Annotated in this window: 54 protein-coding genes, 1 tRNA gene and 1 riboswitch (1 of these 56 only partly in view); of the genes, 30 read left to right on the top strand and 25 right to left on the bottom strand. The window is 57.4% G+C overall.

Going from position 1 to position 56,499, the window contains the following annotated elements:
* Nucleotides 1–460, bottom strand: the 5' portion of a protein-coding gene (locus ABJT94_RS19180; protein ID WP_127559161.1) for a winged helix-turn-helix transcriptional regulator. 71 nt of this gene lie to the left of the window's left edge; the window shows 460 of its 531 coding nt (coding positions 1–460); its start codon is at nt 458–460; its stop codon lies beyond the left edge, outside the window.
* Nucleotides 461–651: 191 nt separating this feature from the next.
* Between ABJT94_RS19180 and ABJT94_RS19175 the strand changes: the two genes are divergently transcribed.
* Nucleotides 652–728, top strand: a tRNA-Pro gene (locus ABJT94_RS19175).
* A gap of 282 nt (nt 729–1,010) precedes the next feature.
* Here the strand turns inward: ABJT94_RS19175 and ABJT94_RS19170 are convergent.
* Nucleotides 1,011–1,895, bottom strand: a complete 885-nt coding sequence (locus ABJT94_RS19170) for an AraC family transcriptional regulator (protein ID WP_348474338.1) — start codon at nt 1,893–1,895, stop codon at nt 1,011–1,013.
* Nucleotides 1,896–2,054: 159 nt separating this feature from the next.
* On the opposite strand from ABJT94_RS19170, the gene ABJT94_RS19165 reads away from it, so the two are divergent.
* Both ABJT94_RS19165 and ABJT94_RS19160 read left to right on the top strand, forming a co-directional pair.
* Nucleotides 2,055–2,924 carry an SDR family NAD(P)-dependent oxidoreductase gene (locus ABJT94_RS19165; RefSeq protein WP_348474337.1) on the top strand — a complete coding sequence of 290 codons (870 nt, stop codon included), beginning with the start codon at nt 2,055–2,057 and terminating at the stop codon, nt 2,922–2,924.
* A gap of 12 nt (nt 2,925–2,936) precedes the next feature.
* The gene (locus ABJT94_RS19160) at nt 2,937–3,746 is read left to right on the top strand and encodes an SDR family oxidoreductase (RefSeq protein ID WP_348474336.1); all 810 of its coding nucleotides are present in this window, start codon (nt 2,937–2,939) and stop codon (nt 3,744–3,746) included.
* Between the two features lie 77 nt (nt 3,747–3,823).
* On the opposite strand, the gene dkgB is transcribed toward ABJT94_RS19160, so the two are convergent.
* Nucleotides 3,824–4,639 (bottom strand): 2,5-didehydrogluconate reductase DkgB, encoded by an 816-nt coding sequence (gene dkgB / locus ABJT94_RS19155; protein ID WP_348474335.1) that lies wholly within the window; start codon nt 4,637–4,639, stop codon nt 3,824–3,826.
* 149 nt (nt 4,640–4,788) lie between these two features.
* Between dkgB and ABJT94_RS19150 the strand changes: the two genes are divergently transcribed.
* Nucleotides 4,789–5,283 carry a cytochrome c gene (locus tag ABJT94_RS19150; RefSeq protein WP_348474334.1) on the top strand — a complete coding sequence of 165 codons (495 nt, stop codon included), beginning with the start codon at nt 4,789–4,791 and terminating at the stop codon, nt 5,281–5,283.
* 6 nt (nt 5,284–5,289) lie between these two features.
* Here the strand turns inward: ABJT94_RS19150 and ABJT94_RS19145 are convergent, their stop codons facing one another.
* On the bottom strand, nt 5,290–6,099 hold the full coding sequence (locus ABJT94_RS19145; protein ID WP_348474333.1) for a hypothetical protein: 810 nt from the start codon (nt 6,097–6,099) through the stop codon (nt 5,290–5,292).
* A 194-nt stretch (nt 6,100–6,293) separates the two neighbouring features.
* On the opposite strand from ABJT94_RS19145, the gene ABJT94_RS19140 reads away from it, so the two are divergent.
* Both ABJT94_RS19140 and ABJT94_RS19135 read left to right on the top strand, forming a co-directional pair.
* Nucleotides 6,294–7,325 carry a YjgN family protein gene (locus ABJT94_RS19140; protein ID WP_348474332.1) on the top strand — a complete coding sequence of 344 codons (1,032 nt, stop codon included), beginning with the start codon at nt 6,294–6,296 and terminating at the stop codon, nt 7,323–7,325.
* Between the two features lie 54 nt (nt 7,326–7,379).
* Nucleotides 7,380–8,405 (top strand): M48 family metallopeptidase, encoded by a 1,026-nt coding sequence (locus ABJT94_RS19135; protein WP_348474331.1) that lies wholly within the window; start codon nt 7,380–7,382, stop codon nt 8,403–8,405.
* A 300-nt stretch (nt 8,406–8,705) separates the two neighbouring features.
* Here the strand turns inward: ABJT94_RS19135 and ABJT94_RS19130 are convergent, their stop codons facing one another.
* The 6 genes from ABJT94_RS19130 to ABJT94_RS19105 all read right to left on the bottom strand — a co-directional run bounded on the left by ABJT94_RS19130 (nt 8,706) and on the right by ABJT94_RS19105 (nt 17,231).
* Nucleotides 8,706–11,180 (bottom strand): heavy metal translocating P-type ATPase, encoded by a 2,475-nt coding sequence (locus tag ABJT94_RS19130; protein WP_348474330.1) that lies wholly within the window; start codon nt 11,178–11,180, stop codon nt 8,706–8,708.
* 296 nt (nt 11,181–11,476) lie between these two features.
* Nucleotides 11,477–12,670 (bottom strand): amidase, encoded by a 1,194-nt coding sequence (locus ABJT94_RS19125; protein WP_348474329.1) that lies wholly within the window; start codon nt 12,668–12,670, stop codon nt 11,477–11,479.
* Between the two features lie 221 nt (nt 12,671–12,891).
* Nucleotides 12,892–14,484, bottom strand: coding sequence for a gamma-glutamyltransferase family protein (locus ABJT94_RS19120; RefSeq protein ID WP_348474328.1), 1,593 nt, complete (start codon nt 14,482–14,484; stop codon nt 12,892–12,894).
* Between the two features lie 25 nt (nt 14,485–14,509).
* A complete protein-coding gene (locus ABJT94_RS19115; protein WP_348474327.1) occupies nt 14,510–15,346 on the bottom strand; it encodes an ABC transporter permease in 837 nt (278 codons plus the stop codon).
* Nucleotides 15,343–16,161, bottom strand: coding sequence for an ABC transporter ATP-binding protein (locus ABJT94_RS19110; RefSeq protein ID WP_348474326.1), 819 nt, complete (start codon nt 16,159–16,161; stop codon nt 15,343–15,345). Before ABJT94_RS19110 ends, ABJT94_RS19115 begins: the two co-directional genes overlap by 4 nt.
* Nucleotides 16,162–16,226: 65 nt before the next feature.
* Nucleotides 16,227–17,231: an ABC transporter substrate-binding protein gene (locus ABJT94_RS19105; RefSeq protein ID WP_348474325.1), complete on the bottom strand. Its 1,005-nt coding sequence runs from the start codon at nt 17,229–17,231 to the stop codon at nt 16,227–16,229.
* Between the two features lie 439 nt (nt 17,232–17,670).
* Here ABJT94_RS19105 and ABJT94_RS19100 point away from each other — a divergent pair, with 439 nt between their 5' ends.
* Nucleotides 17,671–19,482 carry an EAL domain-containing protein gene (locus ABJT94_RS19100; protein WP_348474324.1) on the top strand — a complete coding sequence of 604 codons (1,812 nt, stop codon included), beginning with the start codon at nt 17,671–17,673 and terminating at the stop codon, nt 19,480–19,482.
* A 144-nt stretch (nt 19,483–19,626) separates the two neighbouring features.
* On the opposite strand, the gene ABJT94_RS19095 is transcribed toward ABJT94_RS19100, so the two are convergent.
* On the bottom strand, nt 19,627–20,370 hold the full coding sequence (locus tag ABJT94_RS19095) for a hypothetical protein (RefSeq protein WP_348474323.1): 744 nt from the start codon (nt 20,368–20,370) through the stop codon (nt 19,627–19,629).
* Nucleotides 20,371–20,577: 207 nt separating this feature from the next.
* On the opposite strand from ABJT94_RS19095, the gene ABJT94_RS19090 reads away from it, so the two are divergent.
* The 4 genes from ABJT94_RS19090 (at nt 20,578) to ABJT94_RS19075 (ending at nt 25,719) form a co-directional block, all read left to right on the top strand.
* Nucleotides 20,578–21,315 (top strand): response regulator transcription factor, encoded by a 738-nt coding sequence (locus ABJT94_RS19090; protein ID WP_348474322.1) that lies wholly within the window; start codon nt 20,578–20,580, stop codon nt 21,313–21,315.
* Nucleotides 21,312–23,870 (top strand): PAS-domain containing protein, encoded by a 2,559-nt coding sequence (locus tag ABJT94_RS19085; protein WP_348474321.1) that lies wholly within the window; start codon nt 21,312–21,314, stop codon nt 23,868–23,870. Before ABJT94_RS19090 ends, ABJT94_RS19085 begins: the two co-directional genes overlap by 4 nt.
* Before the next feature lie 51 nt (nt 23,871–23,921).
* Entirely contained in the window at nt 23,922–25,379 is a 1,458-nt protein-coding gene (locus ABJT94_RS19080) for a phospholipase D-like domain-containing protein (protein ID WP_348474320.1), read from the top strand.
* A gap of 100 nt (nt 25,380–25,479) precedes the next feature.
* Entirely contained in the window at nt 25,480–25,719 is a 240-nt protein-coding gene (locus tag ABJT94_RS19075) for a TIGR02647 family protein (protein ID WP_348474319.1), read from the top strand.
* A gap of 33 nt (nt 25,720–25,752) precedes the next feature.
* On the opposite strand, the gene ABJT94_RS19070 is transcribed toward ABJT94_RS19075, so the two are convergent.
* Both ABJT94_RS19070 and ABJT94_RS19065 read right to left on the bottom strand, forming a co-directional pair.
* Entirely contained in the window at nt 25,753–26,217 is a 465-nt protein-coding gene (locus ABJT94_RS19070) for a 6,7-dimethyl-8-ribityllumazine synthase (RefSeq protein WP_348474318.1), read from the bottom strand.
* 90 nt (nt 26,218–26,307) lie between these two features.
* Nucleotides 26,308–26,486, bottom strand: a riboswitch (FMN riboswitch).
* A 90-nt stretch (nt 26,487–26,576) separates the two neighbouring features.
* On the bottom strand, nt 26,577–27,215 hold the full coding sequence (locus tag ABJT94_RS19065) for a DUF502 domain-containing protein (RefSeq protein WP_348474317.1): 639 nt from the start codon (nt 27,213–27,215) through the stop codon (nt 26,577–26,579).
* 172 nt (nt 27,216–27,387) lie between these two features.
* Here ABJT94_RS19065 and ABJT94_RS19060 point away from each other — a divergent pair, with 172 nt between their 5' ends.
* On the top strand, nt 27,388–28,458 hold the full coding sequence (locus tag ABJT94_RS19060; protein ID WP_348474316.1) for an AbrB family transcriptional regulator: 1,071 nt from the start codon (nt 27,388–27,390) through the stop codon (nt 28,456–28,458).
* On the opposite strand, the gene ABJT94_RS19055 is transcribed toward ABJT94_RS19060, so the two are convergent.
* From ABJT94_RS19055 to ABJT94_RS19035, 5 genes are all read right to left on the bottom strand, one after another.
* Complete coding sequence (locus ABJT94_RS19055) at nt 28,434–29,123, bottom strand: response regulator transcription factor (RefSeq protein WP_348474315.1); 690 nt, start codon at nt 29,121–29,123, stop codon at nt 28,434–28,436. The two genes, ABJT94_RS19060 and ABJT94_RS19055, sit on opposite strands and share 25 nt — an antisense overlap.
* Nucleotides 29,124–29,130: 7 nt before the next feature.
* Nucleotides 29,131–30,501 (bottom strand): DUF4118 domain-containing protein, encoded by a 1,371-nt coding sequence (locus ABJT94_RS19050; RefSeq protein ID WP_348474314.1) that lies wholly within the window; start codon nt 30,499–30,501, stop codon nt 29,131–29,133.
* Between the two features lie 20 nt (nt 30,502–30,521).
* Nucleotides 30,522–31,973 carry a TrkH family potassium uptake protein gene (locus tag ABJT94_RS19045; protein WP_348474313.1) on the bottom strand — a complete coding sequence of 484 codons (1,452 nt, stop codon included), beginning with the start codon at nt 31,971–31,973 and terminating at the stop codon, nt 30,522–30,524.
* Nucleotides 31,974–32,122: 149 nt separating this feature from the next.
* A complete protein-coding gene (locus ABJT94_RS19040) occupies nt 32,123–33,583 on the bottom strand; it encodes a DHA2 family efflux MFS transporter permease subunit (protein WP_348474312.1) in 1,461 nt (486 codons plus the stop codon).
* Nucleotides 33,584–33,628: 45 nt separating this feature from the next.
* Complete coding sequence (locus tag ABJT94_RS19035) at nt 33,629–34,081, bottom strand: MarR family transcriptional regulator (protein WP_348474311.1); 453 nt, start codon at nt 34,079–34,081, stop codon at nt 33,629–33,631.
* A gap of 281 nt (nt 34,082–34,362) precedes the next feature.
* Between ABJT94_RS19035 and ABJT94_RS19030 the strand changes: the two genes are divergently transcribed.
* The 4 genes from ABJT94_RS19030 to ABJT94_RS19015 all read left to right on the top strand — a co-directional run bounded on the left by ABJT94_RS19030 (nt 34,363) and on the right by ABJT94_RS19015 (nt 38,285).
* Nucleotides 34,363–35,382, top strand: coding sequence for a sugar ABC transporter substrate-binding protein (locus ABJT94_RS19030; RefSeq protein WP_348474310.1), 1,020 nt, complete (start codon nt 34,363–34,365; stop codon nt 35,380–35,382).
* Between the two features lie 80 nt (nt 35,383–35,462).
* Nucleotides 35,463–36,563 carry an ABC transporter permease gene (locus ABJT94_RS19025; protein ID WP_348474309.1) on the top strand — a complete coding sequence of 367 codons (1,101 nt, stop codon included), beginning with the start codon at nt 35,463–35,465 and terminating at the stop codon, nt 36,561–36,563.
* The gene (locus ABJT94_RS19020; RefSeq protein ID WP_348474308.1) at nt 36,560–37,333 is read left to right on the top strand and encodes an ATP-binding cassette domain-containing protein; all 774 of its coding nucleotides are present in this window, start codon (nt 36,560–36,562) and stop codon (nt 37,331–37,333) included. The genes ABJT94_RS19025 and ABJT94_RS19020 overlap by 4 nt, the downstream gene beginning before the upstream one ends.
* Nucleotides 37,334–37,355: 22 nt before the next feature.
* A complete protein-coding gene (locus tag ABJT94_RS19015; protein ID WP_348474307.1) occupies nt 37,356–38,285 on the top strand; it encodes a substrate-binding domain-containing protein in 930 nt (309 codons plus the stop codon).
* Nucleotides 38,286–38,292: 7 nt separating this feature from the next.
* Here ABJT94_RS19015 and ABJT94_RS19010 read toward each other — a convergent pair whose 3' ends face one another.
* On the bottom strand, nt 38,293–38,838 hold the full coding sequence (locus ABJT94_RS19010; protein ID WP_348474306.1) for a hypothetical protein: 546 nt from the start codon (nt 38,836–38,838) through the stop codon (nt 38,293–38,295).
* Nucleotides 38,839–39,029: 191 nt separating this feature from the next.
* Nucleotides 39,030–39,362 carry an HU family DNA-binding protein gene (locus ABJT94_RS19005; protein WP_213678812.1) on the bottom strand — a complete coding sequence of 111 codons (333 nt, stop codon included), beginning with the start codon at nt 39,360–39,362 and terminating at the stop codon, nt 39,030–39,032.
* Nucleotides 39,363–39,993: 631 nt separating this feature from the next.
* On the opposite strand from ABJT94_RS19005, the gene ABJT94_RS19000 reads away from it, so the two are divergent.
* The gene (locus tag ABJT94_RS19000; protein ID WP_348474305.1) at nt 39,994–41,298 is read left to right on the top strand and encodes an HD-GYP domain-containing protein; all 1,305 of its coding nucleotides are present in this window, start codon (nt 39,994–39,996) and stop codon (nt 41,296–41,298) included.
* Between the two features lie 190 nt (nt 41,299–41,488).
* On the opposite strand, the gene ABJT94_RS18995 is transcribed toward ABJT94_RS19000, so the two are convergent.
* The 3 genes from ABJT94_RS18995 to ABJT94_RS18985 form a co-directional block, all read right to left on the bottom strand.
* A complete protein-coding gene (locus ABJT94_RS18995; protein ID WP_348474304.1) occupies nt 41,489–41,815 on the bottom strand; it encodes a DUF3301 domain-containing protein in 327 nt (108 codons plus the stop codon).
* A gap of 69 nt (nt 41,816–41,884) precedes the next feature.
* Nucleotides 41,885–42,571 (bottom strand): response regulator, encoded by a 687-nt coding sequence (locus tag ABJT94_RS18990; RefSeq protein ID WP_348474303.1) that lies wholly within the window; start codon nt 42,569–42,571, stop codon nt 41,885–41,887.
* Nucleotides 42,568–44,193, bottom strand: a complete 1,626-nt coding sequence (locus ABJT94_RS18985; protein ID WP_348474302.1) for a sensor histidine kinase — start codon at nt 44,191–44,193, stop codon at nt 42,568–42,570. The genes ABJT94_RS18990 and ABJT94_RS18985 overlap by 4 nt, the downstream gene beginning before the upstream one ends.
* 284 nt (nt 44,194–44,477) lie before the next feature.
* On the opposite strand from ABJT94_RS18985, the gene ABJT94_RS18980 reads away from it, so the two are divergent.
* The 4 genes from ABJT94_RS18980 (at nt 44,478) to ABJT94_RS18965 (ending at nt 47,845) form a co-directional block, all read left to right on the top strand.
* Entirely contained in the window at nt 44,478–45,455 is a 978-nt protein-coding gene (locus tag ABJT94_RS18980) for a tripartite tricarboxylate transporter substrate-binding protein (RefSeq protein WP_348474301.1), read from the top strand.
* Nucleotides 45,452–45,898, top strand: a complete 447-nt coding sequence (locus tag ABJT94_RS18975) for a tripartite tricarboxylate transporter TctB family protein (protein ID WP_127559232.1) — start codon at nt 45,452–45,454, stop codon at nt 45,896–45,898. Before ABJT94_RS18980 ends, ABJT94_RS18975 begins: the two co-directional genes overlap by 4 nt.
* Nucleotides 45,898–47,424, top strand: coding sequence for a tripartite tricarboxylate transporter permease (locus ABJT94_RS18970; RefSeq protein WP_348474300.1), 1,527 nt, complete (start codon nt 45,898–45,900; stop codon nt 47,422–47,424). The genes ABJT94_RS18975 and ABJT94_RS18970 overlap by 1 nt, the downstream gene beginning before the upstream one ends.
* A gap of 226 nt (nt 47,425–47,650) precedes the next feature.
* Nucleotides 47,651–47,845: a (2Fe-2S)-binding protein gene (locus ABJT94_RS18965; protein WP_348474299.1), complete on the top strand. Its 195-nt coding sequence runs from the start codon at nt 47,651–47,653 to the stop codon at nt 47,843–47,845.
* 43 nt (nt 47,846–47,888) lie between these two features.
* Here ABJT94_RS18965 and ABJT94_RS18960 read toward each other — a convergent pair whose 3' ends face one another.
* Nucleotides 47,889–48,539: a hemolysin III family protein gene (locus ABJT94_RS18960; RefSeq protein WP_348474298.1), complete on the bottom strand. Its 651-nt coding sequence runs from the start codon at nt 48,537–48,539 to the stop codon at nt 47,889–47,891.
* Nucleotides 48,540–48,837: 298 nt separating this feature from the next.
* On the opposite strand from ABJT94_RS18960, the gene ABJT94_RS18955 reads away from it, so the two are divergent.
* Nucleotides 48,838–49,797, top strand: coding sequence for a carbohydrate kinase (locus ABJT94_RS18955; RefSeq protein WP_348474297.1), 960 nt, complete (start codon nt 48,838–48,840; stop codon nt 49,795–49,797).
* Between the two features lie 253 nt (nt 49,798–50,050).
* Here ABJT94_RS18955 and ABJT94_RS18950 read toward each other — a convergent pair whose 3' ends face one another.
* Nucleotides 50,051–51,034, bottom strand: a complete 984-nt coding sequence (locus tag ABJT94_RS18950) for an integron integrase (protein ID WP_348474296.1) — start codon at nt 51,032–51,034, stop codon at nt 50,051–50,053.
* A 292-nt stretch (nt 51,035–51,326) separates the two neighbouring features.
* Between ABJT94_RS18950 and ABJT94_RS18945 the strand changes: the two genes are divergently transcribed.
* The 8 genes from ABJT94_RS18945 to ABJT94_RS18910 form a co-directional block, all read left to right on the top strand.
* Nucleotides 51,327–51,926, top strand: a complete 600-nt coding sequence (locus ABJT94_RS18945; RefSeq protein ID WP_348474295.1) for a hypothetical protein — start codon at nt 51,327–51,329, stop codon at nt 51,924–51,926.
* 68 nt (nt 51,927–51,994) lie between these two features.
* A complete protein-coding gene (locus ABJT94_RS18940; protein WP_348474294.1) occupies nt 51,995–52,486 on the top strand; it encodes a hypothetical protein in 492 nt (163 codons plus the stop codon).
* A 528-nt stretch (nt 52,487–53,014) separates the two neighbouring features.
* Nucleotides 53,015–53,602 (top strand): hypothetical protein, encoded by a 588-nt coding sequence (locus ABJT94_RS18935; RefSeq protein ID WP_348474293.1) that lies wholly within the window; start codon nt 53,015–53,017, stop codon nt 53,600–53,602.
* Nucleotides 53,603–53,677: 75 nt separating this feature from the next.
* Nucleotides 53,678–54,220 (top strand): hypothetical protein, encoded by a 543-nt coding sequence (locus tag ABJT94_RS18930; protein WP_348474292.1) that lies wholly within the window; start codon nt 53,678–53,680, stop codon nt 54,218–54,220.
* Nucleotides 54,221–54,295: 75 nt separating this feature from the next.
* A complete protein-coding gene (locus ABJT94_RS18925) occupies nt 54,296–54,784 on the top strand; it encodes a GNAT family N-acetyltransferase (RefSeq protein ID WP_348474291.1) in 489 nt (162 codons plus the stop codon).
* An 88-nt stretch (nt 54,785–54,872) separates the two neighbouring features.
* A complete protein-coding gene (locus tag ABJT94_RS18920) occupies nt 54,873–55,799 on the top strand; it encodes a phosphotransferase (protein ID WP_348474290.1) in 927 nt (308 codons plus the stop codon).
* A gap of 101 nt (nt 55,800–55,900) precedes the next feature.
* Entirely contained in the window at nt 55,901–56,134 is a 234-nt protein-coding gene (locus tag ABJT94_RS18915) for a hypothetical protein (protein ID WP_348474289.1), read from the top strand.
* Nucleotides 56,135–56,252: 118 nt separating this feature from the next.
* A partial coding sequence (locus ABJT94_RS18910; protein WP_348483122.1) for a hypothetical protein occupies nt 56,253–56,499 on the top strand: 247 nt, incomplete at its 3' end.

The raw sequence follows: 56,499 nt of genomic DNA, 5'->3' as shown, positions 1-56,499 counted from the left end.
TATAACTCTTGGACTCACGTACATGCGGCAGTGCCAGCAACAGATCACCCAGGTACTTGCGATAGCTGGGCAGGTCGGTCAGCCGTATTTTAACCAGATAATCCGACTGACCCGACACCAGGTGGCATTCCTGCACGTAACTGAGGCCATCGACCGCTTTGCGAAACTCATCGAACGCCTCGGCCGACTGATTCGACAGGGTGATCTCAATAAACACCAGCAAGCCCAGCCCCAATGCCTCGGGCGACAGTATGGCCTGGTAACCCTGAATCAGACCTGACTGCTCAAGCCGTTTTACCCGATCCATACAGGGCGTGGTCGACAGGCCGACCGTTTGAGCCAGATCGACATAGGAGATGCGGGCGTTATCCTGCAACGTACGAAGGATCTTCAGATCGATTCGATCCAGCTTACGGCTTTTGCCCGAGTCTGCAGAAGTTGGGTGGGTGGTGTCGGACATCGATATTCCCCGGAAAGTGCCTCCAGCATACCTGAGCGCCCGGCGCCGAGGCAATCCGCGTACTCCACGACGGACACGGGTGGAGTTGACGCCAACCCGGCGACTTCGTACTATTGCGCAGCTCGCATACCCACGCCGGACATTCCCGCAAATGCCCCGTGAAATCAATGGTTTGCGACGCCGACCTTTATCGGAGAGTAGCTCAGCTTGGTAGAGCACTACGTTCGGGACGTAGGGGTCGCAGGTTCGAATCCTGTCTCTCCGACCAACCAATATCAGCATCAATTCAAACCCGATATCACGAGCAGGGCGACCCGTGGGTCGCAGCAGGGTGGCCTGCCCGTTCAATCCCGTCTCTCCGACCAACCCTATTCAGCGCCATTTCCAAACCGACATCACGAGCCGGGCGACCTGTGGGTCGCAGCAGGGTGGCCTGCCCGTTCAATCCTGTCTCTCCGACCAACCTTTCCCATCAGTTATTATGCCCACCTGGCCATGAGCCAGCGCCACAGCCGATGTTGGCTTTAGGCTGGTCGCTATTCGTTGGCGGTCACTCCGCAGCCAGCGCTGCCCGATCTTGTCGCGGTGACAGGCCGAACTTCCGGGCGTATTCACGCGAAAACTGGGCAGAGCTTTCGTAGCCCACGCGAAAGGCGATTTCCGACACCTTGGTGGACGAGCTGTGCAGCGCGTCGCGGGCGTTCAGCAAGCGAAGGTCCTTCTGATATTGCAGCGGCGACGTCCCCGTGACGGCCTTGAAATGCTCAAAGAAGGTGGAATTGCTCATGCCGACGCGATCCGCAAGGTCTCCCACAACCAACGTTCGCGACAGATCGGACTGGATTTCGCGGGTTGCCTGAAAGATGCGGCTGGCGGTTGTCTCTTGCCAAAGCAGTTTTTGGAGGACGTCGGCATGAGGACTAAGAAGCAGCCGTGCGTGGATTTCCTGCCGGGTGATCGGGGCCAGCACCTGGCGCGCTTCTTCGATCGCGCATTGGTCGAGATAACGGGTCAGCGAATCTTCCGTCGCAGGATCGGTCGGGCATAGCCTGATCGAGAACGGGTCGTGGCTGCGCATTCCCTGTCCGGGCGGCACGGCTGCGGCAAGGCTGCGCAGCAAGTCGAGGTCGAGCGGAAAGACCAGCGCCACGTAAGGCATCTCGCGCGAAGCCCGGGTGATCCGGGAAACAACCGGCAGCGCGTGGCTGACGATCAACGATTGGCCGGAATCCACCGTCAGGCTGTGGGCGCCTGCACGGACCTGCTTGGAGCCCTGGAGGACAAGGCACAGAAGCGGGCGGTAGACAGTGGCCTGCTGCGGGGTGGGCACCTTGAACCGAAGAAAATGCATCCCGCTGTCAGAATGAGCCAGCGCACCCTGTGGCACACCGGCGCGATCCATCAGCGCCGTAACGCAGTTCAGTAACCCAGTCATGCGGTTCTCCTTTCTTGGATCTCGTCGCGTGATAGAAACCGGTATCCTAAAGAAATATTCCGGTAGTCGGAGAATCAGACACGTTTTTCGGACAATCGAGAAAGAACGGTCGTCTTGCCCGGAGTATTGTCCCACTATCGTCTAGGAAGGATAGGTCACATGGCAAAGATTTTCATCACTGGAATCGCGGGCGGCTTGGGCCTGCCCACTGCGAGGGCGCTCATGGCGCAGGGGTATCAGGTCTCGGGCAGCGTCCGCAGCCGCACAGGCCGCAACGCCGACACGGTCGCCATGCTCGAGGCCGAAGGTGCACATATCGTCGAGATGGATGTGACCGACGCCGCCAGTACCGAGGCTGGTGTGGCCGAGGCCATTGCCGCGCTCGGCGGGCTGGACGTCCTGTTCAACAATGCCGGCATTGGAGCTTATGGCATTCAGGAGTTGATGTCGCCCGAGGATATGACCAAAGTCTTCGATGTGAATGTAACGGGCGTGCAGCGTGTTATGCGCGCCGCCCTGCCGCATTTCAGGGCACAGAGGCGCGGCACAATTCTGTATACGTCCAGCCTGATCGGGCGCATCGCGACCCCATTCTACGGCACCTATTGCGCGTCGAAATGGGCGCTTGAGGCGGTGGTTGAATGCTACCGCACGGAATTGTCCGGCTTCGACATTGAATCCTGCATCATCGAGCCGGGCGCCATGCCCACAGCTTTTTTCGACGGGATGGTCACACCTGACGACCCCGCACGCGAGGCGCAGTATGGCGATTTCGCAGCCGTTCCTGCGATGTCTGCGCAGGGGCTCGCTCAGATGCTCGAGGCTACGCCCGACCAGCGCCCCGAGCGCATCGCCGAGGCGGTCACTGATCTGTTGGCGCTGCCCTTTGGCCAGAAACCCTTTCGTACGGTTGTTGATCATACCGGCGTCGGCTCAGAGATCGAGCGGTATAACATCGCACTGCATGATGTCACTCGTACCGTATTGACCAATTTCGGCATCGCCGAAATGTTGCGCCTCAACGCTTGAAGGAGCCCTCAAATGAACACCCTTCTCATCACCGGCGCGTCCTCCGGCATCGGCAAGGCAACCGCGCTGCGCTTTCACGCCGAAGGCTGGAACGTAATCGCCACCATGCGCGACCCGGCCAGTTCTGATCTTGCCAGTCTCGAGAACGTGCTAGTTACTCGCCTCGACGTGACGGACTCCGCGTCGATCTCAGCGGCGGTGCAAGCGGGCATCGACCGCTTTGGCGCAATCGACCTTCTGCTGAACAACGCCGGGTACGGCGCCTACGGCCCGCTCGAAGCCTTCTCGACTGACCGCATCCGTCGCCAGTTCGACACCAACGTGATCGGCCTGCTGGAGATGACCAAAGCTGTTTTGCCGTATATGCGCGCACGTCGGTCAGGCACCGTCGTCAACATCTCGTCCATTGGCGGTCAGATCACCTTTCCACTCGGTACGCTGTACCATGGGACCAAGTTTGCCGTCGAAGGTCTCTCCGAGGCGCTGCATTACGAACTGGAGCCGCTCGGTATTCGTGTGCGCATCGTCGAGCCGGGCATGATCAAGACCGACTTCGGCGGGCGCTCCTTCGATTTCGCCATGGACGAAAGTCTGACCGATTACGCCCCCGCTGCCGAGGCAATGGGGCGCCTCTTCGGCAAGTTGTCGTCTGAACCATCGTCACCCGAGGTCGTGGCTGAGGTCATCTGGCAGGCCGCCAACGACCCGGGCGATCAGTTGCGGTTCCGCGCGGGGCAGGACGCCACCGACCTTCTGGACCGGCGCAAAGAACAGGATGACGCCAGCTTCATCAGCAGCATCAAGGCGTTGATGACGGACTGAGCCTCTGACTGGCCGAAGCGACACCATGCCTGCAGGTGATATACCCCCGCGAACGAGTCAGGAGGTCCCTGTCTTAACTAATCCAGGTCCCAGGCAGGTGCAAAACTCGGGTTTGCTAATCGTAACCCCTGATCCAGCGTGTCGATTCGGTTCATTTCCGACATGGTCAGTTCCAGCTCCATGGCGGCCAGGTTACCTTGCAGATGGTGGCGCTTGGTTGATGAGGGAATGGTGATGATGCCACGCTGCCGAACCCAGGCCAGGGCTACCTGGGCGGGAGAGACCCCTTTGTTCTCAGCAATCGCATTCAGCACCGGGTCGTCGTTGACGCGGCCTACTGCCAGCGGCATGTAGCCAGTGACCAGGATGTCGTGTTGCTGGCAGTGCTCAACCAGCTTGCGGTTGTGCAGATAGGGGTGCACCTCCACCTGGTTGGTCAGCAGGCTGCCGGGGCCCAATATCTTCAGGGCCTGGTCGATCTGGGCAATGGTGAAGTTGGAGACGCCGATATGACGGGTCAGGCCCGCGTCCTGCACGGCCTTCAGTTCACCCAGGTAGTCTTCCATGGGCACATCGCCTTCCGGGGCGGGCCAGTGAATCAGTAACAGGTCGACGTAATTCATGTTCAGGCGCGCGAGGCTTTTCTCAACGCAGGGGCGAAACAGGTCTTTGCTAAGCTGGTCGACCCAGACCTTGGTGGTCACAAACACCTCGTCCCGGCTGACCGGGCTATCGGCAATGGCTTTGCCAACGGCCGCTTCGTTGTCGTACATCTGGGCGGTGTCGATGGTGCGATAGCCCAGCGCCAGTGCCGTGGTGACCGCCTGGTAAGCGATGTCGTCTTTCAGTCTGTAAGTACCCAGACCCGGGTTGTTCAACATGGCTTCCGACATTTCAGACTCTCCGGCGTTACAATTACGGTAAATAAATAGGGCGACAGATGGGTAGGGTGGGGGTGGTTTGTTGTGCTTAAAGGGCCGATCAGCGGCTGGCACCTTCTCTGGCCTGTCCACTGCCAAGTAATGACATCATACGGGTGATTATGAAAAAGCTGGGAATTTTCATCGCGACGATTAGCCTGCTGGGTTGCAACCCAGGCAGCGAGCCTGAGGCGGAGGCCACGGGATCGGGGCTAGCGCTAGCCGACATAACATTGGAAGCCAAAGCGGAAACCGGTCGCTGGTACACCCGGGCCCAGGTTGAACGGGGTCGGGAGACCTTTGAGCAGTATTGTGCGGCCTGCCATGGTGCTAACGCCGAGGCGACCCCCAACTGGCGCACGCTCGATGCCAATGGCAATTATCCGCCACCGCCACTGAATGGTACCGCGCACGCCTGGCATCACCCGCTGGCGGTGTTGTCGATGGTGATCGAGGAAGGAGGCGAACCACTTGGTGGCGTGATGCCCGCCTGGGGCGATACGCTGAGTGAGGCCGAGATTGTTGAGGTGATTGCCAGCTTTCAGAGTTACTGGCCAACTGAGATATATCAACTCTGGCTGGAACGCGAACGCGCCAGTCGCGGGCTGACTCCTTAAACGGCGTTAAAAAACCACACTGATCCGTATGGCTAACGGGATGCCCCGGTAAAAGTGCGTGATGTCGTTGCTGAACCCTTCGCCACTGTAATCTTCCGAGAAGCGAATGGTTGGCAGGGCAATAAACTCCGTCATGATCGGGCCCGCATGGGATTGCAGCGACAACGGCGTACTGATGCTGACAAAGGCAAGGCTGTCGCTTTCGATGCGGTCGCTGCCATCGATCAGTGGGTTGGCGTAGTCCCAGAGCAACCAGCCTGAACCAAAACCGCCACCGGCCTGAAACGACAGGTGCTTGAACAGCGGCCAGCGTTTGCCCGCGGTTAGCTGCCAGCCAATGATGCCGGGGTCTTCCAGGGTATTCCCCCGTTCGTGATCAAATTTTGCATCGAGGTAATAGCCCGACAGCGTGATTTCCATCCCCTCATCAAATCCCGCAGCGCCGAATTCGTAGCCGTAGCGACTGTGGTAGGTGGACTGACGACCGAATTCCGGGAAATAACGGCCAACCCAGAACCGCCCCCAGTCGAATTCGGGTTCGTTCCAGCCTGAATAGCTGTCGAGTGAGCGCCCCGATGAGTGGTCACCGGAATTGAGGATCAGGGTTGCTGCCGTGTCGGCGTACCAGTGTGTCGCGGGTTCTGAAAGATGGGAAATATCGCGGTCGTCAGGGTTTTCCGACTGAGCCAGTTGACCGGCCTCACCAATACTGGCCGAGCGGATGCGCTCTGGCTGAGAAGAACAGGCGGTCAACAGAGTGCCGAGAAGCACCAGGCTGAAACGTGAATAACCGGACCCACGGTAGACAGACGCCATAACGATTTCCCTGAACGGTGGTAATTGAGATCCATGCACTGGGGGGAACTATACAACAGAGAGTTATTGCTCGGTTAGTGGCCCCGCTTTATCTAGAAAGTGTAAAGAGGTAAAGTTTCGGTTCGTTCCAAGGGGGAGCGGCAGGCATGAACGCCTGCACAGTAAAAAAAACAGATAACGAACAAGGAAACGTTATGACGAGCCAGTCTCTGACCGACACGCCGGTCACTTCCCGATCTTCTCTCAAGCCCATTCCCGTTGGCTTCAATGGCCGTGGCGGCGAATATTTCGGCATCTGGATTGTTAACATCGCGCTGACGGTGCTGACACTGGGTATTTACTCCGCCTGGGCCAAGGTCCGTAACAAGCGGTACTTTTATGGCAACACCGACGTTGCGGGAGCTTCCTTTGAGTACCTGGCCACCGGTGGTCAAATACTGAAAGGGCGCCTGATCGCTGTGGCCGTCTTTGTGGTCTTCTCTGCGATCTCGAGTTTCATTTCGCCTGAAGTGTACGGTCTTTTCATGCTGGCTTTCATGGCGGCGATGCCCTGGCTGATTAACGCCGGCCTGCGATTCAATGCCCGTTATTCCGCCTACCGTGGCGTGCGTTTCCGCTTCACCGGCACCTACTGGGCTGCCTGCAAGGCGTTTTTTCTGTACCCGCTTCTGGGCATGATCACGCTTGGCATCATGATGCCGCATGCCATGCATTATGCCGCCCGCTACGTGGTCACCAACCACGCCTACGGCAATAAAGCCTTCAAGTTTGATGCGACGGTCAAGCAATACCAGTCGGTTGTGTTGGGCTTGGTGATCGGCATTATCGCGTCTATTGCGTTAATCGCCATCGGTTTCAGCCAGGCGTCTATTGTTATGATTGGGGTGGGTTACCTGGCCATTTACGGTTTGTCTCTGGCGTTCAAACCCCTGCTGTTCAATGTCTACTGGCAGGGCGTGACTCTGCAGAAAAATCGTTTTCAGGCCAATATGCCGGTGGGTCGTTTTATCTGGGTATTTATCAGCAATTCGATTGTGGTGGCGCTCACTCTGGGTCTGGCCTTTCCCTGGGCTCAGGTTCGGCTGGCGCACCTGAACGCGAATTCTCTGACCTTCCTGCATGCCGGTAACCTCGGTAGCATCGCGGCCAGCCAGGCAAAAGAAATGTCTGCTGTCGGTGAGGAGCTGGGCGAAGTCTACGACGTGGATGTCGGCTTTGGCATCTAACAGACCTGTTGCAGGTCGCCGATGGCGGCCTTCAACACCAGGCAGACTCTCACTATGACACAAACCTTCAGTGCCCACTTTTACCCCGAGGGTTTTGCCGATAGCCAAACCGTCACGGTCTTGCTGGATGCCAGTGGCTGGCTGAGTTTTCAGGCGTTCCACAAAAAGTACCGCTGCCCGTTCAACCGGGTGACGGTTAGCGACCGGCTGGGCCGGTCCCCGAGGTTTCTGACATTGCCCGAACTGGGCAGGCTGGAAACCCGCGACAACGACTTTGTTGATAGCGCATTGCGCCACTTTGGTCACAAGGGCGAACGTACCCTCTGGTTGCCAAAGCTGGAGCGAGCGCCCTTGTGGATACTGGGTCTGTTGATTGTGGTTGTTGTGACCGGCTGGGCTACCTACCGGCACGGCATACCGGCCATGGCCCGGGTTACCGCACCGCTGGTGCCCGACAAGGTACGGGAGCTGGCCGGGCATGAGGCACTGGGATGGATGGAACGTGGCTGGCTAACCCCGACAACACTCAGTGAGCAACGCCAGCAGGAGCTACGCGGTGCGTTTGAAAGCCATTTTGGCGACCCGTTAACCGGTCTGACTGTGCGGGTGCTGTTTTATAACAGTGAGGTCTTTGGTGCCAATGCCTTTGCCCTGCCAGACGGAACCCTGGTGTTCACTGATCAGTTTGTAGAGCTGGTCGATGAAGCCGAATTCCTGGCGGTCGCCGCGCACGAAGTCGGCCATGTCCGTCACGATCACGGCATACGGGGCATCATCAGTTCTTCGGCCCTGGTCGCCGCTACCTTGCTGATTACCGGCGACAGCGAGGCTCTCTCTGAAATCATCGTCACCGCTCCCTACGCCCTGGCGCAGCTCTCCTATTCGCGTGATATGGAAAGGGAGGCCGACACAGCAGCAATGGAACTGATGCAGGCCGCCGGTCTGGACCGGCGAGCCTTCGCATCGGCCCTGCAGAAGATGGTGGACAGTCACGGTGCCAATGAAGGAGGCTCCAGGGCCTGGGAGGAATACCTCTCCAGCCACCCTGCGACCGACGAGCGAATCAAGCGCTTCGAGTAGAGCGATAGCCTGCCTGAAACCCAAGTTCGGAGTTTGGGTTGGTTTTGTTGCCAGGAGTTCGTGTCAGCCACCGGGTATGTCTATCCGGGGTCGGCGTAGACCCGTCCATGGGGCCTAGATCGCAGCGTCCCTGCTGCGAACTACCCCGGATAGACATACCCGGCACCTGACACTCGGTTTTCTGCAAATTCCAAATTCAGTTAAAAGAATAATGTTCGTCAGGCCCAACAATCCGAAAGTATTCAGTTGCATCGGTACTTCTGAAAGGGTTGGCCCCAGCCAACCCAATCACCAAGTCGTTTATTTCTTGTCGAGCGCCGCATCCAGCTTAAGTGTGCGCAACCTCAGTGCATTACCTATCACTGAGACCGACGACAGGCTCATGGCGGCCGCGGCGATCATGGGTGACAACAAGGCGCCGAAGATCGGGTAAAACAGACCGGCGGCGACCGGTACGCCCAGAGTGTTGTACACGAACGCAAAAAACAGATTCTGTTTGATGTTGCGCAGTGTGCCATGGGCCAGGGTGCGCGCACGCACGATGCCGTTCAGGTCACCCTTCACCAGGGTAATGCCTGCACTTTCCATCGCCACATCGGCGCCGGTGCCCATGGCAATGCCGACATCGGCGGCGGCCAGGGCGGGTGCATCGTTCACACCATCGCCTGCCATGGCAACGGTTGCGCCCTGCTTGCGCAGTTCTTCAACCAGCTTTTGTTTGCCTTCGGGAGAGACGCCGGCGCGTACTTCGTCGATGCCCAGTTCACTGGCGACTGCCTGAGCGGTAGTTTCGTTGTCGCCGGTAGCCATGACCACGCGCATGCCTTGAGCCTGCAGGGCACGAATGGCGTTGGTGGTGGTTTTCTTGATCGGGTCCTGTACTGCGATCAGGCCCGCCAGTTTGCCGTCGACGCCCAGGTACATGACCGTTTTGGCGGCTTTGCGCATGGTGTCGGCTTTTTCTTCAACGTCGGTTAAGTCAATGCCTTTGTCGTCGAACAGGGTGGCATTTCCCATTAACAGGTCATGGCCGTCAACCCGGCCGACAATGCCTTGGCCGGTCACGGAGTCGAAGGTTTCGGGTTCCTGCAGTTTGGCCTCACGCTGCTTGGCTTCGGCCACTATGGCCTCGGCCAGCGGGTGTTCGGAGCTGCGCTCCAGGCTACCGATCCAGCCGAGCAGGATGGTTTCATCCTGGTCGTTCAGGGCGACCAGGTCGGTGACCTTGGGCTTGCCTTCGGTCAGAGTGCCGGTTTTGTCGACGATGAGGGTATCGACCTTGGCAAACCGCTCCAGTGCTTCAGCATCCTTGATCAGAACGCCCGATTGAGCGCCGTGGCCGGTGGCGGTCATGATCGACATCGGTGTTGCCAGCCCCAGGGCACAGGGGCAGGCGATGATCAGAACGGAAACCGCCGCAACAATGGCATAGGCCATGGCCGGGTCTGGCCCGACCAGCGACCAGATGATGAACGCGATAATGGCGACGAGCACGACCGTCGGTACAAAGTAGCTCGCCACCCTGTCGGCCAGACCCTGTATCGGCGCGCGAGAGCGTTGTGCCTGGGCCACCATGGCGACGATTTGCGACAGCACGGTTTCAGAGCCGACCCGTTCGGCGGTCATGATCAGGGTACCAGTTTTGTTCAGGGTGCCGCCGGTGAGTTGATCGCCTTTGGTTTTTTCCACCGGTACCGGTTCGCCGCTGATCAGGGATTCATCCACGGAGGACTGGCCTTCGGCGACCACGCCATCGACCGGGATACCGCTGCCCGGTTTGACCCGCAAGCGGTCACCGCTTTGTACCTGGTCGAGCTGCACTTCCTCGTCGTCGCCGTTGTCGTTAATGCGCACGGCGGTTTTGGGGGCGAGATCGAGCAGGGCGCGAATGGCCGAGCCGGTGCGTTCGCGGGCTTTCAGCTCCAGTACCTGGCCGAGGAAGACCAACGCCACAATGACGGCAGCGGCTTCGAAGTAAACCGGAACGTGTCCCGATTCCATGCGGAAAGCATCCGGGAATACCCCGGGCACCAGCGTTGCGACAACGCTGTAAGCGAAAGCAGCGCCCACCCCAAGGCTGATCAGGGTCCACATGTTGGGGCTGCGGTTGATGATGGAGTTCCAGCCGCGTACGAAAAACGGCTGGGCGGCCCAGAGTACGACCGGAGTCGCCAGTATCAGTTCCAGCCAGATAGCGGGCCCTTCACCCAGCCAGCTGCGAAACGGTAGCCCAAGCATCGGGCCCATGGTAATCAGCAGTAACGGCACGGCTGCGATAACGCTGATCCAGAAACGCCGGGTGAAGTCGATCAGCTCGGGGCTGGGGCCGGTGTCTTCCAGCGACGGGGTCATCGGTTCCAGCGCCATGCCGCATTTCGGACAGGTGCCGGGGCCTTCCTGCACAATTTCCGGATCCATCGGGCAGGTGTATTGGGTGCCTTCGGGCATGGGCTCGGGGGCTTCACTTGGGTCGAGGTAGCGTTCAGGATTTTCCTCGAACTTGTGCTGGCAGCGTTCCGAACAAAAATAATGTGCCTTGCCTTCATGCCGCGCCATGCCTTTGGGGCGGTCGCGCCGCACGGTCATGCCGCAGACCGGGTCTTTGGCAGTCTCGAAGCCTTCGGGATCGTTATCAAATTTGGTTTTGCAGCCAGCGCCACAAAAATAAAAGTCGTGGCCGTCGTGCTCGCTGTGATGTTTGGCGGTATCGGGCGATACGGTCATACCGCAGACCGGGTCGCGCAGTTCCACTGTGTCGGATTGTGCTTGGCTCATGGTCTCTCCTTAAAGATGCGACATGCACCAGAATGTATGAGACACAGGCTAGACCTTCCAGTCGTTGGAAGGTCAAGTAATGATTTGAGATTCGGAGGTCCATTTTACTGCAGTGCCCTGAACCCGCGCCGGATGGCAGGGGTACTCCTGCGGGGGCGCCGTGAATACATCCGTGTAGGCTTAACTTCGGCATCCATGCCTCAGATACCCCCGCAAAAGTACCCCTACCATCCGGCGCTGACCTGTAGCGAACTTCGCAACTTGAGTATTAAGACTTCTATAAGCTCGTAACGAGGTTAAACGGCTGGTACCGGTCCCGGAGCCTTGCGCAGATGACTGGCAAACGCCAGGTTTCTGGCCAGCCTGAGAAGGTGACGGTCGCTACCAGGTGGGCCGATCAGCGAAAACCCGACCGGGCCGCGCACATCGCGCAGCCAGGGTAATGACAGTTGCGGCAAGCCAGCCACCCCCGCCACGGCAGTCAGACACAGGGTTTGACCGCGAATAAAGTCGACTTCTTCAGCGGGTGCCGAAATGGGTAGGGCTGACGCTGGTACGGTGGGCATGCACCAGATCGTATCGTCGCCAATCAGATCACGAACGCGCTGGCGCAGGCCATTGAGGTTGGCCTGTGCGGCTTGGGCTTCCTCTGCGGTGATTTTTGAGGCGGCGTCAAAGCGCTCCGCGACACCCGGGCCAAACACGGGCTTGTTGGCTGTTATCCACTCACCGTGTGTTTGCCAGGCTTCATAGGCTTGCACCACCTGAAACACACGGCGGTAACTCTCCAACGATCCGATCGAGATCGATCGGGATACCGGCAAGCCCAGCGACCGAATGGCGCCGCGCGCCTTGTGGGCCATGATTGAGTCCAGCAGTTCCATGCCATCATTGAGCAGGGCCACTTGGCTTGGAATCGGGGTTTCCGTGTTGGGTAGCAAGGCCTCGCCGACCGCCATCAGAATATCGGCGCGCTGAGCTAACCAGCCGACGGTATCAAACTGCGGCGCCAGGCTGCCCACGCCAACCCGGCTGACGGCGCCATGACTGGGACGTAACCCGTATAGCCCGCAATAGCTGGCGGGAATGCGGATGGAGCCACCGGTATCGGTGCCGATGGCGAAATCAACCAGTCCCTGGGCTACCGCCGAGGCCGACCCGCTGGATGAGCCGCCAGGGGTTGCATCCGGTACGGCCGGGTTCGGGGCAACCCCATAATGGTGATTATTGCCCGCCAGGCTGTAGGTCAGTTCATCGGTCTGGGTTTTACCAATCAGTTCGGCGCCCTGTACCAGGCACTGGTTAATGCAGTCCGCATGGGTATCCGCAACAGAGTGAGTGCTTGCCCACAAGGGGTGACCCATACCCATGGTGGTACCAGCCACGTCCATCACATCTTTAACCGCGAAACGCAGACCGGTTAAAGGCCCCGGGTGCGTGGGCGCAGCTTGAACGGGGTCTTCAGTGATAATTGCGCTACAACGTTGCATGGCATGTTCCTCTAAACGGTTAAGGGCCAGCGGTTACTCAATTTTTGAAGCTCGGGGATGGCTAGGATGGCATTGGGCCGCAGCAGCCACCGGATATGCCCCTGTGGGGTCGGCGTAGATCCATCCTTGGAGCCTAGGCCGCAACATCCCTGTTGCGGACTACCCCACAGGGGCATACCCGGTAGCCGCCGCTTATCACTCAGCGAACTTCAAAATTTGCGCTACAAAGTAGCCACTAGACCATCGGCTCTGGGGTCCGCCGCCCCTTCGATCACGCCGTCAGGCCGGTGCACCAGGGCGCCGGCGTGGCCCAGGGTGTCGCTGAAGGCTTCATCGAGGACTTCGACGTCGTGTCCGGCGCTGCGTAGCTGGTCCATCAGGGCCGGGTCGAACCGGTTTTCCAGTTTCAGGCGGGTGTCGGTGTCGCCCCAGGTCCGCCCCAGCAGCCAACGCGGCGCGGTGATGGCCTGTTGCAACGGCTGCCCGAACAGGGCATAGCGGCTGAACACCGCGGCCTGTGTCTGCGGCTGGCCTTCACCACCCATGGTGCCGTACACCATCGTGCGGCCGTCATCGAACTCGGCCAGGGCCGGGTTAAGGGTATGGAAAGGGCGGCGGCCCGGGCTGAGCGCGTTGCGGGAGGCCGGGTCGAGCGAAAAGCTGGTGCCCCGGTTTTGCCAGGTGACACCGGTGCCTGGTACGACGACGCCCGAACCGAATTCCCAGTAGATGCTTTGAATAAAGCTGACCGCATTGCCGGCCTTGTCGATGCAGCCGAGCCAGACGGTGTCGCCAGCCTTGGTTGGGTTGGGCCAGGGGCGCGCGCGGGTCATCGACAGGGTTTTGACCTGTTCGTTCAACGCCTCGGGTGTGAGCCAGCGTGCGGGCGAATCCGTCAGCCAGTCAGGGTCGATGCACTCCAGATCGCGCACCGTAAATGCAGCCTTAGTGGCCTCAATCAGACCATGCAGGTGGTCAAAGCCTTCGCCTTCGGTGATGTTCAGCCGATCGAACAGGCCCAGAATGATCAGTGACGCCAGCCCTTGCGTCGGTGGTGGCAGGTTGTAGACCGTGCTGCCACGCAGCTGAGTATGTAATGGTTCGACCAGACGTGCCCGAAACGCCTCAAGGTCCGCACGCCGCACCGGACTGCCGAGTGCTTCCAGGCCTTGCGACAGGGTTTGGGCGAGGTCACCGCGATAAAAGTCGTCGAGCCCGGCGCGGCTGAGTTGGGCCAGTGTGTCCGCCAGGTCGGGCTGATACAGGATGTCGCCTTCGGAAGGTGGCTGGCCGTTATTGAGAAACACTTCGGCAAAACCGGGCTGCCGAGCCAGTTGATCAAATTTGGCGCGCGTGAGCGCAGCCTGGCTCTGGCTGACCACGATGCCTTCTCGCGCCTGCTGTTCGGCAGGGGCGAGTAAGCGGGAGACCGGGGTATTGCCACCGAGTTGATGAGCGACCTTTAATGCCTGTTGCCAGCCGCCGATGGTGCCCGCAACGGTCAGGGCCGCATGCGGTCCGCGGCTCGGGATGGTGGTTTCGCCTGCGCCCGTGTAAAAATCAATGTCGGCCGCTTGCCCCGCCGGACCGCAGGCATCGATGGCGATCGGCGTGCCATTGGCTGGTTTGATCAGCCAGAAGCCATCGCCGCCCAGCGCATTCATGTGCGGGTACACCACGGCGATGGAGGCCGCAGCGGCCACCATGGCTTCTACCGCGTTGCCACCTTCCTGCAGGACATCCCGCCCGGCCTGGGCGGCGCTGTGGTGAGGCGCGACGCAGGCGCCACCGAGTGTGCGTTTGGTGTGGATCATTACGGCTGGCTCCTAGCCCCGTTACTCATTGTTGAGCGCTCTGAGCGCGGAAGGCCCAGCCCGTCATGCGTTTTTCGATGACCACGAACAGGGCATACATCAGCACCCCTTCAATGGCCAGCGCCAGCAAGCCGGCGAACACCAGTGGCACCTCGAAGTTGGCCTGAGCCATCAGCATCATGTGGCCAAGCCCGGAATTGGCGGCCACGGTCTCGGACACCACCGACCCGACAAAGGCCAGGGTAATCGCGACTTTCAGCGAACCGAAAAAATGTGGCATGGCGCCGGGTAAGCCGACTTTCAGTAGACGGTCCAGCTTGCTGGCCCCCAGGGCGCGCAGTATGTCGTCCATTTCCGGTTCGGTGGTGGCCAGACCGGTGGCGACGTTGACCACAATCGGGAAAAACGAAATGAGAAAAGCGGTGATGATCGCCGGTACCGAGCCGATGCCGAACCAGAGCACCAGAATCGGCACCAGGGCGACCTTGGGTATCGAGTTAAAGCCGACCATCAGCGGGTACAGCCCGCGATAAAGCCGGCGCGAACCACCGACGGCAACGCCCAGTATTAATCCGAACACCACGGCGAAGCCAAACCCGGCCATGGTGGTCCACAGGGTTTGAATGGAGTTAATCATCAGGGCGCGCTGAAATTCGACCGCTGCCTGGGCAATTGCCGAGGGCGGTGGCAGAAAATACACGGGCAGTGAAAAGAGGTGACATACCGCTTCCCAGATCACGAAAAAGCCAATGATGATCCAGAACGACATCGCCTCTTCGCGGCGAAACCAGCCGAGCCAGTGTCGCAATCGTGACGGGCGCGGTGTGGTGGTTGCCGGCGTTGACGGGGTGCTTGTGGTCATGATGTGGCTCCCAGCACTGGTTTCGCAGCAGCCTGGGCCCGGGTGCCGCGAATGTGTTCCCGCAGGTCGTGCACATGGCTGACAAAACCGGGTTCAAAGCGAATGTCGAGGTCGCGCGGCTGGTCAAAGGTGATGTTCTGGCGCACCAGCATGCGTCCCGGCCGGGCACTCATCACGTAGACGGTGTCGGAGAGATAAACCGCTTCGGTCAGATCGTGGGTGACCATCAATACCGTAAACGTTCGGTGCTGGCGCAGCGTCTGCAACACCAGCCAGAGTTCTTCTTTGGTAAAAGCATCGAGTGCGCCGAAGGGTTCGTCGAGCAGCAACAAAGGTGGTTCGTGAATCATGGCACGGCACAAAGAAGCCCGTTGGCGCATACCGCCAGACAACTCCCAGGGGTACTTGCTGCCCATGCCCTCGAGGCCAACAGCCGTCAGCAGGTCTTCAGCCTGGCGCCGGTACTGGGCCTTGCGGTGGCGAAAATCCGACTTGGTGGCGGGGGCCACTTCCAGCGGCAGCAGGATATTATCGAGCGTGGTGCGCCAGGGCAGCATGATGGCATTCTGAAACGCCATGCCGACCTGGCTGCGCGGCCCGGTGACCGGTTCGTTGTCGATCAGAATCTGGCCTTCTTGGGGCGTCAGCAAGCCGGATAGCAGCTTCATGAAGGTCGACTTGCCACAACCGCTCGGGCCGACAATGGCCGCGAATTCGCCACTGTCGATGTGTAAGTCGATGCCATCCAGCACGATCTGTTCGGGGGCCATGCCACCGTAGCCGAGGCGTAAGCCTTCTATATCAATCACACTCATACTGCGGGCCTGTCGTAAATGAGACCAGGGCGCCGAGGCGCCCGTTTTGTTTGGGTAGCCTGTACTTATTGCAGCATCCGCTCTTCAGCGCTGGGCAAAAAGGCATCGGTGAAGATGTCGTCGACATCGGGTTTATTGTTGAAGCTGTAGGCAATGCCGATCTGATCGATGGCTTCGCGCATCCGCTCGGGGTCGATGTCGCCCATGCCATTGGCGATGACGGCATCGGTGAGGATGTTGTCGTCGATCGACATGATCAGCCGCTCCAGCTCGACTTCTTTGCGGGCAATGCTGTTGTGGGCCATTACGTATTCAACGGCCGCTTCCGGGTCGGCGATGGTGTCGCGCCAGCCGCGAATGGTGGCGCGCAGAAAGGCGGTCACCGCTTCGGGGTTCTCTTCAGCAAAGGTCGGGTTAACGATGATGGCGTTGCCGTAAAGTTTCAGGCCGTAGTCGCTCATTAGCATGACGCTGATGTCATCGGCGTCGACGCCCTTGGATTTTAAATTAATGTAGGAGGAAAACGAGAAGCCGGTAATGGCGTCGACATCGCCCTGGGCCAACATGGGTTCGCGTACCGGGAAACCGACGTTTTCGATGGTGACCTGGCTGGCATCGAGGTTGTTGGCCTCAACAAAGGCAGGCCACTGGGCGTAGGCGCCGTCGGTGGCCGGTGCGCCCAGGGTTTTGCCTTCAAGGTCGGCCGGTTCCATCACGCCCAGGCTTTTGCGCCCGACAATGGCAAACGGCGGGGCATCGTACACCATCATGATCGCCTGAACCGGTACGTCAGAGTCCTGGTCGCGGAACTTAATCAGTGAATTGATGTCGGCAAAACCTAATTGGTAAGTGCCCGACCCAACCCGGGGGATGGCCTCCAGCGAGCCGCTACCGGTATCAATGCTGACGTTCAGGCCCTCTTCTTCATAGTAGCCACGGTCCATGGCCATCAGGTAGGGCGCTGCGGGGCCTTCGAATTTCCAGTCCAGTGCAAATTTAATATCGGTCGCAGAAGCGGCCGTGGCGCTAAGCAGTGCAACGACGCTGGCAACCAGAGATGCTTTGTTCATGGTGTTCCCCTGTGTGTGGCTTTAGGATTGGCCGGAGCCGGTACAGGGATATTGCAAAGGGCAGGCCAGTTGGCCGAACAATCATTCAAATCCGCGTAAGGCTGAAACAATCGTTTCAAAAGCCGGGTATCATGGGGCTTTACCGGCGTGGCCTTGTCACAGATACCTTCACTGCGCACCAAGTCGATCACCCTGCACCAGAGCGCGCACCGTTTTGGCGCGGTGCCTGCTGTTCCGTTGCGTTAACTAAGGTTCTCCAGGAATAACCACCCGGTGCATCCACGAACCAGGCATTTCAAGCTAGACTGTTTCAGGAGGGTTCAATCAGCCCGTTTCTTTCACAAGATTTCTGTTGGGTGGTATGGCATCAGAACATAATTCAAATCAGCCAGGTCGGTCGCCACTGGTTAGGCAGCTTCATCATGAACGTCTCAACCAGATGTTCTGGGCCCTGCAGATATTCCTGCTGGTTGCGACCGTACAGAGTATGGCACTCGGCCGTGTTTCCTCTGCACTGGCCATGGCGGTCGCAGCGGGTCTCTTGTTCCTGAGCCTTTGGCTGGTACGCCAGCAACATTATCAATTGGCCGCCACTTGGATGCTCGGGCTGATGACCGGCCTGTGTTACTACTTTCTATGGCACAGCGATGGCCTGCGCGATGAAGCCGTGCTGGGTTACCCCGGCATTCTGGTCGTTGCGAGCATCATTGGAAACCGTCGTATTTTTATTGGTTTGCTGGCGGTCATGATTGTGAGTTTGCTGATACTTGGTGGCGTCAATTCGATGGGGCTGCATCAGACCCGACCGGTCGAGAGCAACATCAACGTGGCTATTTTGCTGGTGTTGATTCTGTTGACGACAGCCTACTGTATTCGCCTGCTGGTCAACGACATTCGTCATCTGGTGACAGAGCTGAACGAAGAAAACCAGCGACGCCGTGAATCCCAGGCCCAGGTTGAGGCGCTTGTGAATCATGACAGTCTGACCGGCTTGCCCAATCGCATGCTGGCCGCCGAGCAGTTTGAACTGATGTTGCGTCACAGTGAGCGTGAAGGTCAGTCGGTGGCGCTGTTATTTATCGATCTGGATAACTTTAAACCCATCAACGATTCACTCGGCCACGGCGCCGGCGATGAATACCTAATTCAGATTGCCCAGCGCCTGGTGGATGAAGTGCGTACATCGGATGCGGTCTCACGCTTTGGTGGCGACGAGTTCGTGGTGCTGATGCCCGACCTGCCACCGGGAGAGTCCATTATCTCCCGGGCGGATGAACTGCTGCAAACACTGCGCGAACCCATGATGCTGCAAGGTCACGAGCTGACCACCACGGCCTCGATTGGCATTGCCATCGCGCCGGCCGATGGTACCGACTTCGCTACTTTGCTGGGCAAGGCCGACATGGCCATGTACGAATCGAAGCGCGCCGGGCGCGATGGCATTCGCTATTACAACACCAGCATGAACAACGACGCCCAGGCTCAGGTCAAACTCATTTCCGACCTTCGCAAGGCATTACAAGGCAACGAACTTTCGCTGCACTACCAACCCAAAATCGATCTGAAAACGGGCAAGCTGTGCGGTTGTGAGGCCCTGTTGCGCTGGCAACACCCGACGCGCGGGAATGTGCCTCCCATCGAGTTCATCAGCCTGGCTGAACGGTCGGGTCTGATCATTGAGATCGGTATGTGGGTGATGCGACAGGCCACGGGAGCGCTAAGCCGGTTTGATTCGGTCGGCCTGTCAGGGCTGACCATGGCGGTGAATGTTTCGTCTTTGCAATTCAAGCGCGGTAACCTTGATCGGGTGGTTGAACAGGCTCTAACGGAATCCGGCATCGAGCCCCATCGACTGGAAATTGAAATCACCGAATCGATGCTGATGGAACCCGGTGAAGACATTGACCACACCTTCCACCGGTTGCAGGCGCTCGGCGTTACTTTCTCGATCGACGATTTCGGGACCGGCTATTCCAACCTGGGATATCTGAACAAGATGAAGATCGGCACACTGAAAATTGACCGGTCCTTTGTGTCGCAGCTGCAACTGAGCCCGCAAGACACCGCCATCGTCACCGCCATTATTCAAATGGCCAACAGCCTCAACCTGACTACCGTAGCTGAAGGCGCCGAAACCCAGGCCGAAGCCGACTTACTGGCCAGGCTCGGCTGCACTCAGGGGCAGGGGTATTACTGGGCCCGGCCCATGCCGGAAGCCGATTTTATTAAGTTCGCGCTTTCTCGTGGGTAAGCCACGCATACCTTAACCTTAATATGGATCCGAGAGTTGTGGCCTCAAGCCTCGGAGTTCGGGTTGCTTCAGAGTCAATCGTTCGCGGCGGCACCCGCCGCTTGCTGTGTGGGAACTCCGAAACTTTAGATTTGAGCTCGGTGGCTATGAGCACTCAAAATCATTGAGAGATCGCCACACAAGCTCTGCTATGGCCCGGTAGTCTTCATCGTAAGGCTCCAGTGGCTTGGCGCTGTGACCATTTTCCTGGTGAGAGGGCGCCTTATAAAGCCGGTGGGTTGAGTTAAAAATGGTCGTTTCAAACTGCGACCAACTGGCATTGGCACTGAACACCGGGTTGCCACTGTTGTGGCATGAACTGCATTGACTCTGCAGTGCACCTTGTACCTTTGTGTCGTAAAACGCCTCATTGCTGATGCATTGTCCAAGCGTCAGGTCGCGCTCAAAGGTCACGGTCTTCCAGTCGCCGCCTTTTAGCGCCGTCAGTTCAAACTGCTGCTCGCCCCCTGTCTCGATCATGATGGGCAGAGACTGGTCCAGGTAGTCTGCACACTGAGTAAAGGCCGGGAATACAATGCAAGAGTCGCCAGTATCCCATTCGTCGACCAATTCACCATTTAAAACCAGTTGTACGGTGGCTTCCGTCGGTATACGCACATCCAGCACGGCCTGGGTTGGCCCCGGGTTAGCCTGAGTGTAACTGAGCGATCGTACCGCCAGCGCCAGCTCAACGGTGCCGCTGTCATCAGTATCGACGGGGTCGGACGTATCGCCGGTGGTGTCGCTGACGGTTTCCGGCTGGCAACCAGCGACCAGTAAGGCGAGCAACGCAGTGCATGGGGCCAGCCTGAACGGGGCCAGTCGGGAACGGATTACAGGGGTTGTCATGACATCATTCGGCTCGGGAGCAATAGCTTAGAATGGCATGGTGCCGGCTTTACATCTGCGACCGGCTCCACACTTCACGGCTTTCCTCCACGGGTTTGGGGCCGTGTTTGAAATACTCTGTTAACATTCCAGTGCGTCACTGAGTGGCGCGAACGCGCGTACACAGACTCACCTGGCACCATAATGATAAAAAGCCCGGAGAAACCGATGGCCGCAACCCCCCAGGCGCATCACATTGCCATCGTCGATGACGACCCGGACATCTTGCAGGTACTGACCGACACCCTGACGCTGGAGGGCTACCGGGTTACGCCCGTCCAAACCGGCCAGGCGTTGCTGGGCCTGCAAGCCCAGGACCCGGCCGATCTGATATTGCTCGATTTGAAACTGGAGCACGAAAGCGGCTTGCGCGTGGCGCAGGACATCCGCCGCGATTCGGCCGTGCCGATCATGATGCTCACCGGCAAGGGCGATGAGACCGATCGCATTCTCGGCCTCGAAGTCGCCGCCGACGACTTTATGATGAAACCGTTCAACCTGCGCGAAATTGTCGCTCGGGTGCGGGCCCTGCTGCGGCGCAGTACCCAACTGAGCCAGACCCCCAAATTACTGGTGCAACGGGTTTCCGAAGGCCTGGTGTTCGATGGCTGGTGCCTTGACCTGACGCGGCGCACGCTGCTGAACCCGGCGGGTGAGTTGGTCGACCTGACTTACGGCGAATTCAATTTGTTGAATGTGCTGCTATCGTCGGCGAACCGTGTGCTAAGTCGTGATTATTTGCTGGAGAAAACCCACGGCACTCAAACCGAATCCTTCGATCGCACCATCGACGTTCTGATACTGCGCCTGCGCCGCAAGCTCGAACCCAACCCCAAGGCGCCGCACTACATTAAAACCGAGCGCGGCATTGGCTACCGTTTTGAGGCCACGGTCAAACGGCTATGAACCCGCTGCGCTGGACGTTACACGCGAAAGCCCTGGCTGCCTTTGTAGTCGGTTTGGTGCTGTTGCTGACGCTGGTCAGCTTCTCCTGGCGCGGTTTAAGCCAGACCCGGGACGCGGTGAATGAGTTCGAAGGGTTACTGATTCCCGAAATTCGCACGGCCCTCAGTCTCTCCGATGAAGCCGCTCAGATTGTGGCGCTGGCGCCCTATCTGGCATCGGCCGGGCGCCCATTTCAGCTGCAGGCCGAGCGGCAACGCCTCGAAAGCCGGTACCAGCGGGTGTTTGCCTTGTCACAACGCTTGCAGAACCCGGACGTTCGCGCCCGTATCCAGGCTATTCTCGCCAACATCAAAGCCGATCTCGACGCGCTGACCGGGCGGGTGTACGACGAACTGTTTATTCGCGAAGACGTGCTCGCGGCTCAGTTTCAGGTCGATCAGCAGGCACGCGACAGCGCCGAGGCCGGCCATTCCGTCACCATTGAGCCCTGGTTGCCGTTGCAGCTGTTCTACCGGGCGATTACCGACCCGGCCGACTATAACCGCCAGACCCGGGAGCGGCTGCGACCGCTGGTGCTGGCCGTGGCCGAGCCCGAGGCCTACCTCGACTGGCTGGAGCTGGCCACCGCTGAATACCAGACGTTGCAGGGCATTCAGCAAAACAAGGCATTCCTGCTGGCCCGCTTGCGCGCCCACTCGGAGCGTCTCACTGAGCAGACCAACAGCTTCGCTGCCGATATTCAGCAGGTGGTGGTGCGTCAGCAAACGGCGGTGACCGACCGGGTAAACGCCTCCCGGGTGCTCACTCTGGGCTTGTCGCTGGTGGTGATGCTGGCGCTGCTGGTGTATTACCTGAACAATCGCCGGCTGATTCGGGACCTGGCCACCGTCACAGACGACATGGTGCAACTGTCGCGGCGCGAGGAGTCGCCGGCGCAAATTCCCATCCATCGTCAGGATGAAATTGGTGACTTGGTGCACGCCTACGATGTGTTCCGTGAGCACGCCCTGCAAGCCGAACGCACCAGCGCCGAGCTGGATACCCAGAAAACCCTGCTGGAAACCATCCACAACCAGATTCAGGACGGGCTCAGCGTGTTCTCCCGCGACGACCGGCTGGTAATCTGGAACCGACGCTACCTGGAGATATTCGACTTCAACGACGGCGACCTCCAGCCCGGCATGGCGCTGGACGAGGTGCAGGCACTGATGGCGCGCAAGGCGCATCGCAACCTCAGCGTGCAGCAGGAAGCCGTCGACATGCCGACCATGAACGTGCAGCGCCACCAGAGCCAGCAGAACTTTGAACGCCATTACGATGATGGTCAGATCATCGAGTTTCGCAGCCAACCCATGCCCAATGGTGGCTTTGTCACCTTATACCGGGACCTGACCGAGAGGCGCATGGCCGAGCAGCAATTGCAGCAGGCGCAAAAAATGGACGTACTGGGCCAGCTGACCGGCGGCGTCGCGCACGATTTCAATAACCTGTTGGCGGCGCTGTCGGGCAACTTACAGTTGCTGGAGCAAAGTGGTGCGGTCAGCGATGCAGGCACACCCTATTTGCACCGCGCGCTGGATGTTAGCGAACGCGGCGCCCAGCTGGTACAGCGGTTACTCGCCTTCAGTCGCAAACAACGGCTGACGCCAGAGGTGGTCGAACCGGACCGGTTGATCGAGGGGCTGACTGAACTGCTGGAATATTCAGTCTCCGGCCCGGTTACGCTCACACTAGACCTGGCGGCCCCGGGTCGGAGTCTGTACATCGACCCGTCGCAACTGGAAAACGCCCTGTTGAATCTGGTGTTGAACAGCGTATCGGCCATTCCCGGCAAGGGCGCTATTACGGTTCGTACCCGTTACCTTGAACAACAAGATCGGCTGGAGCTGACGGTGACCGATACCGGCCAGGGAATTCCGGTGGCGTTGCAGAAACGCGTGCTGGAACCCTTCTTCAGCACCAAACCGGTAGGTCAGGGCAGTGGCCTCGGGCTGTCGACCGTGTATGGGTTTGTGCAACAGAGCGGTGGGCAATTCACTCTGCAATCCTGGCCCGGGCAGGGTACAACGGTGTGTATGAGCTGGCCGGTAACCACTCAGTTGAGTTCGCCTGGAGCCAGCGTCGTCGAACTCTCGCTTACCTTCGAGGCCAGTCATACGCTGGCACTGGTTGAAGACGATGCCGCCGTTCGCCAGGCGCTTACCGATTTATTGCAACAACGTGGTTACCGGGTCATGGCGTTCGAGCACGGTGAACAGTTTATTGATTGGGCGCATCACCATGACGAACCGGCCGGGCTGGTGCTTTCCGATGTGAACCTAGGCGGCCTGCTGAACGGTCTCGACGTGGTGACCATGGTGCGCAAATACTGGCCCGACGTGCCTTGCCTGCTGATGTCCGGCCTGCCCCGCGAGCGGCTGGAAGACGACCTGGGGTTTGCCATCGAGCATCCTTTGTTGCAAAAGCCCCTGTCTCAAAGGCATATTGACGCCTTGTTTCCGCCCTTGTCGGCAACTGGCCAGCGGTCAGAGCCGATACAGAGTCGGAAGGACTGACACCCGGGAAACGCATGGATGATGCACGCCCGGATCTGAAGGAGTAGCACCATGGTGGGCGTACCCAGGGCAGGAGGTCGTATCGCAATTGCACTGTTAGTGGCTGTTGGGCTGGTTTTGCTGGCGGTGGGCATTTACCACAGCGTTAAACCCTTGCCGCCCGGCCTCAACGTTGACGGCCCGCTGCGGCCGGTCAGCGATGTGCGGTTCTTATCCGATACGTCTTACATAGGCACCGACGACCAGCGTCATCTCGAACAAAGCATCTTCGATGAAGTCTTCGCCATGATCGACGCGGCCGAACGCTTTGTGCTGATCGACATGTTTCTGTTCAACGATTTTCAGGGCGAGGTGCGCGAAGAACACCGGGCGCTGTCGGCCGAACTGACAGAACGACTGATCGCCCAGAAGCAGCGCTTCCCCAACCTTGAAGCGCACCTGATTACCGACCCGATCAACACCGTCTATGGCGGTCAGCGTGCCAGGCACCTGGAGCGGCTGGAACAAGCGGGCATCACCGTCACCCTGACCCGGTTGGAGGCCCTGCGCGACAGCAACCCGGCCTATTCTTCCATCTGGCGTACCTTTTTATCGCACTTTGGAACCAGTACCGGAGATCGGCTGGCAAGCCCGCTGGGCGATGGCCGAATATCATTGCGAAGCTTTCTAATTTTGCCGAATTTCAAGGCTAATCACCGCAAAGTGATTATTGCCGACCAGGGTGGGGGTAACGGCTATGCGGCGCTGGTGACCTCGGCCAACCCCCATGATGGCAGCAGCGCCCACGGCAACGTTGCCCTGCGCTTTTCAGGGCCCGCTGTACAGGATTTGCTGACAACCGAGCAAGCCGTGCTGGCGTTTTCCGGCGGCCCGACGGTACAGTCGACGCTATCGACCCGGCCCCCGGCCGACCCAACGGACGCCGGGTTAAGAGTGGTCACTGAATTGGCCATCAAACACGCGCTGCTGGAGACCATCAATGGCGTTAACGCCGGCGACCAGCTCGACATCGCCGTGTTCTACCTGTCAGACCGCGACATCGTCAGCGCCCTGCTGGCCGCGCACGACCGTCAGGCCCAATTGCGCCTCCTGCTCGACGCCAACAAAGACGCCTTTGGCCGCGAAAAGAATGGTATCCCCAATCGCCAAACCGCGCTCGAACTCCACCGGGCCGGCATACCCGTGCGCTGGTGCGAAACCCGGGGCGAACAGTGTCATTCCAAATTCATGCTGGCCCGGCACGCCGATGGTGAGGCCACGTTGATTGTCGGCTCGGCCAACTTTACACGGCGCAACCTCAATAACCTCAACCTGGAAACCAGTATGGTATTAACCGGCAGAACGGCCGAATTAACCGCTCTGGCAGACGCCGCCGACTGGTTTGAATTGCGCTGGAGCAACACCGACGACAAACGCTTCAGTGTCGATTACGAAACCTACGCCGACACCCGGGTCTGGCCGCAACTGGTGTACCGGTTTATGGAGGCCAGCGGGATCAGTACATTCTGAGGTTTCCGGGATAGGGGCGCGATAGGTAACGCGCCAGGATTGTCGAATCAGGAAAACTCGACTAAACATAAGCTATGCCCGAACAACAATAGGAATCGCCATGCCCTTCTCCGACGACCACCTCGCCGAGCTGAATTTGCTTACCCAGTTTCGGGCCTCTTCATTGCAGGAAGGCATAAAAGTGCATAGCCAGGAGGCCGACCCGGCACTGGTAGCCGCTGCCGAACGCCTGCATGGCAAAGGGCTGATCACCCATAAAGACGGCGGCTACCTGACCGACCTCGGGGTCGAAACAGTCGACCACACTCGAAAGTTGCTGGGCATTCTATCGAGTCAGTAGTGCAACGGCCCGAATGGTTTCGGGCCGTTCAGGTTAACCGGTGATCGCGCGCAGGCTGCCCAGGGTGGCATGGCAGGCCTGAGCCGCTTCCTGACCCTTTTTCACGAAGTGCTCGCGGAAATAGCGCTGGTGTTCCTCGTGTTCGTGAAAATGGTGCGGCGTCAGCACCACGCTGAAGACCGGAACATCGGTATCCAGCTGCACTCGCATCAGCCCATCAATCACCGCCTGAGCGACAAAGTCGTGCCGGTAGATGCCACCGTCGACTACCAGGCCACAGGCGACAATGGCGTCAAAACGTCCGCTTTTGGCCAGGTGCTTGGCATGCAATGGGATTTCATAGGCACCGGGCACGCGCAGGTGTTCTACCTCGGCCGAGGTGTCCAGTTGTTTCAGTTCAGATTCAAACGACGCGCAGGCTTGTCCGACAATGTCGGCATGCCAGGAGGCTGCAATAACAGCAACACGGGTAGTGCGGTTGGGGATAGACTGATTCATGGGTTTCCCTCACGATTAGGGTGATGGCCAGAATCAGGGCGCGCGAGTACGCAAAGACCACCGCGCAGGGCGCGGCAGCGATTGGGTGGTTCGCGATCTCTCTCATCCGGACTCTAACCGTCGGCTCTGGTTTCACACCAGATCTGCTGACCTCGCCGTGAAGCACCGGCTTTAATCCGGTTCACCGCGAGCGCTCGCGGGCTCCTGACCTGCATGACTGCCAATCAGATACCGCCGGTGGGGAATTTCGCCCCGCCCTGAGAACGCTGCTGGCGCAAGCGCGCCAGACGGGCAGCAGTATACTGAAAAAACACAGAAGCGCACCATCACCCAAGCGCTGGGAGCCAGCGTTGTCGAAATCAGTCTGGTGTGGCGTTAGGTCTGATACCGGGCGAAGCCGCTTCCTGCTCTGTGCTCTTGTACAAACCGGCCGTCAGCATGAATTGCATCGCATCTTCAAACGGCCAGTCCACATAAACCAGGTCGGCCTTGCGCACTAGCAGCGTTACGCCGGCGATCTGATAGCTGACCTGCATCAGCACCGGCACCCACTCATCGGGTTCGTCGTGTTTTTCCAGCGCCTGACCAACAGCCCTGGGAACATCGTTTGCCGTTACAAAGCCGACAATGTAGGTGTCGTTCGCCTGTTTCACCAGAACGGTTTGCCGTTCTTTGGTTTTCTCCGGGTCGGTGCTGATCAGCGAGGCCATGTCTTTAATGGCTCTATATACGGTCTTCAGCAGCGGAAACCGGAGAATCTGGTCTTCCAGCTTTTGGTACAACCAGACGATCGGACTGACACTGAACGCCAGGCCGATGATCAGCAACAGGGTCAGCACTAAAACAAAGCCACTCCCTGCCCAGGGTTGGCTGATGCCGACCAGGCGAAGCAGTGCGAGCCCGAAATTATTGAGCCCGTCGCCGATCGTCCAGAACAGCCACAAAGACAGCGCCAGTGGCAGGATCCTGAGGACTCCACGGGTGATGGTTTTGCGCATTTATTTGCTCCTGTGTTCAGGTTGGCGTTTCAGGGTCGTGCACTCTTAATCAGAGCAGAGCCTATCAGATTGAGTGCCAGCTATAGGTCTCCGGAGTTTAACGCTGCGTTTTATTTCGAAACCCTGCCTGCCACTCTATACTGCGCGCGACTCTTAATCCTGCCGGAGCGCCATGAGCCCCAGTCATCCGACCCGATTGAACACCGCGCTGAATCTGCTGCTGACGCTCGCCATCGCTGCCGTCGGTGCCCTGGTGTTCAATGCGCTGTCCTGGCCATTGCCCTGGATGCTGGGCAGCCTGACAGCGACGCTTGTCGGCAGCCTGCTCGGTTTTACTCCCCATATTCCAATGCGGCTGTTTACCGCCATGCTGCTGATTCTGGGTGTGTATGCCGGTGCGGCGCTAGACCCCGGGCTGCTGTTTACTGTCTGGCACTGGCCCCTGTCGCTGATCGGTATGGTGGTGCTGGTAAGTGCATCAACGACCGTAAACCACTGGTATTTCCGGCGCTTTGCCGGGTTCGATAGCACCACAGCGCTGTTTGCCTCGGTGCCCGGAGCCCAGTCTCTCGTGCTGATCATGGGCGCGCGCAGTGGCGCCGATGAAAAGCAGATGCTGATTCCGCAAATAACCCGGGTGCTGGCGGTGATCTATTTCGTGCCGCTGATTCTGGTGAGTCTGGGCGATCTGACCGGGCTCGATATTGACCGAATTCGGACCGTTCCAACTGAATCCTGGGCATTGCCAAGCTGGCCGTCGGTGCTGTGGGCTTTGGCTGCCATCGCCGTTGGCTTATGGGTGGCCAGGCGGTTGCGTTGGCCGCAACCGCTGATGCTGGGGCCGTTAACCGGGGTTGCGGTGTTGCAAATTACCGGCCTGACCGACCTGAGCATTCCCGGCCAGGCGCTGGTGCCGGTGCAGTTTGTGCTCGGAACCTATCTGGGCACCAAGTTCGCCAAAATTCGCTGGCGCACGGCCGTCATTCTTTCGGGTCACAGCCTGGTTGCCCTGTTGCTGACGGTGACTCTGGTCGCGCTGATGACAGCGCTTCTGACGCTGCTGACCGACATTCCGGCGGCGGCTATTTTTCTCGCCTTTGCTCCCGGCGGTCTGCCCGAAATGGTGCTGATTGCCGCAACGTTGAATACCGATCCGGCCTTTGTGGTGGTTCATCATGTGGTTCGGTTTCTGATCATCGCCATTGCCTTGCCCTGGGTCTATCGCCTGTCCAGAAAGCGGTAACCGATGCCGGGTTCGGTTTCCAGGTACTCCGGGTTGGCTGCATTGTCGCCAAGCTTGATGCGTAACTGGCGAATCACATTGCGCAGGTATTGGGAGTCGTCTTTGTGACTGCGGCCCCAGATTTTTTCCAGCAGACTGGTCTGGGTGACAAGCCGGCCGGGAGCCTTTACCAGGTGCTGCATCACCGCCCATTCCTTGCGTGTGAGGCTGATGCTCTGGCCATCGAGCGTCAGTTCATGCCGGTCGGGGTTAATGCTCAACCGGGTGTCGGAATAGGCAATGTCGGCCGGGTCCTCCCGGGTGCCGGTGCGTGAGGCGAGAATGCGGCGCACCCGGGCCAGCAATTCATTCACGCTGAAAGGTTTTACCACATAGTCTTCAGCGCCCATATCGAGTGCCGCGACTTTCTCCATCTCCGAAGAGCGAACCGACAAGACCAGCACCGGCTGCTGACTTTGCGCCATGAGCTGACGCAGCACCTCTTTGCCATCCAGGTCGGGCAGGCCGAGGTCCAGGATCACCAGGTCGGGTTGGGCCAGCACGGCCTGAGCAATACCCTGGGTGCCGGTCTCCGCTTCAATCACATCGTACCCCTGAGACGCCAGGCTGATACGCAGAAAGCGGCGGATCTGGGCTTCATCGTCAATGATCAGAATTCGGCTCATCGCTGGGTTATTCCTGGTTGGGCCGGGTGGCGGTGTCGGCCCCGGCAGACGCTATGGGCAGCGTCAATCTCAGGCACAGGGAGAAACCGGCCGGGGGCTCTACAAAGGCAGCTTCACCACCGTGTACCCGCATCATGCCCCGGCAAATGGTCAGCCCGAGGCCCGAGCCGGTCGAGTAGCGGTCGCCCCGGCTGAACGAATAGAACTGCCCGAACACCGCTTCCCATTGCTCGCGCGGCAGACCGGGGCCCTGGTCGAGCACATCCATCCAGATGGTACTGGCATCGGCGCCAGTGTGAACTTCAACGCGCCCGTCTGGACCTATGGCTTTCAGGGCGTTGTCGAGCGCATTGAACAGTGCCTGTTCGACCAGCGCTGCATGCACCCAGACAGAAGGCAATTCACCGCTCGGGTGAAAGCTAACCCCGGGTGAGGGCTTTGCGGCGGCCAGGCGGCGGTAAACCACATGGTAGAGCTCATCGATCGAGATCCACTGACGGTTCAGGGTCAGCTCGCCCTGGCCCAGGCGGGTCATGTCGAGCAGGTTCTGAATGTACTGTTCCAGGCGTTCGCTTTCGAGAATGATGGAGTTCAGCAGCTCCCGGCGGTCGTCTTCGTTCAGGTCGGCTTGCAGGTCGCGCAACGAGGTGGCCGCGCCCATCATCGTCACCAGCGGTGTTTTCAGATCATGCGAGACGGAAGACAGCAACGCATTGCGCAACGACTCTTCATCGGCCCGACGTTCAGCGGCTTTGCGTTCCTGCCGGGCTTCGCGGCGCTCCTGATACGCCAGCCATTGTTCGCCCAACGCCCGCACCATCGATTGCCAGCCCTCGGGCAGGTTGTGGGTCAGCTCCGGGTCGCTGTTTAGCCCGCGCGCACGGGTTAACGGATCGGTCTGGCCTTCATTCAGGGTCAGTGCCCGGGCATCGCCGAAGACCTGCTGTGAAAAGGTCGCCAGGTGATCTGCATCGGCCTTGGCCGGGTCGTCCTGAAGGTGTTTGGTCAGGGCCAGTTGAGCACTGACAAAGCGCTGCTGAAAAGACAGCTGGTCGACCTGGTGGCGCAACCGGTAGGCCAGGCCGCCGGTCATCAGTGCGAAAACGACGTACAGGGCTGCGGCTACTATTTCTTCAGGTTCGTGCATTGCCAGGCTGAACACCGGCTGAGTAAAGGCGTAGTTGAACAGCAGCAAGCCCAGTCCGGCGCTGGTCAGCACGCCGCGCCAGTCGGTCAGCAGGGCACTGAGCACCACGGCCATCAAATACAGCAACAGCAAGGTGGTATGCGCCAGCCAGGGCAGCGGCAGTAGCCCCAGGCCGGTAATGGCCAGCGGGATCACAGCATTGCACAGCGGCCACAGCCAGGCCTGTTTCATCGAACCCCTCCGGTTTTCCATTACCAGCGCCAGAAGGCCGGTGTGAATAGAATCAGCAGGGCCATATATTCAAGCCTGCCCAGCAGCATGGCAAGACAGAGGATGGCCTTGGCGGTATCGGGCAAGGTGGAAAAGTTGCCGGCTGGTCCAATCAACTCGCCAAAACCCGGGCCGACGTTCATCAGCGCCGTGAGTGCGGCGGACCCGGCGGTCACCACATCCAACCCGGTCAGCGTTAGCGCGATCGAAAAGAGCAACAGGCTGACCAGCATCACAAACAAATACGCCAGCGAAGCGACCAGCACACCCTCACCGACCGGGCGCTGATTGTAGATGCGCTGAAAATGACCGGAGGGATGCAGCGATTTGAACAAATGCTCGCGCAACAGCAAGCCGAGCAACTGAAACCGGAACAGCTTGGTGCCACCGGAGGTAGAGCCTGAACAGGCGCCACTGAACATCAGGAAAACAAAGAGCATTAACGAGAAACTGCCCCAGAGGGTGTAGTCTTCGGTGGCGTAACCGGTGGTGGTGACGACGGAGGTAATGTTGAAAACCGCGTGGGTCAGGGCGTGAAAAAACGACTCGGTCGATCCGGTCAGCAATCGATGTACGGTCATCGCCAGAGCGGCGGCGGCCACCAGTTTGAACAGCAGCTGTACCTGTGCATCGCGCGCTATGTGCCAGGCGCGGTCATGCAGCGATTGCACATACAGCAGAAATGGCAAACCACCCAGCAACATGAATGCGCTGCCCGCCCAAATCAGGGCACTGCTATTAAATTGCCCGAACGACGAATCAGAGGTTGAGTAGCCTCCTGTCGCGAGGCTGGTTAGCGCATGGTTCAAAGCGTTGAAGCCGGTCATCCCCAATGCCCAGTAGACCGCGATAGCCAGAGCGGTGAGCAGTATGTAGACCACACCAATTTGTGTGGCCACGGTGCGCACCCGGGTATTCTGAATATTGGACCATTCCGAACTCTCGGTTTTAAACAAGCGCATGCCGCCGACTTTCAAGAACGGTAATACCGCCACGGCCATCAGAATGATGCCGATGCCACCGACCCACTGCATCAGCGAGCGCCACAAAATCAGGGTGCGGGGGCCACCGTCGAGCCCGACCAAAATGGTTGAACCGGTCGTGGTTACCCCGGAGACACTCTCGAACAGAGCATCAATAAAGCTCAGTTCCGGCCAGCCAAGGTACAGCGGCAAAGCGCCGGTCAGGCACAGCAGGCCCCAGTTAACCGCCGTCACCAGAAACATCGGCTTTGCTTTCATGCGAATCGAAGGCCCGCGCGCAAGCAGCATGCAAACCAGGGCAACCGCCAAACAGACCAGCGCACTGAGCACCATGGCGCGCACTTCCTGAGCGGTGGACCAATCGGCCAGCAGCACCGTCAGCCCCATCAGGCAGCCCCAGATAAGCATGATGAAGGTGGCAATTTTCAGGGCGGGTTTTACGGCGGTCACGGTGCTTGTCCACAACGATTAATACATCGCTAATGGTAAGGATCACGCTATAACAAAGCTGTAATGCCCTCTGGCGCCGCGTAAGAAAAGCATAAGGTTTGCATGTCATCGCGGGCTCAGGTGCGAGCCCGATCTGTCAGACAATCAGGTTAGGCCCCCGTGGCGTCATTCACCACACTTTGTTCCCGGCGGCGTTCGCGCAGCACATGGTGGCGTAGCCAGACCGTAGTGGCTAAGCCCAGCAGCCCCAAGCCGAAGGCAACCCAGAACGCCAGGTGAATGCCGGCGGCGATGGCGGCCGGTGAATCCGGGTTATCAAACAGGGAAGCGCGACCACTGAGTACAGTGACCAACATAGCGGTGCCGATGGACGCTCCGACCATGCGCAGGGTGTTGTTCATAGCTGCCGCGTGAGCGATCAGTGGCACTGGCAACGAGTTTATGCCTGCTGTGATCAACGGCATCATTAATAAGGTGGCCCCCATCATTTGAGAAATTGAGGCGGCAACTAGCCAGGTGGGGTGACCGTTATCCGGCATGGTCGCGAGAATGAACATGCCGATACTGAGCAACGTGAAGCCGGCGATGGCCAGAATTTGAATGCCAAACCGGTCAAACAGGCGCCCCGCCAGCGGTGAAATGATGCCCATCAGTACAGCACCGGGCAGCAGAATCAGACCGGCATCCAGCGCCGACATGCCCCGTACCGACTGCACATAGAGTGGAATCATGGTCTGTGTGCCAATGAGCAAGGTGAACACCAGCACCGATAAAAAGGTGGTAATGGTAAAGGTGTGAGACTGAAACACATTGAAGTCCAGCAGCGGCTGTTCAAGTCCCCGTTGCCGGTGAATAAAAGCCACCAGTGACACCGCACCCACCAGCAAGCTCACCAGCACACTGGCGCTGTCCCAGCCGGCCGATCCGGCCATGCTGAACCCGAACAACAGTCCCCCCCAGCCAAAGCTCGACAGCACAACGGACAACGAGTCGATGCGGCTGGCGCGCTGGCGGGTCACGTTTTTCATGAACATCAGCGTTGCCACTATTACCATCAGGGCGATGGGCAAAACCAGCACGAACAGGTAGCGCCACGAGAAATGGTCGACCACCCATCCCGACAGTGTTGGTCCTATCGCCGGGGCGAAGGCGATGACCAGCCCCACCAGCCCCATGGCAGCGCCGCGTTTTTCAATTGGAAACATGATCATGATCAGCGTCTGAATCATCGGCATGATGATGCCCGCCGCTGCGCCCTGAATGATCCGCGCAATCAGTAACATGGTAAAGGTTTGAGCGACAGCACCGAGCAGTGTGCCCAGGGTGAAGATCACCAGCGCCGTTATGTACAGGGTGCGACTGGAATACTTGTCCATCAAGGCGGCGGTAACCGGAATCAGCAGGCCGCTGGCCATCATGAACCCGGTGGTCAACCACTGCGCCAGACTGGGGTTGGCATCGAAGTCTTGCATGATCGGTGGAATAGCCACCAGCATCAGTGTCTGGTTAAGCACAGAGACGAAGGCGCCGGCGATCAGAATGATGACGATCAGCGTCCGGTTGTAGGCGGGTATGTCGTCGTTTTGTGTCTGGGTTGTGTGTGCGGTCATCGGGTGTCCATTCGGTTAACGGTTGCTGCAGGCTGCACGGGTGGCTCAGGAGGCGTTGCCGGCCGCGTTCAGGTTGCCGGCCAGTTGCTCCAGCACCGACAGGCAGGTGTCGATGTCTGCCGGGTCAATACCCTCGAAAATCTCTTCGCGCACGCTTTCCACCACGGCTTTGATGCGCTCCAGCGATGGTTCGGCTCGCGGCGTCAGGTGAATCGTTTTGCAGCGTTTGTCGCCGTTGATTGAGCGTCGCTCGACCAGTTGTTCGTTTTCCAGCCAGTCCAGAGAGCGCACCAGGGTGGGCCCTTGAACGCCGAGCAGGTCGGCCAGTTCTTTCTGATGCATCGGGTGCTTGGCTTTGTGCAGAGTCAGCAACAGACGCCAGCGCGATTCCGTCAGGCCATGCGGTGACAGGCGCCGGTCTACCTCGGCCCGCCACAGTCGGGCAATTTGCCCGAGGCGGTAGCCCAGTCGTTCGCGGTTGTGTTTCAGATCGGTCATCAGCGACAGCGGTTACAACATGAAGGGCACATGATACGCCCATTTAGATAGATAGCTACCTATCTAATGAAACAAAGCGTTACCGCACCGCTCTTCTAACCCGACGTTGCACCCCGGTGGATGCCTTTATTTCAATTGTTTCAGCCCGCCCCGCCTGCCTGAAATATTTCATTAGTCTGGCTCCGTAGAGTGACTCGTTAAGGCATGGCCAACCCCAGGCTGGCCTGAACAACGATCGCAATGGATCACTCAATCAATAACAACAAGAGGCAGGACATATCATGAAGGCATCTCTCAAAACACTGACCCTTGCCATGGGGCTGAGCGTCGCGTCCGGCGCAGCGATGGCCGATGACATTCTGATCGGCCTGATCACCAAGACCAACACCAACCCATTTTTCGTAAAAATGAAAGAAGGTGCCGAGGCGCAGGCAGCCCAGCACGGCAATGTTGAATTGCGCTCCTTCGCCGGCCGGTTCGACGGTGACAATGACTCCCAGGTTCAGGCCATCGAAAACCTGATCTCCGCCGGTGCCAAAGGCATTCTGATTACCCCGAACGACTCCGAAGCCATCGTGCCTGTGGTTCAGCAAGCGCGCGACGCCGGCATTGTGGTGATTGCGCTGGATACACCGCTGACACCCGCCAACGCGGCCGACGCCACCTTCGCCACCGACAATTTCAAGGCCGGTGAACTGATCGGCCAGTGGGCACAGGCAAAAGCCGGGAACCCGGACGATGCCCGCATCGCCCTGCTGGATTTGAACTCTTCTGAAATCTCGGTCGATGTCGCCCGCAACCAGGGTTTTTTGCAGGGCTTCGGGATTGACCTGAACGATTCGCAAGACATCGGCGATGAGGAAGATGACCGCATCATCGGCAACGACGTGACCCAGGGCTCTGAGGAAGGCGGACGCCGCGCGATGGAAAACCTGATGCAGCGCGACCCGGGCGTCAACCTGGTCTACACCATCAATGAACCGGCCGCCGCGGGGGCCTATGAAGCCTTGAAAGCCGTGGGTCTGACCGACCAGGTGAACATCGTCTCGGTCGATGGCGGTTGCCCGGGTGTTGAAAACGTTGCCGCCGGTGTCATTGGCGCCACCTCCATGCAGTTTCCGCTGAAGATGGCTTCTTTGGGTGTCGACGCCATTGTCACCTACGCCGAAACCGGTGTGAAACCCGGCGCAACCCCGGGGCTTGGTTTCTTCAACACCGGCGTGACGTTGGTGACAGACCAACCGGTAGAGGGCATCGAGTCAATCTCGTCCGAAGAAGCACTGGATCAGTGCTGGGGCTGATGCCTGCTGGCGCAGCATTCCACTAACTATCCGTGCGGGCCACGTCGTTGTAATGAGCGGCGTGGTCGCCGGGAGGCGTTATGACTGAACACACCAATCAAGGTACCCCACCCAACCGGCAACACGGAGCGACCGACCATGAGCGGGTCACCGACTCGGTGGGTGGGTCCATTGCGATGCGCAGCGACGAGGTGCTGGACTGGCCACGACGCATTCACCGCTTCTTTCACGCCAATCCAACCGCCGCACCGGCCATCGTGCTGATCGCCGCGGTGCTGGCGTTTTCCCTGATCGCCGGGGAGCGTTTTCTAACACCCTTTAACCTGTCGCTGGTGCTGCAGCAGGTCACCATTATCGGTGCCCTGGGCGTGGGCCAGACGCTGATCATCATGACCATGGGCATCGACCTGAGTGTGGGTGCCATCATGGTGTTGTCGAGCGTGGTCATGGGCCGGCTGGCGGTGGATTTCGGGTTGCCACCCTCGATGGCGCTGCTGTTAGGCCTGTTTTGCGGCGCGGTCTGCGGGGCCATCAACGGCACCCTGGTCACAAAAATAAAGTTGCCGCCCTTCATCGTAACACTGGGCACCTGGAACATTTTCTTTTCCCTGAACCTCTGGTACTCGAACAGCCAGACCATTCGTTCGCAAGACATCGAAGCGGTGGCGCCGTTGTTGCAGTGGGCCGGTAATTCCTTCTCGGTGTTCGGCGCGCGCATCACCTTTGGTTCGCTGATGATGATCGCCCTGGTCGGGCTGGTCTGGTACGCCCTGAACTGGACCGCCTGGGGTCGCCATGTTTATGCCACCGGTGACGACAAAGACGCCGCTGAACTGGCCGGTATTCGAACCCAGCGCGTGCTGATGTCGGTTTACATTGTTGCCGGGGTGATCTGTGGTCTGGCGGCCTGGCTGATGATTGGCCGCATCGGCTCGGTCAGCCCCCAGGTGGGCACCATGTCGAACCTCGACAGCATTACCGCCGTGGTGATTGGCGGTACGTCCCTGTTCGGCGGGCGCGGCTCCATCGTCGGTACGCTCATTGGCGCACTGGTCGTGGGTATTTTCCGCAACGGTCTGGCACTGGCCGGGGTCGATGTGCTCTGGCAGGAATTCACCGTCGGCTTGCTGATATTGGTGGCCGTGGGCATCGATCAATGGATACGGAGGGCTTCCGCATGAACCAGCCAACCCCGGTTTTACAGGCCAAGGGCCTGGTCAAACGCTTCGGCCGCGTCACCGCTCTCGATGGTGCCGACTTCGAACTCTACCCCGGTGAAGTGCTGGCGGTGATCGGCGATAACGGCGCCGGCAAATCCTCACTGATCAAGGCGCTCTCTGGTGCTCTGGTGCCGGACGCCGGGGAGATCCGCATGAACGGCGAGGTCGTTCAGTTCAAGAACCCCATGCACGCGCGCAGCCTGGGTATTGAAACCGTCTACCAGACGTTAGCCGTATCGCCAGCGCTGGGCATCGCCGATAACCTCTTTCTCGGCCGCGAGTTGCGCAAACCGGGCATACTCGGGTCAGTGTTCCGCATGCTCGATAAAGCAGAAATGCGACGGCAGGCCACCGAGCAGTTGAGCCAACTGGGGCTGCTGACCATTCAGAACATCAACCAGGCCGTGGAAACACTCTCGGGTGGGCAACGCCAGGGGGTAGCGGTGGCACGATCGGCTGCCTTTGGCAGCCAGGTGGTGATTCTCGACGAGCCGACAGCGGCGCTGGGCGTGAAAGAGTCGCGCCGGGTACTGAACCTGATTCGCGATGTGCGCGATCGTGGTTTGCCTGTGGTGCTGATCAGCCATAACATGCCGCATGTGTTTGAAGTGGCCGACCGCATTCACATTCACCGCCTGGGCAAGCGTGCCGCCGTGATCAAGCCAGATACCCACAGCATGTCGGACGCGGTGGCGATCATGACCGGTGCGGTCGAGGTTGATGCCGCCTGAACCCGACACGAGGAATCACACGATGAAACGCACGCTGGTCATGTTGCTGTGCCTGGTTAGTTTTTGGCTGGCGGGGCAGTCGGTTGTCAGGGCCGATACCGACACACTGCGGGTGGGCGTCAGCCTGGCGGATCTGGGCAACCCCTTTTTCTACGCCCTGGCGCAGCACCTGCAAGATGCGGCCAATGATCAGTCGGCCCAACCGGTCAACATGACGGTGGTCTCCAGCGCCTACGATCTGCAGCGCCAGCAAGCACAGATCCGGCGTTTCATCGACGACCGGGTGGATATCATTCTGCTCTCTGCGGCCGATTCCACTGGCATTGAGCCTTCAATTCACCAGGCACGCCAGGCTGGTATAACAGTAACCGCGGTGGACATCGACGCCCAGGGTGCCGATCTCAGCGTTACCACGGACAACGTTCAGGCCGGTATGGTGGCTTGTCGGTATTTGGCTGAGCGCATGGGTGGGACGGGTGACCTGGGTATTCTTAACGGCGCCAGCGTCTCGTCGGTGACTGACAGAGTCGCCGGCTGTCGCGCGGCACTGCAAGACTATCCAGGTATCCGACTGGTCAGTGACCGTTTCAATGCCGGTGGCACCTTCGGTGGCGGCCTCGAAGCCATGACCTTTCTGTTAAGCCAGCACCCCAGCATCAACGGTGTCTTCGCCATCAACGACCCCAGTGCCCTGGGGGCTGCAGAAGCCGCCACGATGGCTGGCCGGGAGGATGTGCTGATCACCTCTGTCGACGGCTCCGACCAAGTGCTGGCGGCGCTGGCGGCCAATCATCCGAACCTGATTGGCACGGCCGCTCAATCCCCCGAAGACATGGCACGGCGCGCCATTGAAGTGAGCCTGGCGCATCGGGCAAATCGGTTGCAGAGCCCGCGCAGCATCCGGATTCCAACGCATTTGATCACGCGGGAATCGTTGCCTGTAGAACCCTGACCCAGAGTCAGCGTTGCGTTCGCTGTTCCCAGGCAAGCTTCACGGTTTCGAGCTGTTCGTTGTCTTGCAGCAGGGAGAAGAAAGACTGTTTGGGCATTTCCAGTTCGCCGAGATGCGCCCGGTCCCAGTCGACCCAGGTCAGGCCTTTGCTGATCTGGTGCGCATGGTGTACGCCTTCTTCGAAGCTGTAGCTGGTCATGCCATCCTCAGTAAGCTGAGTTATACCCCGCACTTCCAGCCGGCCCAGTGTTAACTGATTGCCCGACTCCATGACCACGACAAAATCACCGGCCCGCATTTGCAACAGAGACCACAGTAACGACGGTACGCCACTGAGTGCACTGGCGGTTTCGGTCCAGCGTTTGTCTCGCGCGTAGGCAAGATTGCCCCGCACCTGCACCAGAGTTTTGAACTGACGTTCCCAGCCGGGTTTGTCTTTCAGATACTTTTCCAGGGAGCCGATTTCGGCCCATCCGAGGGCGACGCATTGGCGGCGCTTAAGCTCGTCGTAACTGCAATGCACGCTAGAGGTGATTAACCACCAGAGATTCATAGGCGTGATCCTAGGGTTATTTTTATTGTTCCCAGGCAAAAACAGCATAAATGCCTGCACGGGGAAACCATGCACCGAACTGCGATTTGATGCAATAACAACCTGCAAAGAGCCTTCCCATTGGTCGCAGACAGACACAAAAACGCCCGGCTAACCGGGCGTTAAGTCAAAGCCTTGGCGCAGACATCGCCTTAGGCGTTGGTCATGTCTTTCAGCTTTTTCAGCGGACGCACTTTTACGGCGGTGCTGGCTGGCTTGGCAGCGATCATGATTTCTTCGCCGGTGAAAGGGTTCACACCCGGGCGTGCCTTGCGGGCCGGTTTTTTGACTGACTGAATTTTCATCAGGCCGGGCAATACGAATTCGCCGCACGCGCGTTTTTTCAGGTGACGTTCCATCAGATCCGACAGTTCGTCGAGTACAGCCTGGACGTCTTTTTTGGTCAGTTCTGTGTTTTCGGCAATCTCGGTGACGATTTGAGTCTTGGTGTAACGTTCTTTGATGGCAGTGGCTTTTTTAACCATGAATGCATCCTGATTGGTTATCGGTAAAGGTGATGAATGACGCTGGGTCATTGAAGCTGAGGCTCACCGAGCCCTTGGCTGGAGCAAGACTTTAGCGCATTGAGGGAGCATTGAATACGCCGAACCTGGCTGTTTTTACCGGTTTTTTGCCTGTTAATCGCATTTTAGGTGAAAAACCACAGAGAATTGCGAGGCGGGGTTGTGGTGAGCGGCCAACCCGGTCGCGATGTGATCAGTCCAACCCGGCTTGCGTGAAGCCGGTTGCGACCGGTGATCGGGACCGGGCTGGCCATAGCTCGACTGTCGGTGAGCGACGCCCGGTTGTCGAGGGTTTTTTGGCACAAAACGCTGCTACTTTAGTCGGATTGTTGACTGACAAGGCTTCCTGCACGAACGCCGGGTTACATTCCTCGACTGATTTCCAGGGCAATCACTGCTATTGTTGTAACCGTTTTCAGGTTGCGTTTAACCGGAAAGCAGGGAGGTCTGTACGGCTCGTACAGGGTGTTTGGCAAGTGAACCCGATCGGGCTGGAATGGAGCAATACTTGTTCAATGGAGAATCCGAACACTATGTGCGCAGTGTTGACCCGTGCGTTTTCCGTTGGGAACGGTGACGAGACTGACTGTTCATGAAAGAGCCGTCACGCCCCATTACACAGGATGCCGAGCCCTTGTGGGAACATCAGGCGAGGATACACCCGGCCGAATTGCTGGTCGGGCATTTTGTGGCGCGTATGGATCGCGACTGGAGTGAATCGCCTTTTCTGATGCAGGGCGTGATGATTGAAACCCCCGAGAACAAAGCCTGGTTCGAACGCCATTGCGCCTGGGTTGTGGTCGACCTGAACCGCAGCCTGCGCAAGGTGCTTGCGCCCCGGCGCCCGCCTTCGATCAGCCCGGGCAAACCGCTGACGGCGTCGCTGAATGTCTCGGCCGCCGCCAGCGACGCCAAACACCCCATCAACCGGTTGCGCCATACCCGGGTCACCCAACCGGCCATGAAAGCGGCTCTGCGCGGTTACGTCGGGCTCGATCAGCAAGCGCGCCGGTTAATTCACACCATCACCCGGGGCGGGCCGCTCGATGTTACAGCCGCGAAAAGTGCCGTCTCGGCCCTGGCCACCACGCTCGATAAAAACCTCTCGGCGCTGGTTTGGCTGACGCGCATAAAACAGCAAGACAACTACACCGCCCAGCATTGCATCAACGTCGCTATTTTATCGATGGGCCTGGCCCGTGCCCTGGAATGGGATGACAAAGACGTCGAACACGCCGGTCTTGCCGGCTTGCTACACGACCTGGGAAAAATGCGGGTCGATCACGATATTCTGAACAAACCCGGGCGACTCACGCCGGAAGAATTCGACCATCTGAAGCGGCATTCACAACTGGGCTACGACCTGCTCAGAACCGACAAAGACGTGCCCGCTGACGTGGCAGTCGCCGTGCTCGATCACCATGAACGCCCGGATGGCCGCGGCTACCCGAACGGTAAGAAAGCCGGCGAATACAGTGCCATGGCCGCCCTGGTTGCAGTGGTCGATGCCTACGATGCCATCACCTCGCACCGCGTTTACGATGCCGCCCGTTCCCACCACGAAGCCCTGAGCATTCTCTGGCAGCAACGCGAAACCCAGTTCGAAGGCACGGTAGTAGAAGCCTTTATTCAATTCATGGGCTGGGTCACCCCGGGCACTCTGGTGCGCATGACCGACGACTCCATTGCCGTGGTACTTCAGGCCCGCATGGGCCAGCGCCTGTTACCCGTGGTGCAGATTCTGCTTCCCAACGACACCGGCTATCTGCTCGGGCCACGCATCGATCTGGCCAAACTGACCCCCGAAGAAGACCAGGTGCCGCTGCGTATTTCTAAAGTGTTGCCGGATGGTGCTGAAGGTGTCGACCTGCAGAGTCTGTCGCTCAGTATGTTGTAGTAGTTATTGGATTTTGAAGGGCGTTATGGATTAGCGGCGGGTGGCAGGGATACTCATGCGGGGGTATCTGAGGCATGGATGCCGAAGTTAAGCCTACACGGATGTATTCACGGCGCCCCCGCAGGAATATCCCTGCCATCCTCCGCGGGTTCTGACGACACAGCCAAATTAGCCACCAATCCTGACGTGGCTAGTGGATAATTTTGTCTTCAACGTACGGCTGCCAATGTATCGATTCCAGTCGCCGCCCGCGTAAAATCACCCAGCCCAGAAACCGCCGGTCTCCTACCGTACTGAATTCAAACTGATACATGCGCTGAAAGGCGATGATGCTCTCGGTCGATCGGGCGAGGCGCATGCGGCGCAGGTAAATGCTGTCGTCGAGCATTTGTACGCCTTCTTTTTTCGCCGCGCGGCGGGCATGGTGCAGGGCAATCTGCCGCAGGCCGAGGTGGTGCCAGATCCAGGCGCCGGCGATGATCACAAACAACAGGATCAGTAGGGATTTGCCGTCCACAGGGGTCTCTTTACATGAGGGTGTGTGTATCAGTATAAGGCATCGGCATCGGGGTTGCTCACTCGCCGTTTAGGCGCTCAGGTGGCGGTAGCGACGCTCGGGCCTGCCCACGGTGCCGTAATTCACCTCGGCACTGAGTTCGCCAGTGCTGACCATGAATTCCAGGTAACGCCGGGCCGTGGTGCGTGATGCGCCAATGCGCTGGCCAACGGCATCGGCACTCCAGTCGCCGGTTTCCACGACGTGGCGAATTTTATCGAGCGTGAGCGCATCGATGCCCTTGGGTAACCGCACCGGTTCATCGACCGGATTTTCCGCGTGGCCCCTGGGCAAGAGTAAATCGACTTCCTTTTGCGCCACATTGTGCAGGCTGTCGAGCGTATCCAGGTGGGCGCGAAAATGGTTCAGGGCTTCTTCCAACCGTTCGTACACCAGGGGCTTCAGAATGTAGTCGAATACACCGCCGTGCAGTGCGCTGCGCACCGTGTTTACCTCGCGCGCGGCGGTGATCAGAATAATGTCGGTGTGGCTGTTGCCCGCGCGCAGTTCGCGCAGCAGTTCCAGGCCATTGCCGTCCGGGAAGTGAACATCGAGCAAGACGAGGTCGGGCGTTAGCACATCGATCAGGTCGCGGGCATCCGCCAGGGTATGCGCAATGCCAACCAGTTCAATTGCGTCCATGCGCTCGATAAAGCGGCGCTGAATTTCGGCGACTTGACGGTCGTCTTCGGCAATCAACAGTCTGATCGTTCTCATTGCGCGGCCCCCATCGGGTTAAGGGGTTGCTTGGGCAGGTACAGTGTAAACCGGCTGCCGCCTTTAGCCAGATTTTCGACCGTGACCGACCCGCCCCAACGTTCAACAAACTGACGTACCAGGTACAGGCCAAATCCGTGGCCGCTGTCCGGTTTGCTGGTGACGCCTTTTTCAAACATTCGCGCTTCCTCTTCCGTACTGATGCCCGGGCCCTGGTCTTCCACTTCAAAAATCAGGTCCAGCCCGAGATCCGTCATGCTCAGTTGCACCTGGCCGCCTTCGCCACGGTGACGGCGCGTGGCTTCGAGTGCGTTATCGATCAGGTTGCCAAGCACGCTGACCAGTTGGTCTCTTGGCAATTGGACGGGTACGTCGGCCATGTGGCTGTCCGGGTCGATCACCAGGGTCTGGCCCATTTCCCGGGCGCGGTTGTATTTGCCGAGAATGCAGCCGGCCAATACCGGATCGGGCACGGCATCGAGCAGTAAGTGAATCAGCGTTTGGTGGTCGTGCACTTCACTGCCGATTAACGCCATGGCTTGCTCGGTGGCGCCAATTTGAATCAGCCCGGCAATGGTGTGCAGCTTGTTCGAATATTCGTGGGTCTGGCTGCGCAGGGTATCGGCGTATTGCTGAATGCGAGTGAGCTGGCGGCTGATTTGATCGAGCTCGTCGCGCAGCCGGAAACTCGACACAACACCGATGATGTTGGCGCCCTGTTTCACCGGCAGTCGGTTCACGATCATGTGTCGGCCCTGCAACCAGATTTCCTGGTCGAACTCCGGCTCGCCCCGTTCCAGCGCGGCCATTAGACCGCTGTCGGGCAGCACCTCGGCAATGGGCCGACCGGCCAGGGGTTTATCCGATTCCAGCCCCAGGCTATCGACCGCGGTGCGGTTAATGGTGGTGATAATGCCTTCCCTGTTCACCGCGATGATGCCTTCGCGCACCGACTGAAGCGTCGCGTCGCGCTCTTCAAACAGCCGCGCAATTTGCTCCGGCTCCAGGCCAAAAATGGCGCGTTTGAAGCGCCCGGCAATAATAATGGCCACCGCCACACTGCCCACCAGCATCACGGCCATGACCAGATACAGCACCAGGTTATACCGGGCGATGGTCGAGCGTACCTGGTCCAGCGAATAACCGACCGAGACAATGCCGATGATGTCCTCGCCGACCATATCGTAAATGGGCGCCTTGCCACGCATCGACAGACCCAGGCTACCGAGTGCCTTGTTGACGTAGCCCTGGCCATCAATCAACGCGATGGAGCCGTCGTCGCCATCGTCGTCTGCCATGGAGTAGCCCAGCCGTTCCGGGTTCGGGTGCGCCAGCCGAATGCTGTTGTGGTCCCCAATCACGATGAACAGGGCATCGTTGGTGTTGGCCAGTTTCTGACTGAGTTGGTTCAGCGACTCGACATCACGCGTCTGCACACCACGAATGATATCCGGTGTGGCGGCAATGGTTTTGGCCACGTTTAGGGCGCGCTGACCGATCTGTTCGTCCAGCGAGGCGCTCAGGTAGTACCAGGCAAAGCCGCCGATGATGCCGGTTTGAATGGCACTGACCAGACCCAGCACCAGAATCATTCGGGTCTTGAGTTTCAGTCGTTTAAACACGAGAAGGGGTTCTGCCTGCGTTTCTGCCTGTGAGTGCGCATAGTCGTTTCCGGTGCGGCCGGAAACGGTGTTTTTTTATAGTTCCGCTAGCCTAACCGAGCTGACGTCTGATTTCGCGTGATCTTTATGAACAAAACGTCCTTTAAGTACGTTAAAGGCATTACGACCACAATCTGTTCAATAAACACCCACGCGCCTAGCCTCTGCTTCGAACCGGGACAACACGCTCAGTGTGCCCGGGAATCACAGTAGAAATACAACAACAAAAGCAGAGGAAGACCATCATGAAATTCAAGCAATCCTTGTCTTTGCTGGCCGCTGCGGCGTTCAGCGTATCCGCTATGGCCTGGGAACCCAGTGGCCGAGTTGAATGCATTGCCCCGGCTGATCCGGGCGGCGGCTGGGACTTTACCTGCCGCAGCGTGGGTAACGTGCTGGAAGAGCTGGGTATGGTGACGGGTTCGGTACAGACCACCAACATGGCCGGTGCTGGCGGTGGCGTTGCCTTCGCACACACCATCAGTAAGCGTAACAGCGACGACAAACTCCTGGTCGCCGCTTCGACCGCAACCACCACCCGACTGGCCCAACAGCAATTCCCGGGCATGAACGCCGGCATGGTGAAATGGGTCGGCGCCCTGGGTGCTGATTACGGCATCATCGCCGTCAGTCAGGATTCCGACTATGAAACCCTGAACGACCTGATGGACGCGGTTAAAGCCGACCCACGCAGTGTCAAGTTTGCCGGTGGTAGCGCCAACGGTGGCTGGGACCACCTGAAAGTGCTGATTGCCGCCAAAGCAGCCGGTGCCGGTTCCTTGCCGAGCATTCCTTACCTGTCGTACAACAACGGCGGCGAAGCCATGACTCAGGTTATCGGTGGCCATGTCGATGCCTTTACCGGCGACATCTCTGAAGCCACGGGCTTTATCGACTCGGGTGACCTGCGCGTGTTGGCCGTGCTGGCGGAAGACCGCTTGCCGGGCAAGTTCGACAATATCCCGACCGCACGTGAACAGGGTATCGATGCTCTGGGCCCGAACTGGCGCGGTTTCTACATGCCGGCTGATGCCGACGACGAAGCCAAGGAATACTGGGTAAACGCCATCGATGAGCTCTATGCCAGCGATGAATGGAAAGCGGTAATGGCCCGCAATGGCCTGATCCCCTTCCACCCGCCTGCGGATGAATTCGAAGCCTTTGTTACCCAGCAAGTGGCCGATATTGAAACCCTGTCTCGTGAAATAGGGCTGCTGAGATGACCTCGTTTGGAGACCGCTTTCTGGGTCTCGCCCTGTTCGTCCTGGCCGTCTCGTACGGCTGGGTCGCACAGCAGTGGCCGCCACCGTTTGGCGGCCACGAGGCCGTCGGCCCCGAGACCTTCCCGACTATTCTGGCCTTCATACTGGCCGGTTCGAGCCTGTACCTGATGTTCAAGCCCGACCCCGATGCACACTGGCCCATGGGCCGCACCGCCGCTGAACTGGTGGGCGCCATGGTCATCCTGGTGTTGTACGCCTTCGTGCTGGAAACGCTGGGGTTTGTGATTGCGACCACGCTGGCCGTAGGCACGCTGTGCTGGCGCATGGGCGCGAAGCCGAGAGCGGCGTTTCTGGTCGGTGTGATCAGCGCGGTATCGGTGTTCCTGTTGTTCAACAACCTACTCGAATTAAGCCTGCCCGGTGGCTTGCTGGAGTTTGACTGATGGAAACCCTGCAATTCTTGATGGAAGGCTTCGCCGTTGCGCTGACACCCACCAACCTAATGTTGGCCTTGTGTGGCGCCTTCCTGGGCACCCTGATTGGCGCTTTGCCGGGCCTGGGCCCAGCCAATGGCGTTGCCATTCTTATTCCGCTGGCGTTCACCCTGGGGTTACCGCCAGAGTCCGCGATGATTCTGCTCACCTCGGTGTACGCCGGCGCCATGTACGGTGGCCGTATTTCATCGATTCTGCTCAACATTCCCGGCGACGAACCGGCGATGATGACCTGTCTCGACGGCTACCCTATGGCCAAAAACGGCAAGGCCGCCGAAGCGCTGGCTGTGTCTGCCATTGCCTCCTTCATTGGCGGATTAATCGGCACGCTGGGCTTGATTCTACTGGCCCCGGTGCTTGCGCGGTTCGCGCTGACCTTCGGCCCGGCCGAGTACTTCGCCCTGTTCGTACTGGCCTTTGCCACCCTGGGCGGCATTACCGGCAAGAACCCGATGAAAACCGTGGTGGCCGCCACGCTCGGCATCATGATCTCGACCGTCGGCATCGACATTTCCACCGGCACTCAGCGCTACACCTTCGGCGTGCTGGAACTGTACGAAGGCATCGACTTTATTCTGGCCATTGTCGGTCTGTTCGCCATCTCCGAGCTGCTGCTGTTCATTGAAGAGCGTGCCGGCAAAGGCCGGGCGCTGATTCAGGTGGGCAAGCTGAAACTGAGCATGAAAGACATCTACAGCATTCTGCCGACGACTTTCCGGGGTGGCATTCTAGGTTTCGTGGCGGGCGTGTTGCCCGGTGCCGGTGCGTCTCTGGGTAGCTTTATTGCCTACACGCTGGAAAAGAAAGCCCTGGGCAAGAAAGGCCGTTTTGGTGAAGGCGACATGCGCGGTGTGGCCGCTCCGGAAGCCGGCAACAACGGTGCCTCCTCCGGTGCGCTGGTGCCCATGCTGACGCTGGGTGTACCCGGTAGTGGTACCACGGCCGTGCTGTTGGCGATGCTGATTTCACTCAACATCACCCCCGGCCCGCTGATGTTCACCCAGAACGCCGACATCGTGTGGGGCGTGATTGCCGCCCTGCTGATTGGCAACCTGCTGCTGTTGGTGCTGAACATCCCGATGATTGGCGTGTTCGTGAAGGTCCTCTCGGTACCACCGATGTACCTGCTGCCCATGGTGACGATGATTGCGTTCGTGGGCATCTACTCGATCAGCCACAGCACCTTCGACCTTTACTTCATGGTCGCCTTTGGGGTGGCGGGCTACATATTGCGCAAGCTCGAGATGCCGCTGGTGCCGATTATTCTGGGCATGTTGCTCGGCCCCGAAATGGAGAAAAACCTCGGCCACGCCATGATCATCTCCGATGGCAACTGGGGCATTCTGTGGGGTACACCGCTGGCGGTCGGCCTTTGGCTGGTAGCCGGGCTGGGGCTGATATTGCCTTACCTGATTGGCCCCATTTTGCGCCACCGTATGCGCAACGCCATTAAAGAAGACGCAGTTAGCGACTAAACACTTTTCAGACGTGCTGGTAGCAGACCTTTTGGGCCGTTGGAGCAATCCGCGGCCCTTTTTTTGGGGTTTTACAACGACGGGAGAGCCTAAAAGGCAGCGTCAAGAATCGGGCAGGGCACCGGATACAAAATATTACCACCTGACAGAACATTTCCCTTGTCAATGATAATCCTTCGCATTAGTATTCTGTTAACGATACACAACAGGCACAGAGCAAACCGATATGTACGTATGCTTATGCAAAGGCGTGACCGACAGAGACATCGAAGAACAAGCGATTCAGGGCGCTGATTACAGCGACGTGCGTCGTGAGTTGGGTGTAGCGACCGATTGCGGCGCCTGCGGCCAGCTGTGCAAATCCCTGTTGCGTCAATACGAGGCCGACGCCGTCGCCAACGTAGAATTCAGCGCAGCCTGAGCAGGCTGCATTCTCTTCTTTCTATTAAGCCCTTTCCCTCGCGTTACAAAATTACGAAAAATACCACCGAAAAGAAATGCAGCACGCTGCCGGCCAGCACAAACAGATGCCAGATGGCATGGTTGAACGGCCAGCTCTTGCGCATATAGAACACCACACCCAGGGTGTAAGACAAACCGCCCGCCACCAGCAGCCACAACCCGGTGGTTGGCAAGGCGTCCAGCAGCGGCTTCATCGCCAGCACCACCGACCAGCCCATCACCAGATACAACGCCACCATTAACCCGTGAAAACGGCGCAGCTGAGTCAGATGCACCACCGTACCAAACAGCGTTAACCCCCAAACTATGCCAAACAACGTCCAGCCCCAGGGCCCGCGCAGGGTCACCAGAGTAAAGGGCGTATAGGTACCGGCGATCAGATACAGAATGGCGATGTGATCCAGCCGCTGCATAATGCCGCGAATACGTGGGCTCTGAATGGCGTGATAGAGCGTTGAGGCGCTGTAGAGCATGATCAGTGTGGCCCCGAAAATGGCCGAACTGACGATCTTCCAGGCATCCCCTTCCAGGGATGCCAGCACCACCATAATGACCAGGCCCGCGACTGAGAGCATGGCGCCGAGTCCGTGAGTCAGGCTGTTGGCCCATTCTTCAAGTTTGGTATATCGGGGTAGTTCCATCGAACTGGACACGTTTGGTTTCCTGAGAAAAACACAGCAATGAGTATAAATGGTCTGGCAAAGATGATGAGGCCGAACCGTGACTCTGCAATGACAAAGCCAGCATTAAGGCGGGCGGGGCAACAATACCGCCCTGGGGCGTGCACCTGTGTCGGCCCATCATAAACCGGGTGGGACCCGAAAGAAGGGAAAAGGGTTTATTAACCGTCCCCAGGCTGCAACAATAGCCAAAATGTAATAAAACAACATAATCCCTCCCGGCCTGTTTTTCCCCAAAACCCGGGAGCCCAACCCCCGAGACCGCAGCCCTATGAAGCCCATTCTCTGTTTTGGCGAATTACTGATCGATTTTCTGAACTTCAACACCGCGCACGAAGGCGGCTTCGCCCTGCCAGAGTTCCGCCAATACCCGGGCGGCGCCCCGGCCAACGTAGCCGCCGCGGTCGGCCGCCTGGGGGCTTCCGCACGCTTTGTGGGCCAGGTGGGCGACGACCGGTTCGGCCAGTTCCTGACCGATGCCATGAAGCAGCTGAACGTCGACATGAGCTACCTGGGCGTGCACCCAACCGCCCACACACCTCTGGCTTATGTATTTCTGGATGACAGCGGCGAACGCAGCTTCGAATTCCTGCGCCAGGGCTCCGCCGACATAGTGATGACCCCTTCCGACCTGCCCAACGCAGCTTTCGAAGGCGCCGGCATCTTCCACTTCTGCTCCAACACCCTAACCGACGAATACATCGCCGAAACCACCCAGGCGGCCATTACCAAAGCCCGTGCCCAGAACACCGTCATCAGCTTCGACGTAAACCTGCGCCACAACCTCTGGCCCAACCGCCAGGTAGACGCGCAGATGATTCAGCGCTTCCTGCGCATGGCCGACATCATCAAGGTCTCCAAAGAAGAAGCCGACTGGATAGAAGCCAATGGTTTCGAGTTAGCCGACTGGCTAACCACCGCCCGGGCCGTATTCATTACCGACGGTGCCGAAGCCATTGAGATTCAAACCCCCAAAGGCCAATACCGGGTAAACCCGCCCAAAGTAAAAGCCGTGGATACCACAGCCGGCGGCGACGCCTTCACCGGCGGCCTGCTACTGGCACTGAACGGCCGTGATTTGGACGCCTTCGGTGAGAGCGACTGGGAAGCGGCCACGCGCTTTGCGGCTGCCTGTGGCGCTGTAGCGGTAAGCCGGCCAGGGGCATTGCCGGCATTACCAGAGTGGGCCGACGTACAAGAAGCCTGGCCATTTGGGGAAGCCCCGACATAAACGCCCACCTCCCAACTCTCTTCCTCACAACTCTCCCAGTAGGAGGCCAGTCCCCTGGGCGACAGGAAGCAAACAAACCACAGCCCCCTCCCACCGTTCGCCCTGAGCCCGTCGAAGGGCCTTGGGAAGAAGGGGGCGCAAACGACACCTTTGAAACATAAATACTTGCCAACTTCGTCACCTAATGCCATGGTGAACAAACAACCCGTTTTATACCTTGGTGCGCCCTGTAACCGGCCGGGCGGTAGCGAATCTAATCGACGTCCACTGGGCTCACCATACCTCTCTCATGCAAGCCCACAACGTGGGTATAGATCTGAGTCGTCTCCAACGAAGAATGCCCCAGAATTTCCTGAATATTCCGTAAATCAGTGCCTTGTCGTAGCAACTCCGTGGCAAATGAGTGCCGGAACGTGTGACAGGTGATTCGTTTGTTGATACCGGTTTTACGTGAAGCAATCTTAACGGCCCGTTGGATTTGGTGCTCCCCAATATGGTGTCGGCGTTCCACACCGCTGCGTGGATCTATGGAGTACTTGTTTGCCGGGAACACATACTGCCAAGCAAGTTCATCCGGCGCTTGTGGGTATTTTCGGGCCAATGCGTCCGGTAAATAGACACTGCCGCGCCCTGCAGCCAAATCGGTTGCATGCAAACGAGCAACTTGGCTGACCTGTTCTTTCAGTAAAGGTGTCAACCGGTTAGGCAACAGTGTTCTTCGGGCTTTGCCCCCTTTTGCTTCCTGAACAAATAAGCCGCCATTGGAAAAATCGATATCCTTAACTCTAAGTCTGACGGCTTCCATTACGCGCAAGCCACTGCCATACATGAGTTGGACCAGCAGCCGATGATTCCCACTAAGTTGAGCAATTACTGCCTGGGCCTCACCACCATTGAGCACAGTTGGCAGCTTCCGCGGCTTACGAGCATGGTCGAACATCAGCTCACCGACTTCCATTTGCATAAATTCTCTGAATAGACACACCAGGGCGTTTAGCGCAGTACGTTGGGTGTTGATTGAACATTGACGATCAGCCACAAGGTGATTTAGAAAAGGAACAATATGCTCTACCTGTATTTGGCTGGCTTCGGAAAATTTGTGATACCGAATAAACCGGCGAACCCACTGGCAATAGGTTTTCTCGGTCCGGTACGCGAGCCCACGTGAGCGTAGAAAAATAACAAACTGGTCCATAAAGCGCGACGACTGGCTAGACACGGGTTTTGGTACATCCATGTATTGCACCTATCAACTAAAGTGCTGGGTATTTATACAGACCTGGGGTTTCAAGGCCATGAAATCGATCACAAAAGGGTGATTTTGATGACGCATATCCAGGATATAGCCGTGGATATGCGACAAAACTATCGGACTATCCTGGATATCCAACACTTTTAAAGGTTTTTGTGGTTTGATATTTGTAAAATTGAAGGTGGTCGTGTCACTTAGACCGCTCTAAAATGGGGTTTTACAATGGTTTGTCCTCAACTGGCTTTAAAATCAGCCTGGATCATATGTAAAAGTTAATATGAAGAAACTGTTAAATATTCATGGAGGCAATGTGCTAGTAAACGTTACGAAGTCATATTTAGATATTGCACGTTCCGTTACTAGAACAAAGATAGGGACGAAAGATGAAAGTGTTGAAATTGATGAAGCACTTTTTGGGTTGATGAGTTGTAACTATGTTTACAGTTATAGCGCTCTTTTGTCGTTTTGCTCAGCTCAACTTTATATCCTCTGGGATGCTGAACATTCAACACTGAAAGCAAGATACTCGAAGTTCGAAAGCTTTGAAAAGTTGATGAGCTCTGAATTGAGGTCAGTTAAGACTGCACTGAAAGTATTAATTGAAGAGCTTAATTTGAAGCCACTACATTCTGAAGAGCCTAAGTTGTGGCAAAACCTTACCGAACTCTTGAAAAACTACCGAGATTTCTTTCTCCATCCTAACCCTGAGAAGTTTCACGAGCATGTCGAATCAGCGGGTAATAAGTCATGGGGGCTGGCATCTAGCACTGTTGAAGGTATATTGAGTTACATTTTCTTAAATACTTCAGGGAATGTTCCAAGCTGGGTATTTAAATCAGAATTAGAGTGTGATGGGTTCCGGCTCGTCGATATTTAACAATCACAGGCAGTCGACGCGATAAAGCCCGCGCAACTGCTGCAAACGTTATGCACAAAAGGAATCCGATGCAGCCTAAGGATGTAAAGGAAGCTATTTCAGCTGCACGCCAATTCCATATTTGGATGCAATCGCACGATCATTCGCAGGCACCAGACTTCATCGATGATCCACGTTTGCAAGTTGGCCAAGCGCACATGCTGGTAGGTGTGATGTTACATTCTATCCTGTCGCTTGCTGGATCGCTTTCGCAGAAGCTCAGGCTGTGGACAGCCGCAGGACTTTTTGCTCGTATTCGTATACGCACGGATGGGCTTTCATATGAGCCTCGACAATGCGGGTACAATGCCGCCTTCACAAGACTCGGTATCGCTGAACTGAAGCGTGGCAATACAGCCGCTGCGATTCACTGTCTAGGTGAATCCGCGAAAGTTTGGCCATGCCCACATAACACCTCATTTGGGCTGAGAACTCGTTTGGCGCGCGAATTGAGCGAAGTGCCGCAGGCTAGCGCAGCGGTTAATGAGTATTGGCAGGTCGTCCGCGAATTCAAGGCATAACCATCGGCTGCACAGCGACCGATTTTCCGCCGCTTTGCGGCTCCAAACCGGCGCGTGAGCCGGGCGTTAACTATATATGAAGTTGTATACGGAAAAGGAACTTAAGAAGCTAAATCGGAAGAAGTTAAGCGAAAGGCGTGGACATGGCCTGTATTTCGCCTTGATGAGCTTAATTGCTTTTGGCGGTTTTTACGCTGGTTTCTCTGAAAGAGATATCGAAGGTTTTTACCTAGGTTACGCGATTGTTCTAATAGTTTTAGTATTACCGTTCATGATTAATAAAACTAAGCTGGGACGAATATTAATGTTTCGATGGCCAAGAGCAATATTTGTAAGCTTGTTAGTTTTGTTTGTCGGTATTTCATGGTTGCTCTCATACTTAACATTGGCGGCAATCAAATAGTTAACAAACCAAAGCTACTCAGCCCAAAAACGTTTGCTGCGCAAACTGGGCTTGGACTCAATCACGCTGCGCGCGATTTCGCCGTAGTTTAGGAACGTTAGGCAGTCAATCAAAAATCAGGGAACATGATGACCAATGAGGAATTCGTAGAATTAGCATGCCCACACAGCTGGTTCTTGGTCGCTGACGATCTTCACGGGCAGGCTGTCGAAATGAGGCGAAGCTTTGGTCAAGGGCATCTCACACATCATGATTATAGGTCTGGAAACAAGGCCAGCTGGGACAATACGAACAGATCAACCTTTCTCCTAGCATCCTTTGCCCTGGAGAATGCGATTAAGGCATTCCTGGTTTACGAGAACCCGGGTTGGATTTCTAACGGCAAGCTCTCAAAATTTCTGAAGTCCCACAAACTTACTGATCTCGCAGAAAAATCTACTAACATCCCATACAAGACAAAGGGTCGGGGCACTCTGAAAGCATTTGAGGATGGCAATGAATCTTGGGCTAGGTATCCGTGTGCGCTAAGCAAAGAGACCAGTGCTCAGCCATCCACCCTCGATGAGGGGCTTTGGGAGAAATATGAATGGTTGATGGCCGCCTATGGTCGTCGTTTATTCAAGCTATTATCGGTTTATTGGAAAGGCCCACACGGGTTTGGAGGGAAGTACGAGATCAAGGGCAGCTTCCTCGGAGCCCCTCCGCGGGCCTAACAAGTCACTGTTGTCGGACAATTTTTCCGTGGCTTCGCCACTCCAAAATTGCCGCAAAGTTCAGCGTTACGTGTCATGAGTGCTGAGAAACTAAGAAATTTTTGCGGCCATTTAGTAGACCTCTTATCAAAAGATAATGACCTGTCTATTCGGCTGCTGTCGTGGAATGCTTTTGAAGAAGGCTGCACCCCGGTGCTGGCCATTAATCTCTATGGGTATGATTATTCAATCTCTAACCAAGTAGAGCTCGAGGAAGTCAAAGCTCAAGAGTACGAAATTGATGGAGTTGAAATCGAAGGAAGTGAAGTACAAATATGGGTATATGGGTTCGATAAGCCTATCATCATAACTTGTGCAGAGATCAGCTACGGGTTTCAGGAGTTATCTGAGAGCGATTTGCGAAGTTTGCTAAAGATATCTCTAGCATCGAATAACGACCAGTACAAAGATATAGTCGCTCTTCGAAATAAAATAAAGTCAATTGAAAAGTTTGTCTCAGAACAGGAAAATCGAATCAATATTAAATGTAAAAATCACCCTGAGGGTACCGAGGGGAACAGGCTCTATAAAGAGCAACTAAAATTACTAAATCGGCTTCGAGCAAGGCTAAACACGTAACAAGTGCAAGCAGCATCGGCCCTTCGGGCCTGGACCTCGCTACGCTCGGCCGCTGTTGCAGGCGTTAAGGAAGTCATGAACATTACATTAGTGCCAGCTGAAAGTTTTGAGTATGTAAAAAACCTTTTTCAGTACTACATATACGACATGACTGAATACACTGGTTGGCCACCTCATAGCGATGGAACATTTGAGGTGCATGATTCAGTAACTGGCTTAAGTGATTATTGGACTAAACCAAATCACTTTCCTTATTTGATTAAAGTGGATGGTGAAATTGCAGGTTTTTCCTTGGTTAGAAAATACCCGGAAGACGAAGAGTGCTTCGATATGGGACAATTCTTTGTGCTACGAAAGTACAAACGTAAAGGCATTGGAGAGCAGGCTTTTAAAATATCTGCATCGAAGCACCCAGGAAGGTGGATTACTAGAGTACATCCAAGTAACACCGGAGCTAAAGAGTTTTGGTTAAAAGCCATCAAAGCTATCGCCAGTACAAAGATAGTTATCGAAACTGAACTATATAAAACCACGGAAATGGAATTTATCCGTTATGGCGTCTGAATTCCTTAACAAACCCAGTCAGTTGACGCGAGAAAGCCCGCGCAACTGCTGCAAACGTTATGCAAGGGCACGAGGCCATGAAAATTAAATGACCAACAATAATATTACTAGCACTGTAGCAACTGCAGAAGAAGCCCTTGAGATTATCAGAAAGCATTATGATTTCGGTGATGTCGACTATTGCATGCATATAAAGCGTGGTTTCAATGACACATATCTCTTGGATACCGGAAGCCAGAAATTCATATTCCGTATGTATTTGAATGGAAAGTACTACGTAGAGTCTGATGACGCTTATCGGTTTGAACTCAACCTTGTTAAACATTTGCATATGCAGGGTGTTCCGGTTGCAAATGTAGTGCCCACTTCATGTGGCGATTTATTGGGTGTGACGGAGCTTCGTTCGGGTCAGAGAGTCTTTGCACTGTTTAACTACGCTGAAGGCGTTTTACTCAGTAGGGGTTCTTTGACGATCAACCAAGGCCGCCAATTGGGCATAGCTATGGCGAATATGCACCTGGCTGCAGATTCTTTTGAATCTGAGTATGAACGTTACAAACTAGATCTGAAATACTTGGTAGATGAACCAATACGATTGATATCTGAAGGAGAGAAATGCGCTGAAGCCAATGAAGAAATAAAGTATGGCCTATATGTATTGGAGAAACTAGAGCCAATCGATCGATACATAGAGCGCATCAACAGTATCGGAACAGACGGCAGCAAGTTCGGCATTATTCATGCGGATATGCACTTAGGTAATATTCACTTTCGTGGAAATGAACTTACTATCTTTGACTTTGACCATTGTGCGTACGGCTGGCGTGCTTATGACCTTGCTATTTCTTGTTCTTTGCCTAAGCCGGCAAGAGTATCAATGATAGAAGGCTATGAAAGTAGACGACCACTGACTCAGGAGGAGCGGGACAGCCTGGGAGATCTGGCTAGTCTTAGAAACCTTTGGGATATTGGTGATATATTAGCCACGCAGAATCTAAGACCAGAGAGTGCATAACAAGGCCAATCACGGCGACAGCTTTTTCGTTACGGCTTAGCCTTCACTACAAGCTGCACGTGTTGGCGGCGTTATGTGGGTACCTCTGATGAGTGACGAGTATGGATGATGAGTTCCCCAAAGTCGAAAGGTACGTCATAGCAAGTGATGTCTCGGGACGGGATGGGATCGGCATAGAGGTTTACTCTGGCGACGAAATGCTTTTGGAAGTTTTCCGCGATGACACGAAAAAAGTCAGAGAAGTGACCCTTTACCAGAAGGATCTAGATCTGGCACTTGTAGAGCAAGCAATTGAGCTGTTCAAAAAGGAAATACCGTGGGAATTTCAGGAATAGCCGTGCGTGCCTGTCACCACATAACAAGGCAATTAAATTCGTTCCGGCCTTCGGCCTCCACCGGACGCCCTTGTCAGGGCGCCGTTTATTGCTGGCGTTATGCATGAAGGTCTAGCACGTGACTGATTTTGAGATCCGCCAAGATGAACATGGTATCGGTGAGGTTCTTATCCTAAAAGGAGATTGGGATCCGTCAGTCGCATCCTATATGCAGCACCACGGACTATGCGCTCTGCGCCTTAGCGATTACTATGGGTTTAAAGGCGAAGACCTCTCATTCCTTGGTTCGCTTGGGTTCCTGAAGAGTCTTGAGATCTACTGTTGGGATGCAAAGGGAGTTCAGGCTGTTGGCGATTTACCGCATC

The sequence above is a fragment of the Saccharospirillum sp. genome, from assembly GCF_039982735.1.
GTDB lineage: Bacteria > Pseudomonadota > Gammaproteobacteria > Pseudomonadales > Natronospirillaceae > Saccharospirillum.
Note: the sequence above shows the minus strand (reverse complement) of the source record. Positions and strands in the feature narration are given on the sequence as shown.

Bases quoted from the DNA above. Each gene is read 5' to 3' on its own strand.
- ABJT94_RS19170 (WP_348474338.1), bottom strand. From the start codon at position 1,895: ATGACTGGGTTACTGAACTGCGTTACGGCGCTGATGGATCGCGCCGGT.
- ABJT94_RS19165 (WP_348474337.1), top strand. From the start codon at position 2,055: ATGGCAAAGATTTTCATCACTGGAATCGCGGGCGGCTTGGGCCTGCCC.
- ABJT94_RS19160 (WP_348474336.1), top strand. From the start codon at position 2,937: ATGAACACCCTTCTCATCACCGGCGCGTCCTCCGGCATCGGCAAGGCA.
- dkgB (WP_348474335.1), bottom strand. From the start codon at position 4,639: ATGTCGGAAGCCATGTTGAACAACCCGGGTCTGGGTACTTACAGACTG.
- ABJT94_RS19150 (WP_348474334.1), top strand. From the start codon at position 4,789: ATGAAAAAGCTGGGAATTTTCATCGCGACGATTAGCCTGCTGGGTTGC.
- ABJT94_RS19145 (WP_348474333.1), bottom strand. From the start codon at position 6,099: ATGGCGTCTGTCTACCGTGGGTCCGGTTATTCACGTTTCAGCCTGGTG.
- ABJT94_RS19140 (WP_348474332.1), top strand. From the start codon at position 6,294: ATGACGAGCCAGTCTCTGACCGACACGCCGGTCACTTCCCGATCTTCT.
- ABJT94_RS19135 (WP_348474331.1), top strand. From the start codon at position 7,380: ATGACACAAACCTTCAGTGCCCACTTTTACCCCGAGGGTTTTGCCGAT.
- ABJT94_RS19130 (WP_348474330.1), bottom strand. From the start codon at position 11,180: ATGAGCCAAGCACAATCCGACACAGTGGAACTGCGCGACCCGGTCTGC.
- ABJT94_RS19125 (WP_348474329.1), bottom strand. From the start codon at position 12,670: ATGCAACGTTGTAGCGCAATTATCACTGAAGACCCCGTTCAAGCTGCG.
- ABJT94_RS19120 (WP_348474328.1), bottom strand. From the start codon at position 14,484: ATGATCCACACCAAACGCACACTCGGTGGCGCCTGCGTCGCGCCTCAC.
- ABJT94_RS19115 (WP_348474327.1), bottom strand. From the start codon at position 15,346: ATGACCACAAGCACCCCGTCAACGCCGGCAACCACCACACCGCGCCCG.
- ABJT94_RS19110 (WP_348474326.1), bottom strand. From the start codon at position 16,161: ATGAGTGTGATTGATATAGAAGGCTTACGCCTCGGCTACGGTGGCATG.
- ABJT94_RS19105 (WP_348474325.1), bottom strand. From the start codon at position 17,231: ATGAACAAAGCATCTCTGGTTGCCAGCGTCGTTGCACTGCTTAGCGCC.
- ABJT94_RS19100 (WP_348474324.1), top strand. From the start codon at position 17,671: ATGTTCTGGGCCCTGCAGATATTCCTGCTGGTTGCGACCGTACAGAGT.
- ABJT94_RS19095 (WP_348474323.1), bottom strand. From the start codon at position 20,370: ATGACAACCCCTGTAATCCGTTCCCGACTGGCCCCGTTCAGGCTGGCC.
- ABJT94_RS19090 (WP_348474322.1), top strand. From the start codon at position 20,578: ATGGCCGCAACCCCCCAGGCGCATCACATTGCCATCGTCGATGACGAC.
- ABJT94_RS19085 (WP_348474321.1), top strand. From the start codon at position 21,312: ATGAACCCGCTGCGCTGGACGTTACACGCGAAAGCCCTGGCTGCCTTT.
- ABJT94_RS19080 (WP_348474320.1), top strand. From the start codon at position 23,922: ATGGTGGGCGTACCCAGGGCAGGAGGTCGTATCGCAATTGCACTGTTA.
- ABJT94_RS19075 (WP_348474319.1), top strand. From the start codon at position 25,480: ATGCCCTTCTCCGACGACCACCTCGCCGAGCTGAATTTGCTTACCCAG.
- ABJT94_RS19070 (WP_348474318.1), bottom strand. From the start codon at position 26,217: ATGAATCAGTCTATCCCCAACCGCACTACCCGTGTTGCTGTTATTGCA.
- ABJT94_RS19065 (WP_348474317.1), bottom strand. From the start codon at position 27,215: ATGCGCAAAACCATCACCCGTGGAGTCCTCAGGATCCTGCCACTGGCG.
- ABJT94_RS19060 (WP_348474316.1), top strand. From the start codon at position 27,388: ATGAGCCCCAGTCATCCGACCCGATTGAACACCGCGCTGAATCTGCTG.
- ABJT94_RS19055 (WP_348474315.1), bottom strand. From the start codon at position 29,123: ATGAGCCGAATTCTGATCATTGACGATGAAGCCCAGATCCGCCGCTTT.
- ABJT94_RS19050 (WP_348474314.1), bottom strand. From the start codon at position 30,501: ATGAAACAGGCCTGGCTGTGGCCGCTGTGCAATGCTGTGATCCCGCTG.
- ABJT94_RS19040 (WP_348474312.1), bottom strand. From the start codon at position 33,583: ATGACCGCACACACAACCCAGACACAAAACGACGACATACCCGCCTAC.
- ABJT94_RS19035 (WP_348474311.1), bottom strand. From the start codon at position 34,081: ATGACCGATCTGAAACACAACCGCGAACGACTGGGCTACCGCCTCGGG.
- ABJT94_RS19030 (WP_348474310.1), top strand. From the start codon at position 34,363: ATGAAGGCATCTCTCAAAACACTGACCCTTGCCATGGGGCTGAGCGTC.
- ABJT94_RS19025 (WP_348474309.1), top strand. From the start codon at position 35,463: ATGACTGAACACACCAATCAAGGTACCCCACCCAACCGGCAACACGGA.
- ABJT94_RS19020 (WP_348474308.1), top strand. From the start codon at position 36,560: ATGAACCAGCCAACCCCGGTTTTACAGGCCAAGGGCCTGGTCAAACGC.
- ABJT94_RS19015 (WP_348474307.1), top strand. From the start codon at position 37,356: ATGAAACGCACGCTGGTCATGTTGCTGTGCCTGGTTAGTTTTTGGCTG.
- ABJT94_RS19010 (WP_348474306.1), bottom strand. From the start codon at position 38,838: ATGAATCTCTGGTGGTTAATCACCTCTAGCGTGCATTGCAGTTACGAC.
- ABJT94_RS19005 (WP_213678812.1), bottom strand. From the start codon at position 39,362: ATGGTTAAAAAAGCCACTGCCATCAAAGAACGTTACACCAAGACTCAA.
- ABJT94_RS19000 (WP_348474305.1), top strand. From the start codon at position 39,994: ATGAAAGAGCCGTCACGCCCCATTACACAGGATGCCGAGCCCTTGTGG.
- ABJT94_RS18990 (WP_348474303.1), bottom strand. From the start codon at position 42,571: ATGAGAACGATCAGACTGTTGATTGCCGAAGACGACCGTCAAGTCGCC.
- ABJT94_RS18980 (WP_348474301.1), top strand. From the start codon at position 44,478: ATGAAATTCAAGCAATCCTTGTCTTTGCTGGCCGCTGCGGCGTTCAGC.
- ABJT94_RS18975 (WP_127559232.1), top strand. From the start codon at position 45,452: ATGACCTCGTTTGGAGACCGCTTTCTGGGTCTCGCCCTGTTCGTCCTG.
- ABJT94_RS18970 (WP_348474300.1), top strand. From the start codon at position 45,898: ATGGAAACCCTGCAATTCTTGATGGAAGGCTTCGCCGTTGCGCTGACA.
- ABJT94_RS18965 (WP_348474299.1), top strand. From the start codon at position 47,651: ATGTACGTATGCTTATGCAAAGGCGTGACCGACAGAGACATCGAAGAA.
- ABJT94_RS18955 (WP_348474297.1), top strand. From the start codon at position 48,838: ATGAAGCCCATTCTCTGTTTTGGCGAATTACTGATCGATTTTCTGAAC.
- ABJT94_RS18950 (WP_348474296.1), bottom strand. From the start codon at position 51,034: ATGGATGTACCAAAACCCGTGTCTAGCCAGTCGTCGCGCTTTATGGAC.
- ABJT94_RS18945 (WP_348474295.1), top strand. From the start codon at position 51,327: ATGAAGAAACTGTTAAATATTCATGGAGGCAATGTGCTAGTAAACGTT.
- ABJT94_RS18940 (WP_348474294.1), top strand. From the start codon at position 51,995: ATGCAGCCTAAGGATGTAAAGGAAGCTATTTCAGCTGCACGCCAATTC.
- ABJT94_RS18935 (WP_348474293.1), top strand. From the start codon at position 53,015: ATGATGACCAATGAGGAATTCGTAGAATTAGCATGCCCACACAGCTGG.
- ABJT94_RS18930 (WP_348474292.1), top strand. From the start codon at position 53,678: ATGAGTGCTGAGAAACTAAGAAATTTTTGCGGCCATTTAGTAGACCTC.
- ABJT94_RS18925 (WP_348474291.1), top strand. From the start codon at position 54,296: ATGAACATTACATTAGTGCCAGCTGAAAGTTTTGAGTATGTAAAAAAC.
- ABJT94_RS18920 (WP_348474290.1), top strand. From the start codon at position 54,873: ATGACCAACAATAATATTACTAGCACTGTAGCAACTGCAGAAGAAGCC.
- ABJT94_RS18915 (WP_348474289.1), top strand. From the start codon at position 55,901: ATGGATGATGAGTTCCCCAAAGTCGAAAGGTACGTCATAGCAAGTGAT.